We start from the raw sequence: 57,671 nt of genomic DNA, 5'->3' as shown, positions 1-57,671 counted from the left end.
CAAATTCTATTAGTTCTCGAATAATTCTTAAAACATGTGAACGTCCTTTTTTTGGTGGAATGTACAATTCGATTCGGTCAGAAAACAAAACCAAGCCAATTTTATCATTGTTTTGTGTAGCCGAAAATGCCATTGTTGCAGCAATTTCGGTTACAATATCGTTTTTGAATTGGTTTTTTGAACCAAAACTTTCTGAACCCGAAATATCGACCATCAACATCATCGTCAATTCCCGTTCTTCCTCAAAAACTTTGACGTGTGCTTCATTATATCTGGCGGTAACATTCCAGTCAATCGCCCGAATATCATCGCCATATTGATACGGACGCACTTCGCTAAAAGTCATTCCGCGACCTTTGAACGAGGTGTGATATTCCCCCGAAAAGATGTGATCGCTCAATCGTCGGGTTTTGATTTCTATTTTTCGAACTTTTTTTAAGAGGTCTTTTGTTTCCATTTATGAGAGTGTTCAGTGTTCCGGTTTTTAGTATTCAGTACATCACTGACCACTTATAAACTGATCACTGCTAACTGATTTAAGGTACTTCAATCTCGTTTACAATTTTATTAATAATGTCAACAGACGTAATGTTTTCGGCTTCGGCTTCGTATGTAATTCCAATTCTGTGACGCAACACATCGTGAACAACGGCGCGAACATCTTCGGGAATTACATATCCACGACGTTTGATAAAGGCATAACATTTTGCTGCATTGGCCAAATTGATACTACCACGTGGCGAAGCTCCAAAACTGATTAGTGGTTTTAAATCAGCCAATTTATATTTCTCTGGAAAACGAGTAGCAAAAACGATATCCAGAATGTATTTTTCGATTTTTTCATCCATATACACTTCACGAACTGCCTCTTGTGCACGCAAAATTTGTTCTACCGAAACTACCGGATTTACTTTTTCATAATTTCCTTTTAGATTCTGGCGAATCACCATGCGTTCTTCATCCATTTTTGGATAATCAATCACGGTTTTCAACATAAAACGATCGACTTGTGCTTCTGGCAAAGGATAGGTTCCTTCTTGTTCGATTGGGTTTTGTGTGGCCAGTACTAAAAACGGTTTGTCTAATTTAAAAGTCGTATCGCCAATAGTTACTTGTTTTTCCTGCATGGCTTCTAGTAATGCCGATTGTACTTTGGCTGGAGCACGATTGATCTCATCGGCAAGAACGAAATTGGCAAAAATGGGTCCTTTTTTTATCGAAAACTCATTCGATTTTATATTGTAAATCATAGTTCCCACAACATCTGCAGGCAATAAATCTGGAGTAAACTGAATCCGACTGAATGAACCATGAACGGCTTGCGCCAAAGTGTTTATCGCTAATGTTTTTGCTAATCCTGGAACACCTTCCAGCAAGATATGTCCTTGCCCCAAAAGTCCAATTAATAATCGCTCAATCATGTGTTTTTGACCCACGATTACCTTATTCATTTCCATAGTAAGTAAATCGATAAAAGCGCTTTCTCTTTCTATTTTTTCATTGATGGCTCTAATGTCTAAAGTCGTTGTATTTTCTTCCATTTTATTATTTTTAAAAACCTTGAATTGAATGTCTTTGTTTTGAGGGTGCAAATTGAAATTTTTTTTAGAAGTAAGATGTTAAAAAATGGTTAAAACTTCAGTAAATCCCTTAATTTTAAGGACGAATTATGATACTATTTACCTATTTTTAAGAACTTAAATGAATATCGAATGAAAACACCTTTTTCTAGAATTATTGCCGGAACTATGACTTGGGGAGTTTGGGGTAAAAACCTTGACAAAAATCAGATGATTGACTTAATGAATTCTTGTCTCGAAAGTGGAATCACCACCTTTGATCATGCCGATATCTATGGTGGTTATACAACCGAAGCCGCTTTTGGAAACGCTTTTGGCGAAAGCCAAATTAATAGAAAAGACATTCAGTTGATTTCAAAATGTGGCATTCAGCTTATTTCCGAAAATCGAAGCACAAAAATCAAACATTACAATTGTTCGAAATCACATATCATTTGGTCTGCAGAGCAATCGCTTAAAAATTTAAAAACCGATTATCTGGACTTGCTTTTATTGCACAGACCAAGTCCGTTGATGCAAGCTGAAGAAGTTGCTGAAGCGATAGAAAAACTGAAATCTGATGGTAAAATTCTAGATTTTGGCGTTTCGAATTTTACCCCGTCGCAAACCAATTTAATCCAGACAAAAACCAAGATTAATTACAACCAAATCGAGTTTTCGTTAACTCATTTTGAACCGATGCTCGACGGAAGTCTTGATCATATGAAAGTGAATCAAATCACACCAATGTGTTGGTCTCCGCTAGGAACTGTTTTTAAAAATACAGATGAAAAATCAATTCGAATAAAAAAATTAGCACAACAACTTTTGGAAAAATACAACACCACTCTTGATGTGCTTTTACTGGCTTGGATTTTGAATCATCCAGCGGGTATTTTACCGGTTTTTGGTACTGCCGATAAAACTCGGATTGCTAATTTGATACAAGCAATCAAAATTAATTTAGAATTACAGGATTGGTTTGCTTTATGGACAGCAAGTGCTGGCAAAGATGTTCCTTAAATAATTTCAGATTTATAAAAAATGATTAACAAGCGTCTCTTAATTAAAAACCTTTTAGCTCACAATGACGAGAGCAGTTTTTATGACAAAAAACGCCAATTGAATTTGCACACTCGTGAAGGAAAAGCCAAGTTTTTGAAACACATTTGTGCCTTGTCGAATTCAAATCCTACAAATAATTCCTACATAGTTGTAGGTGTTGAAGATCAGGAAAACGAAATCGTAGGCGATGACTTTTTTGACGACAGTCATATTCAAAATCTAGTAAATGCTTATCTCGAAAATCCTCCAAAAATCCTTTATGAAAACGTGCCTTTCCCTAATTTGACTAAAGATAAAGTGGTGGGTTTAGTTACCATTAAAGCCAAAAGTAAAACGTCACATTTCAAAAAAGCGATTCACACTATTCTAGTCAATGCTGTTTTTATACGTCGGGGAAGCAATACGGTGCCAATTGAAAATGAGTTTGAAAAAAATTATCAAAACACAGAAACTGTCATTGGTATTGAAAATAATTCTAGAAACAGTATTGGATATACACTGGATGGCGTGATTGATTTTATGAATTTCAGGCATAAAGACATGACGCCAAAATACAAAGTCTTTAAAGAATTATTTGTTATTTGCTGGGCTGGAGTGGCGAAAAAATCTCGTGATAAAACCTATTTATCTCGGGTTGATATTGAATTGATTAACGAACAAATTAAGTTGTTTTATTCCGCTCAAGATGTGGTCACAATTACCTTTGACGACGATAGTTTTACCATAATTGAGTATGTGCCTTTAGGATTAAATGACAAAACAAGTTTGTATCCGTTAGAGAAACAAAACATTCGTTTTTATGATAATGGCTATTATAAAATTGATAGAGAAATACTTTTTCAACCACCAGAATTCAATAAAAAAATGTTGTTTCACATTTATAATTCAAATATTTCATTATTATCCAAACTACAAAAAGGACTTGAATTAAATGATCGAGAAGCAAAAGATTTAGAGAATTTGCCGTCTACTTTTATGATTTGTTACCTCAACGGTTTTGACGATGCCAAGCAAAAACTCATTGATGCCAAAGCACTTTTGAAGCCTTTTCCAACAACCTATTTGTCGTTTAAGGAAGCGTTGCGCGTTTTGAGAAAAATGAAATATGATGTGCAATAAAATCATTTCGCCGGAAACAAATTGGGGTAATCGGTTATTATCCCATCGACACCCATTATTATGAGTTTTTTAATAATTTCAGCGTCATTTACTGTCCAAGGAATTAATTTTACTTTTTTAGACTTGCATTCTTGAACAAGTTGTTGGGTTACTAATTCGTGAGCTGGACTATAAATTGTGGGCGTAAATCCTAAATCAATAATTTGTTGCGAAAACTCCTTTTTATCAAAATCTTCAATTAACAAAGCGGTTTTTATTTTGGGATACATTCGATGCAGATATTGTAATGTTCGAATGTCAAAAGATTGAATAATTACCCTTTTCTCTATTTTTTTTTCAATAATAACTGCCATCAATAAATCAACAAACTCTTTAGGTTTTGGATGGAAAAGTCCATCCGTTTGAGGCGTAGTTTTCGTTTCTATATTATAATAAAGGGCTCTTTTTTTATTGATTTTGGCATACTTTTCTACTGTATCAATCAGTTCAGACAACAATGGTTTGCGAACTTGCATTTTAAGTTGTTCCGGAAATCTGGGATGCAATTTTTGTCCAACATCGTATTTTATAACTTCAGAATAAGGCATTTTGTAAATATTCAATGCTTTTTCATTGGTTTCTAAAACAAATTCTCCGTTAGGTAAAGTGGTGATTTCGTGGTTAAAAAAAGGTTCGTGACTCAATATTGCCTGATTATCTTGGGTGAAAACCACATCCATTTCAAGCGTGTTTACGCCCAAATCAATTGCTTTTAAGAATCCTGAAATCGTATTCTCTGGCATTAATCCGCGACAACCTCTATGTCCTTGTTTGTCTATAGTATACATTACTGATTTCTCTTTTTTAGGCAAAATTGCACATCTATTAAACAGCAACATACAAATTAGTATAACAAATGTAGTTCTCATACCCTTTTTTATCTCGAACAAATCTAATAAAATACCATCAATAATAATTAGAAAAAGATTAGTTGTTTTCGACTATTTTTGTATTCAAATCAAACTACAAAACAATAAATGAGAACACTTGTAATAGGTGATATACATGGTGGTTTACGTGCGCTTCATCAAATTATAGAACGAGCCAATGTGAACCCAAACGATACTTTAATTTTTCTGGGTGATTATGTCGATGGTTGGAGTCAATCGCCAGAAGTGATCGATTGTTTAATTGCATTAAAGGCAACTAATAATTGCATTTTTATTCTTGGCAACCACGACGAATTATTTTTAGAATGGCTCAACGAAAGCAAGGATAATCCGCTGTGGTACAAACACGGTGGAGAATCGACCGTTTTGGCTTACGCCAAAGTTTCACCCGAAACCATAAAAAAACATATTGATTTCCTGCAAAATTTAGAAAAATATTATCTTGACGACCAGAATCGTTTGTTTATTCATGCCGGTTTTACGAATCTCAATGGTGTGGATTACGAGTATTTTCCTAAATTATTTTGCTGGGATAGAACACTATGGGAAACAGCTATGGCATTGGATAAAAACATGAAAAGTAATGATTTAATGTACCCAAAACGCCTGACTTTGTATAAAGAAATCTATATTGGTCACACGCCAGTTTCTAGGATTGACCAAACCATTCCGGTACAAATGGCAAGCGTATGGAATGTTGATACTGGCGCAGCATTTTATGGCCCATTGACTATCATGGACGTTGATACCAAAGCTTTTTGGCAAAGCGAACCGTTACACAATTTGTATCCCAATGAAAAAGGGCGAAATTAAAATTTATTAAGTATTTTTGTCAAAACTTTTTAACCTATTAAGATTATGAAAAAAATTAGTACCATAGCTTTATTATTTTCTTGTTTCATGATAAATGCGCAAGCTTATAAAGGAAAAGGAGATGCTAAATTTAATATTGGAGCCAACATTCAAAACGGAGGAACAGGAATTCAAGTTTCGACTGATTTTGGAATTGGTGAAAATTTATCCTACGGTTTTGTGGGTTCTTATTTATTAGGAGTAGATGATTTTTTAGGTGTAAAACCTGAATTCAAAGATCGTTTTGATGCTAAATTTAGAATTAATGCAAACATTGGTAATGTCTTAAAAATCAATGAAAAACTAGACGTTTATCCTGGTTTGAGTTTAGGGTTAAAAAACTTTGGTGGACATTTAGGCATGCGTTATTTCTTTTCGGAAGGGTTTGGTGTTTTTACAGAAGCTGGATTTCCTATTGCAAAATACGACCAAAATATAACTGGTTTTGATCACTTGAACAACCAATTTACGTTTAGTATTGGTGCTTCGTTCAATATGTAGATTGGTATAATTTATAAAGCAAAAAGCCTATTATTTTTAAAGATAAGAGGCTTTTTTTATGAAATTAATTGTTCTACAAATCAAATTTTATTCCTTGTGCCAAGGGCAAACTTGTAGTGTAATTAATTGTATTAGTTTGTCGTCGCATGTAGATTTTCCAAGCATCAGAACCGGATTCGCGTCCGCCACCAGTTTCTTTTTCTCCACCAAATGCGCCACCAATTTCGGCGCCAGAAGTTCCAATGTTTACGTTTGCAATTCCACAATCAGAACCTACTACAGAGAGGAATCTTTCGGCTTCACGCAAATTGTTGGTCATAATTGCAGATGATAATCCTTGAGCCACTCCGTTCTGAACATCGATTGCGTTCTCTACTTCGCCTGAATATTTTATTAAATATAAAACGGGCGCAAAGGTTTCGTGTTGTACAATTTCGAAAGAATTTTTGGCTTCGGCAATAGCTGGTTTTACATAACAACCGCTTTCGTAACCTTCGCCCGAAAGTACGCCACCTTCTACAAGTATTTTTCCGCCTTCGGCTACTACTTTTGTCAAGGCATTGTTATACATTTCGACTGCATGAATGTCAATAAGTGGTCCAACATGATTATTCTCGTCTAATGGATTCCCGATGCGCAATTGTTTGTATGCTGCGACAACAGCATCTTTTACTTTGTCATAAATACTTTCGTGAATAATCAAACGACGTGTTGATGTACAACGTTGTCCTGCTGTTCCTACTGCGCCAAAAACGGCACCGATTACAGTCATTTTTATATCCGCATCCGGTGTTACAATGATGGCATTGTTTCCGCCCAATTCTAATAATGATTTTCCTAAACGACCAGCAACTGCTTGAGCAACGATTTTTCCCATTCGGGTGGAACCTGTTGCAGAAACTAGTGGCACACGTTTATCGGCAGTCATTAATTGTCCTATTTTATAATCGCCGTTGATCAAACAAGAAATTCCTTCGGGAAGGTTGTTTTCTTTGATAACTTGGGCGATGATGTTTTGACAAGCTATGCCACAAAGTGGAGTTTTCTCAGATGGTTTCCAAACGCAAACATCGCCACAAATCCAGGCTAATGCTGTGTTCCAAGCCCAAACTGCTACTGGAAAATTAAATGCCGATATGATTCCAACAATTCCCATTGGGTGGTATTGTTCATACATTCTGTGTCCCGGTCGTTCGGAATGCATGGTTAATCCGTGTAATTGACGAGACAATCCTACTGCAAAATCGCAAATGTCTATCATTTCTTGAACTTCGCCATAACCTTCTTGCAATGATTTGCCCATTTCGTAAGAAACGAGTTTACCCAATGCTTCTTTGTTTTGTCGTAATTTATCTCCAAATTGTCTCACGATTTCTCCACGTTGTGGCGCTGGCATGAGTCTAAATGTTTTGAAAGCTAGTGTTGCGGCTTGCATTACTTTTTCGTAATCTTCTGGAGTTGATGTTTTTACAGCTGCAATTAATTGTCCGTCAACGGGTGAATAACTTTCTAGAATTTCGCCTGATGAAAAATGATTTATCCCTGTTGATGTGCCTTCGTTTATGGCTTTTACGCCAAGTTGCGCCAAGGCTTCTTTCATTCCGAATTGAGTTGCTATTGTTATCATTGTAACTTTTTTGGTTATAATTGTTATATTTTTTTACAAATATATTATTTAAAGGCGAATTAGAGAGTAAATGTATAAAAAAATTAACCCTTAAATTATTGAACCATATAAGACATTTAAGTTCATTTAAGTAGATTTACTCCGATAGAATTTAGCCTCGATTACTTCACTTTGCTTCTACTTTTATCTGAGTTCAGTGAACTTCGTTTGTAGTGGAAATTCGACACTTTTGCGCGTGGATTGAAGCGAAAAGCGGGACACGAGCAGAGCGAACTGACGAGGTAAATAGCCCCAAAAAAGCCCTAATTTATGATATTATTTTAAGATTCGTACGTTTTGTCCTTGTTTACGAATCTCGGGTCGGTTTCCATGATTGTTTTGCAATTATCACAAGTTCTTAACTTTTCGGAATTGTAAAAATGCTGAAAATGGGGCAGAAAATCCTTCTCGATATTGTGAAGTTCAAAATATACGTCGTGTAATTTATGGTTGCAGTTGTCGCAAAACCATAGCAAACCGTCGGTATAGCCTTGTCCGGCACGTTTTCGTTCGATGACTAATCCTATTGAACCTGCTGTTCGTGCTGGAGAATGCGGAATTTTGGCCGGATGCAAATACATATCTCCAGCATGAAGTTCCATTTCTTTGCAATCTCCGTTTTCTTGAATGATAACTTTAATGCTGCCTTCGAGTTGGTAAAATAATTCTTCGGTTTCGTTGTAATGGTAATCTTTACGTGCGTTTGGGCCAGCTACAATCATGACTATAAAGTCTCCAGAATCAACGTATAAGTTTTTGTTGCCTACTGGTGGTTTTAGTAAATGACGGTTTTCGTCAATCCATTTGTTGAGGTTGAAAGGTTTTCCTATTGCCATTGTAATTTATTTTGGAAGTATGAAATTACTCTTTTTTAACTACGATACTTACGGGATTGAAAATTTGTGGGATTTGTTTTGGGTCGTTTTTGTAGGTTGTGATTTTGCCTTTAGCATAGATGGTTTTACCCATTAAATCTTCTAATTTAAGGTTTAGCGTTTCAAGGTAACGGTTAGAAATCACTACTGTAAAAACGCTTTCTGGATAGGGTTTATCGATGTTGATGTAATTGGTGCTTTTACCTTCGGAGGCGAGTTTCATTGAAACTACTTTGCCAATTACACAAACTTCTTTATCTAGGTATTCATTGACTTTGGCTGTTGTGATTGTGTCTTGCGAAAAACAGTTGATCGAAAATGTTGTGAATAGAATTACTAGTAGGTTTTTCATTTTTTTTAAATTATTTTACTTCTTTTATTAAATAAATATAAACTGGAAAGTGATCGCTAAAACCTATTTCATTGGCTTGATGTCTTAACGGATATCCTTTGTATTGACCGGTGGTTTGTATCATAAAAGGCTTGTTGTAAATACCCGATTTCCAATATCGAAAGGAAGAATAATCGTCTTTTATTAATGTTTCAGAAACCATAATTTGGTCAAAAATATCTCCCGCATCTCTGTAAAATAATGAAGCATGACCTTCTTTTGCCATTTGTTCGAATGGATTATAAACTCCAAATTGTTGCACTTCTGATTTTTTTAACTTTGCTCCTACGCCTTCTTTTACACTTTTGTTATAAGCTCCATCATTTAAATCGCCCATTACAATGATTTTGGAAGTTGGATTTACTTTGTAAATTGAATCCATGATTTTTTTTGTTAATCTTCCTGCGGCTTCACGAAAAGGGCTGCTCTTTTTTTCGCCTCCTGAACGTGAAGGCCAGTGATTTACCATCACATTGACTTCTTCCCCTTCTAGAAAACCAGTCACTAATAATATATCTCTGGTATAAACCCGATTGTCAATTGCGATTTCAATCTTGTCCTTATCTGCTTTATCCTCTTCGGTTTCTTTTTCCTTTTTTTCTGTAGTTGCAGCATTTCCTCTGTAAACTAACAATGGAATATTAACAAAACTTGTGGGTTTAAAATATTTTTTTCTATACAATAACGCTACGTCGATACCTCTTTTATCGGGAGAATCAAAATGTACAATTCCATAATCTCCTTCACGCAAATTTGGTTCTTTAACCAAGTCTTCGAGTACGCCACGGTTTTCGATTTCTGAACCTCCAATAAAAGTTGGCGGTTCTTTTTGTTGGTCATTAGTGCCTATTTGCATGAGAACTCTTGAAAGATTTACAAGTTTTTGTTTGTATTTTTTTGTAGTCCAACGCTGTAATCCGCCAGGCAACCATTCTTCATCGTTGTTTGTTCCTTTAATCGTGTCAAATAGGTTTTCGAAATTATAGAATGCAACTGTCCGCACTGTGTATTTTTTTGCTTGACCCTGAACAACAATTGTCGAAGTTGCTACAATTAAAAAGGCTAAAATAGTTCTTAACTTCATGGATTTATATTTTTGATTATTCCAAAGTTAAACAAACTTTAGGGTTACAAATGTAAAATAATATTACAGATGGAATGAAATAGTTTTGTTAAGAAAATATATTTAAAGAAACGCCTTACAATTGATACAAATTATTAGTTTGTATTGCAAAAATTTTAGTGAGAAAAGGGCTTTTGAAGCCAATGATTTTGACTAAAATGTTAATTTAAGGTAAAGATTAACATAACTTTAGTTGCTATTGTACAAAATGCAATTAAATCATGTAAATTTGCTTCCCCGCTAAAATTAATTTATTAAACTAAGCGTGATAAACCTTAAATATATTTATGAAAAAACTTATTTTTAGTACGTTATTTGTAATACAAGTCGTTTTTTGTTTTGGACAAACTAATACTGGTGTTACAGGAAAAGTGGTCGATTCTAAAACACAAAAACCGATACAAAGTGTGGTGGCGTCAATTCAAAATACAAACTTAACACAGTTGACAGATTCAGAAGGTAAATTTTCATTTGATAATGTTGGACTTGGTAGACAATTATTACTTATTAAAAGTAATGGTTTTAAAGAACAATTACTTCAGATAGAAATTGCATCAGGACAACTCATAGATATTGGAATTGTTGTTTTAGAAGAGGATCAAACGCAAGAACAACAGTTAAGTCTAATTACTATTACCGAAAATGATCTGGGCGATGACAATAGTGGATCCGAAAGCACTTCAAGTTTATTACAGTCATCCAGAGATGTTTTTTTACAGGCCGCAGCATTTAATTTTGGCGCAGCTAGATTTAGTGTCAGGGGAATCGATAATGAATATTCTAATGTGATGATAAACGGCATCTCTATGAATAGAGTTGCTGACGGAAGACCACAATATGGCGATTGGGGTGGATTGAATGATGCCACTCGTAATCAAGAATTTACAAATGGTTCAGCGCCTTCTGATTATGCATTCGGTGGAATTGCTGGAACACAAGAGATCAATACCAGAGCCTCTATTTATAGACCAGGAACAAGGGTTTCCTTTCTTACTACAAATACTAATTATAATTACAGAACGATGGCTACTCATGCCTCCGGTATGAATAAAGAGGGTTGGGCTTATGTGGTCTCGGGTTCAAGAAGATGGGCACAAGAAGGGTATTTTGAAGGCACAAATTACGATGCAAACTCTTTTTTTGCTAGTGTTGAAAAACGTATTAACGACAGTCAAAGCTTAAATTTTACTGCAATATATGCCCAAAACAAAAGAGGCAAAAACTCTCCAAACACACAAGAAATAAGCGATTTAGCTGGGATAAAATACAATTCGTATTGGGGTTATCAAGAGGGCGAAAAAAGAAATTCTAGATTTAAAAAAACCGAAGAACCATTATTTATGTTGTCCCATTTTTGGAAAATAAATCCTAAAACAAATCTGAATACCACCGTTTCTTATCAATTTGGACAAATCGGAAATAGCAGAATAGATTACACAAAATCAGACAATCCAGACCCAACCTATTATAGAAAATTACCTAGTTATTACACTAATTCTTTTTTTAATGGGGTTTATACCGGAAACTCAACTGAAAACATAGCAAATGCGGCAACAACCAAATCTAATTTTCTAGAAAATCGCCAATTAAATTGGAGTGAAATATATAGGATAAATAACGAAAACATCACGAACGGCAGTCGGTTTGTGCTCTATGAAGATAGAAATGACGAAAACATTACCACTTTCAACACTAATTTTTCATCACAACTTTCTGACAATGTTTTATTGACGGCAGGTGCAAATTACTTGATTTCAAAAACAAAGAATTTCAAGAATATGCTTGATCTTTTAGGAGGAACTTATTTTGTAGACATTAGTACTTTTGGTTTAAATGAAGACCAACAACAATCAGACTTAAATAATCCTTTTAGAGTAGTTGGCGTAGGAAATCAATATGGATATAATTACAATATAGATGTTACAAAATTAAATGCCTTTACACAATTTAAATTTGTTTACAATAAAGTTGATTTTTATTTAGCACAAACTTTTTCTCGTTCTAGTTATCAAAGAGAAGGACTTTATAAAAACGGTTACTATCCAACAAATTCATTGGGTAAAAGTGAAAAAATAAGTTTTGATAATTTTGGATTTAAAGGTGGCGCAACTTATAAATTAACCGGTAGAAATTTCATTGATTTTAATGGTATATATATGACCAAAGCACCAAACTCTAGAGATGTTTTTCCAAATTCTCGAGTGAATAATTATATTGTTCCAAATCTTAAAAACGAAACCATAAAAGGTCTTGATTTGAGTTACATTATTAAAGCCCCAAAATTCAAAGCGCGTTTCACTGGATATTTCTCTGAAACGTTGAATGTTACTGATATCAATTTTTATTATGCTGATGCAGTTAGCAGTAATGGAAACGGTGCCTTTGTCTCCGAAGTTTTAACCGGTTTAAACAAAAGAAATAAAGGAATTGAAGCCGGATTAGAATACCAGATAACCTCTACAATAAAACTTACTGGTGTAGCTGCTTATGGCGAATATAAGTTAACCAATAATCCAAATGTAAGCATAACTAATGATGCTTCTGCAACAGTAACCGATTATGGTAAAACTAAATTAGCTGGATTAAGACAATCTGGAATGCCACAACAAGCCTACTCTGTAGGGATTGAATATAGAGATCCTAAATTCTGGTGGATTGGGGCAAATGCTAATTATTTAGCCGATAATTTCCTCGATGTGTCTTCCATATTAAGAACTGATAATTTCTATACTTCAACTGATAATGCAGGATTGACTATTGATCAAGACTTGGCAGATAGTTATTTAAAACAAGAAAGATTTGACTCTTTCTTGTTGTTTAATTTGGTAGGTGGAAAATCTTGGCGAATAAACGGAAAAACATTAGGTCTATTTGCAACGGTAAATAACGTTTTAGATATCACCTACAAAACAGGAGGTTTCGAGCAATCAAGAAATGCTACTTACAGACAAGAATTTGAAGACCATCAAAGTAGCGGCGCAAGTGTTTTTGCACCAAAATATTTTTACGGTTATGGACGAACCTATATGGTAAATATATATTACACTTTCTAAAAAAAAATTATGAAAAATTTAATTAAAAATTTAATTTGCCTTACACTAATTGCAACCCTCATTTCTGGTTGTGTAAATGATACTTTTGACACTCCTGTTCAAGACACATGTATTAGTCCAGTAATAACAAAAAATAAGGAAGTCGCCGATATTTATGCCATAGCTACAAATGCTACTGCAACCTATACAGCTGATGATGTTGTAGAAGCTTATGTAATTTCTAGTGACGAAGGTGGAAATTTTTATAAAAGCATGTACTTTCAACCCGTTGATGGCTCTAAAGGATTTAACCTTTCATTAGATGAAGTAAATGCCTATACGAAAAACTTACAACCAGGGAAAAAAGTGTTTTTAAAACTTAAAGGATTGGCATATGCAAACCCAACCAGTTTTGGTAGAGGATTGATTTTTGGAGCACCACCAACAGATATATTTGCAGTAGACAGATTATCCGGGTTGGTTTATAAAAATAATCTTATTCCCTCATGTGATGTAGTAAGTGAGGATGCAATAGTACATAAAATTACTCTAGCTCAAGTAGGCGATGCTTATTTGAATACATTGGTGGAGTTTGACAATGTACAGTTTACAGATGAAGCTGCTGGAGGAACATTTGACTCTAACCGTAACGATGATTTTGACTCTAGTGTTTTTATAACAAATGGAACAAATACTTTAACCGTAAGAACGAGCCGATTTGCCAATTTTGCGGGTTATAAAGTAGCTACAGGTAAAGGAAAAATAAGAGGTGTTTTGGCTAGATATAATTCCACCTATCAAATTGTACTTCGTACAGAACGTGATGTCAATATGCCTAATCCTAGGGTAGATTACAATTTACCTTTAGTTGGAACTAATTTACAATATTTAGGTGCTTTTACGGAAACTTTTGAAAGTTTCGCAATTACATCTTCTGGAGCAAGCTTTCCTAGCTATATTAATGATGCTTTTGTGGGTTCAAGATATTGGGATATAAAAAGTTTTTCTTCAAATAAATACATACAAATGTCCGCTTTTGGATCAGGAGGAATAAATAAATCCTATTTTATTGTTCCCGTAGATTTAACTCTCGCAAATACTATGTCGTTTAAATCAAATATGGGGTTTTGGAATGGTGCCGTTTTAAATGTGTACTATGCAACAGCTACAAATTACACTGTAGGAAGCGCTATTGATATTTCAAAAATGGTAAAAATTACTTCTAGTTTTAACATCCCAACATCGCCAACATCAGGTTATGGTACTAGTTTTACATCCAGTGGAGTCTATACTATTCCGACTTCTGTAACAGGAAATGGATTTTTTGTGTTTGAATATACAGGAAATGCTGCTGCATCGCCAGCCGTAACAACAACTGTGCAACTGGATAACATTACCGTAAATTAATTTTATAAAATAAATGTAAAAAAGGCTTCTAAAATAGAAGCCTTTTTTGGGATTACTATTATTATATAATTCTCTAAAACATGAAACATTTTTTATCTCTATCTTTTCTACTTTTCGCTTACTTTGGCTTTGGTCAAGTGGTCATAAACGAACTGGATTGCGATACACCAAGTACAGATGATAAGGAATTTATAGAATTAAAATCAACTGTCCCAAATTTTCCGCTTGATGGCTATGTATTAGTACTTTATAACGGTACAGGAACATTGATTAATAAAAGCTACTATGTGGTTGACTTAGATGGATTCACTACGGATGTAAATGGAATACTAGTCATAGGAAATAGTTTAGTTTCGCCAGTGCCAACTAAGTTTTTACCAGATAATATTTTTCAAAATGGCCCAGATGGTGTTGCACTATATTTGGGAAACTCCTCTGATTTTCCAAATAATTCAACCGCAACTTCATTGAATCTAATAGATGTATTGGTCTATGATACAAACGATGCTGATGCTACTCAATTAATGAGTTTATTGGGAGTTACAACTCAAATCAACGAAGGTCAAAATAACCTCCAAACTACACAATCCATACAACGAAAAAACGATGGAACCTATGAAATAAAAACACCAACACCTAGTGTTAATAATGATGGAAGTGGGATTGCTTTTAATGGAATAACAATTTCAGTAAATACAGCACAATACACTGAAGGAAATACATTTTCTATAGCATTTACCACACAAAATAATGTTACGGCAGATTTAACTTTTGGTTTCACTTTAAATAATTCTTCGTTTACAACAGCTGATTTTACGGGCAATACAACAGTTTTTATTCCTGCTGGTTCTAAAAGTTTTTCAACAACAATAACACTTATTGATGATGTTTTTGACGAAGGTGATGAAGTTTCAACAATAAGATTTGGCACATTACCACCGCTTTATAATAGACTAAATGATTTTATAGAAATCCGAATTGTTGATAATGATTTTACTGTTGCTCCATTTGGAACCCCTTTAAATCCAACTCACGGAATTGTTTCTAGCACAGCTCCAATGGGCTATTATGATTCACTCGAAGGACTTTCGGGTAATGCTTTAAAACAAGCAATTCAAGATATTATAGCAAATCCAGCAGTCGTTCATGCCCATAATTATGGTGATATTTTAGAGATTTTAATGAAAGCGGATCAAAATCCATTGAACAGCAACCAAGTTTGGCTCATGTATGTAGAACAAGCTCGGTCGAAATTAGAGGTACAAGAAACTGGAATAAATACCGGAAAATGGAACCGCGAACATATTTATCCGCAATCTCGTGGTGGTTATACTGATGGAACTTCGAGTATTGCCGATGGCATAACTATTTGGTTGCCTACAAATGCAAATGATATTCTTGCCGGTCATGCCGATGCACATCATCTACGAGCAGAAGATGGTCCTGAAAATAGTTTGCGCAGCAATAAAGATTATGGATTAACAGGATATAATGGCCCAACCGGAACTATGGGTTCGTGGAAAGGCGATGTGGCGCGTGCTGTTTTTTATATGGCTATTCGGTATAATGCTTTGAGCGTGGTAAACGGAGATATTGCTGATACAACAGTAGGTCAACTCGGAGATTTAGCATCGCTTTTATTATGGAATGCATTAGATTCTTCGGATGATTTTGAAATGAATAGAAATAATTATATTTACACTTGGCAAGTAAATAGGAATCCATTTATTGATTACCCTGAGTTGGCAAATTATATTTGGGGTGCAAATGCGGGTCAAGTCTGGCATTCGAATTTAGCAACTAATGATTTTATAAATTTGAATGTTTCTGTTTATCCAAATCCTGCCCAAAAAACAATTACAATTTCTGGAATAATCGAAATGGCAACAATAGAAATTTATAATACGATTGGGCAAAATGTATTAAAAGCTTCCTTCACCGGCGAAACTAAACTTGATATCAATTTTGAACCAGGAATCTATTTTGCCAAAATTAGGAGTGAAAATAAAACAGTGGTTAAAAAAATTATAGTGGAATAAAACATGGATCTTAAATCGATAAAATATATAGTTTCCAATACCGTTTTTTATAAACTACTAATCCTTATTTTTGTTTTACAATCAGTTCATGTACAAGCACAAACTCAAATGATAACACCACCTTATTTACAAAAAGGAGACACCGTTGCCTTATTGGCTACAGCCAGAAAAAATATTTTTGACAACCTTAATCCTACAATTGAATTACTACAAAGTTGGGGTTTAAAAGTTGTGATTGGAAAAACTATTGGATTAGACGACAATCAATTAGCTGGAACTGACGAACAACGCACACAAGATTTACAAGCCCAACTTGATAATCCAAACATCAAAGCGATATGGTGTGTTCGTGGCGGTTATGGAACGGTGAGAATCATTGATGCGTTAGATTTTACTAAATTTAAGCAAATCCCAAAATGGATAATTGGCTTTAGCGATGTCACTGTGCTTCACAACCATCTCAATACAATGGGTTACAAAAGCATTCATGGAATTATGCCCATAAGTGTTCCAAAAGCTTCGGTTGATGCTAAAAATTCATTAAGAATTGCTTTGTTTGGAGAACCATTATCCTATGAAATTGCACCAAATTCTTTGAATAAATTAGGAAAAGCTACTGGCGAGTTAGTTGGTGGAAATTTATCTATTTTATACAGTTTATTAGGTTCGAATTCTGCTATAAATTGCGAAAATAAAATACTGTTTCTGGAAGATTTAGACGAATATTTATATCACATTGATCGAATGATGATGAATTTAAAACGAAATGGTTGTCTTGATAGTATCAAAGGAATAATTGTTGGTGCCATGTCAGACATGAAAGACAACGATATTCCTTGGGGTAAAAATGCACTTGAAATTATTCAGGATGTAACCCAAAAATACAACATTCCTATTCTTTATAATTTCCCAGCTGGACATATTCATGACAATCGAACCTTGATTATGGGCAGCACAGTATCATTAGAAATTAATAAAAATTCGAGCAAATTAACATTTGAATAAGGCTTATTTATTAGTTAAAAAAAATGGCAGAGCACAACGAATTAGGAAAACTTGGAGAAGAATTAGCTGTTGAATTTCTCCAAAAAAACGGTTACAAAATTCTAGAAACCAACTGGACTTTCCAGAAAGCCGAAGTAGATATTATCGCTCAAAAAGAAAATACACTAGCCATAGTCGAGGTAAAAACACGCTCTTCGATAGAGTTTGGATTGCCGCAAGATTTTGTAAAACCTAAAAAAATTCAACTTCTCGTAAAAGCAGTTAACGAATATGTGCTGTCGAATGACTTAGATATCGAAGTCCGTTTTGATATTATTGCAGTTCATAAAGAGGGCAAATCCTTTGCAATCGAACATTTAGAAAATGCCTTTTATCATTTTTAAAATAAAAAATCTTGTTGTATTTGTAACAAATTGTTTTTTTATTTATATTTGTGGTGTTTTTTGTTAGATTACTTATAACCATTAAAAAACTTTAAAGCGCAACATTATGAAAACTGTATCTTCAATTGTAGAAAATTACATCAAAACAAAGCCTTTCTTACTAAATGCTTTGTCTCTTGGAATAATCAATTTAACCTCCTTATCCAGAAACATTATGGTCGAATTGGAGTCTGAATTTGGCAAAGAAGTAAAACAAGGCGCTGTTGTAATGGCATTAAAGAGACTAACCGAAGAACTCGATTTTAGACTTAATCACAAAATTAATAAAGTCATAAAAAACATTGGCGAGATCACCGTTCGCTCTGCACTGACCGATTATACATTTGTAGTATCAGAAACCGTTTTGAATAAACAAGCTGATTTAATAACTGAAATCAACACATTGACAGATATTTTTTATACCTCATCTCGTGGCGTAAACGAAACCAATATCGTGGTAAGCAACAGTGTCAATCATCTGGTTGACAAACATTTTGCAAACGAAAAATTGATTCAAAAACTCGAAAACCTGGCTTCTATAACGGTAAAATTACCCAAAGAAAACATCGTTGTACCGGGAATTTATTATTTCATTTTTCAGCGTTTGGCTTGGGAAGGAATCATCATCAACGAAGTAATTTCAACTTCAAACGAATTTACGATTTTAGTCAGTGAAGATGAAGTAGACGTTGCTTTTAAAGTGATTAAGGATTTGAAGAATTAGGAAATATTATCTACAATACAAGGCTTCCAGCCTTTTTATACCAATGCTTCCAGCCTTTAAAAGGCTGGAAGCTTTAAAATAAAAACAAATTAACTATGAATCCAATTCCTCTTGAAAATGGCAAATATTACCACATATACAATAGAGGAAATAACGTAATAGATTTGTTCTATGAAAATGAAAACTACAATCATTTTTTAAAACTTTACGAAAAATATATTGACCCAATAGCAGAGACTTTTGCTTGGTGTTTAATGAAAAATCATTTTCATATTCTGGTTTATATCAAAGAAACAAATGAAATCGACACAACAAAATTAGAGTATTCTTCAACCGATAAACCAAAGATTGTCAACGCATCAAAACAGTTTTCAAATTTATTCAACGCTTATACTCTAGCAATGAATAAACGTTATAACCGAACTGGAAGTTTATTTGAGAAAAACTTTAAAAGAAAGCTCGTCAGTTCTGAAAATTATTTTCAAAAGCTAATTTTTTACATCCATAATAATCCTGTACATCATAGATTCACAGAAAATATTGTAGAATATCCTTGGACTTCTTATGGTACAATTATTTCTACAAAAGACACAAAATTGCAACGAAATAGAGTTTTAGAATCTTTTAATGATTTGGAGAATTTTAAATACTATCATTCTATAAACCAGAATTTAGATGAAATTGAAGGTCTGATTATTGAGTAGGTTTTCCAAAACTTCAATACTCGAAAATTACTTACAGTTACCAAAGCTTCCAGCCTTTAAAAGTCTGGAAGCTTTAAAAAAATTTACTTCCCCAACATCTCCATCAACTCCAAAGCTCTCCTCGTAGTTTTTACATTATCAAAAGTCAATAAAAGTCTTAATCCCGCTGGAGTTTGTTTTTCTTTCATAACACAAATACTAGTATGTTTTTGGACAAACTGTATCACTTGATGAAAACGTTTCGAGGTATAAAAATCTGAATTTTGATCCGCTACAAAATAGCCAATCATCTTACCTTTTTTCATTACTAATTTCTCGATTCCCACTTTTGTAGCAATCCATTTTATACGGATACTATTCATCAAAGCCAAGGCTCGTGGTGGCATCGGACCAAAACGGTCAACTAATTTATTTTGGAAAACTACTAATTCTTCTTCGTTTTTTACAGCACCCAGTTCGTTGTACAAACTCAATCGTTCCGAAATGTTATTGATGTATTCGTCTGAAAACAGCAATTCAAAATCGGTGTCGATTTGTAGGTCTTTTACATATTCTTTCTCTACTCCACTATCTTCGTTTTCATACAAATCCTTGAATTCGTTTTCTTTTAATTCGTCGATGGCTTCGTTCATAATTTTCTGGTAGGTATCAAAACCTATTTCGTTAATAAAACCCGATTGTTCACCTCCCAATAAATCTCCTGCGCCACGAATTTCCAAATCCTTCATCGCAATGTTGAAACCACTTCCCAATTCCGAGAATTGTTCCAAAGCTTGAATTCGTTTTCGAGCATCATCCGTCATCGCAGAATAGGGTGGACAAATAAAATAACAAAATGCTTTCTTGTTGCTCCGCCCAACTCGACCTCGCATTTGGTGCAAATCAGACAAGCCAAAATTATTGGCATTGTTGATGAAAATAGTATTTGCGTTAGGAACGTCTAATCCGCTTTCGATAATCGTGGTCGCCACCAAAACATCGAATTCGCCGTTCATAAAAGCCAACATCAATTCCTCGAGTTTGCTTCCTTCCATCTGACCGTGACCAATTCCCACTCGAGCATCGGGAACCAATCGTTGAATCATTCCTGCCACTTCTTTGATATTTTCTATTCGATTATTGACAAAGAAAACTTGACCATTCCGCTGAATTTCATACGAAATAGCATCCCGAATCAACTCTTCGCTAAAACCAACTACATTAGTTTCAATAGGATATCTGTTTGGTGGAGGCGTTGTAATCACAGATAAATCACGTGCTGCCATCAACGAAAACTGCAAAGTTCTCGGGATTGGCGTTGCAGTCAAAGTCAGCGTATCAATATTAGCCGCAATAGTTTTGAGTTTGTCTTTTACGTTGACACCAAATTTTTGTTCCTCATCGACAATCAACAAACCAAGGTCTTTGAAAACTACATTTTTGTTGACCAATTGATGCGTTCCAATGACGATATCGAGTTTTCCTTCTGCCAATTGTTTTAACGTTTCGGCTTTTTGCTTGGCAGTTCTAAAACGATTTAAGTAACCTACCGAAACGGGCATGTCCTTCAACCTTTCGGTAAAAGTTCTATAATGTTGGTACGCCAAAATGGTTGTAGGAACCAAAATAGCGACTTGTTTCGAATTGTCTACGGCTTTGAAAGCCGCACGAATCGCCACTTCTGTTTTTCCAAAACCTACATCGCCACAAACCAATCGATCCATTGGTCTGTCGCTTTCCATATCGGCTTTTACTTCCGCAGTTGATTTAGTTTGGTCGGGCGTATCTTCATAGATGAAGGAACTTTCTAATTCGTTTTGCAAATAACTGTCAGGGGCAAATTGAAATCCTTTTTCTAATTTTCTTTTGGCATACAATTGAATCAAATTGAACGCAATGTGCTTGACTCTTGCTTTGGTTTTTTGTTTTAAAATTTTCCAAGCATTCGAACCGAGTTTGTAAATTTTGGGCGGCGTTCCGTCTTTTCCTGTATATTTCGAAATTTTATACAGCGAGTGAATGCTCACATACACAATATCATTATCGGCATAAACGAGCTTGATTGCTTCCTGAGTTTTACCTTCGACTTGTATTTTTTGCAAACCGCCAAATTTCCCAATTCCGTGATCGATGTGGGTCACATAATCGCCTACGGACAAAGTCGTCAATTCTTTTAGCGTGATATTTTGCTTCTTCGAAACGTTGCTTTTGATACTGAATTTATGATAACGTTCAAAAATTTGGTGATCCGTATAACAGGCAATTTGATTTTCCTCGTCTATAAATCCTTGATAAATAGGCAACACGATTGTATGATACTGTTTACGAATACTTTCGTGATTCACCTCATCCAAACTTTCAAAAATATCGTGAAAGCGTTTCGCTTGAGCATCATTGGAACAAAACAAATAATTTTTGTACCCGTTAAAATGATTGTCGTTCAAATTATTCAACAACAAATCAAATTGTTTGTTGAACGACGGCTGCGGTTTAATGTAAAAATCAAAAGATTTAGTTCTCTCCTTTGTCGGGATGACAAAAAAGGGTATAGATGCCAATTCGACAATCGAAAAATCAAGACTTTTCTTGATGAATTCCGACTGATTCAAAAACAATTGGCTAGGTTCAACATGATTAACAGTAGCATTCAGATTTTCGAAAATCTCGGAGGCTTTGGCAAAAAGTTTATCCAATTTAGAAAAAAGCAAATCGGTATCTTGAATAAAAATAATTGTCTGATTGTTGATGTATTCCAAGAAACTTTCGCGGTTTTCTTGAAAGAATTTATTTTCGACATTAGGAATTATGGTGATTTTATTCTTTTTTTCGATAGACAATTGGGTTTCTACATCAAAACTTCGGATGCTATCGACTTCATTACCAAAAAACTCAATTCGGTATGGATTATCATTCGAAAAGGAAAACACATCGACTATTCCGCCACGAACCGAAAATTCGCCCGGTTCAGTAATAAAATCCACTCTTTTGAATTCGTATTCAAACAACACTTCATTAATAAAATCAATGGAAACTTTATCGCCAACCGCTACTTTTAAAGTGTTTTTATCCAACTCTTTTCGGGTTACCACTTTCTCGAAAAGCGCTTCGGGATAGGTGACAATAATTGCAGGTTTTTTGCGGGAATTGATGCGGTTCAGGACTTCGGCACGCAATAAAACATTGGCGTTATCGGTATCTTCAATTTGATATGGTCTACGATAGGAACCAGGATAAAACAGTACATCCTGTTCACCAATCATTTGCTCTAGATCGTTCAAATAATACGCCGCTTCTTCCTTGTCGTTTAGGATAATTAAAAACGGCTTTTCGGTTTTTTTGAAAAGCGATTGCGCCACAAACGAAAAAGCAGAACCTATCAAGTCGTTCAGATGGATTTTTTGTCCAACTGTTTTTAGGTTCTCGACAATTTGCTTTGTTTTTGATGAATTATCGTAGATCGAAAATAAAGTAGCTTTACTCAACGCGAGGTATATTTGGGTCGGGTTTTACATTTGGAATTGCTCTTGCGGTGTCTAACATTTTTAATAAATCCGATTCGCCTTCTTCTAGCGGAATCAAGCTTTTTTGAACAATTTTATCCATTTGCATTTGCAAAGAAACCAGTTCTTCATTGATTTGTGTAACTAATAGTATTACTTTTTGATCGGGAATAGCATCCAAGTGGATAAATAAATCTAACAATTTTACTTTGGTAATAAGTGTGGCAATTCTAGCTTTTATTTGAGGCGTATTAAAAGTTTCTGGAATATTTTCATTTAATACCATTGCTTTTATAGAAAGTTCTGTTGCTTTTTTTTGAAAAGCGCCGATATTTTTTTTAGGTTTTTGAGCCAATTCTCTCAAAAACAATCGCCATTCATTCCAAGACAAGGTGTTTTTTTGTGCTGTTGCATTGATAGGATTGGCATTAAAAATCCATCCTTTATTGATGTTTGCAAAAATTAGTTCCTTTTTTTGAGTGTCTTTTAAATTTTCAGCCAATCGAATTTCATCTTCATTTTTACACGAATAGACAACAAAAAAAACCATTAAGAGTTGTACTAATTTAATTTTCATTTTCATTTTATTAGATTGCAAAGTTACAAAGTAAATTTACAATTACGAATTACGGAGTTAGAATAACAGAGCAAATGCTTTTGAAAATAGCAACCACAGATTCACAGATTTTAAAACTAAAATAGTGTGGATTGATTTCACAAATATATCAACTTTATAAAATCAATGAATCTGTGGCAAACTTTTTTAAAGGCGTTTGTACTGATTATAATAACAATCTAACAACTTTGAAGTGTTTTTTAGGTTTTAAAAATTAAAATGTTAAGAACTTACTACAGATTATGAATGCTTTTTTTCTAAATTCATTACATTTTTAACAAAATTTTGCTATTTACGAAATCGTTATCTTTGTATTTCAAAAATCATTTAAATGAATCCTAAAATACTAATTATTGGTGCTTGCGGGCAAATAGGAACAGAACTAACCCATAAACTTCGAGAAATCTACGGAATCGATAATGTCATTGCTTCGGATATTCGAAAATTGAATAATGATGTAGTCAATTCTGGCCCTTTTGAAGTGGTCAATGCGCTTGATTTTAACCAGATCGAACATTTGGTAGAAATACATCACATCACCGATATTTATTTGATGGCAGCTTTACTATCGGCAACAGCCGAAAAAAACCCTGCATTTGCTTGGGATTTGAATATGAATTCCTTGTTTCACGTATTAAATTTGGCGAAAGCCAAGAAAATAAAAAAAATATTCTGGCCCTCGAGCATAGCGGTTTTTGGACCAACAACTCCTAAAGAAAATACGCCACAATACACCATTATGGAACCCACGACGGTTTACGGAATTAGCAAACAAGCTGGGGAAAGATGGTGCGAATATTACCATAATATCTTTGGTGTTGATGTTCGAAGCGTGCGTTATCCGGGATTAATTAGTTGGTCAACGCTTCCTGGTGGTGGAACTACGGATTACGCAGTTGATATTTATCACAAAGCGTTGAGCGATGGTAAATACGAATGTTTCCTTTCGTCTGAAACCAAAATGCCCATGATGTATATGGATGATGCTATAGCTGCAACCATAAATATAATGAAAGCACCAGCGCTACAAATCAAAATCCGCTCTTCGTATAATCTCGCCGCGATGAGTTTTACTCCTGCTGAAATTGCCTCCGAAATCAAGAAACACATTCCTGATTTTACCATTTCGTATAAACCTGACTTTCGTCAAAAAATTGCCGATAGTTGGCCTGCAAGTATCAATGATTCTCAAGCTAGAGCAGATTGGAATTGGCATCACGAATTTGATTTAAAAAGTATGACGGTTGATATGCTGGAAAATTTGGGTTAGGGAAATCTATATTACTTATTCCAATATTTCTTCACAACTAAACCGCTCTTTCATTCGAACACCTTTCTCTGTTTGTTCGACCGTTATGATTTCGTTGTGCGCATCGTGTTCTAGGAAAAGATAATAATTATTTTCGGCAGCGGCAGTAAGAAATTTTGCTTTTTCAGGCATTGTTAGTAATGGTCTGGTGTCATATCCCATAACATACGGCAAAGGCAAATGCCCAACTGTTGGAATTAAATCCGCCATAAAACAAATGGTTTTATCCTGATATTGAATGTGTGGAATCATCATTTTTTCGGTGTGACCATTTACAAAGAAAACCCCAAAACCAAGCTCTGATTTTTCGACAAAATCACTTTCTGGACTTTTGATAAAATGCAATTGTCCACTTTCTTGCATGGGTAAAATATTTTCGGATAAGAAAGACGCTTTTTCCCGAAGATTGGGTTTTGTTGCCCAATTCCAATGGTCTTCGTTAGTCCAGAATTTTGCGTTTTTAAAAGCAACTTCGTAACCGGTTTTGGCTGCGTTCCATTGCACACTTCCGCCGCAATGGTCAAAATGCAAATGTGTCATAAAAACATCCGTAATATCATCGCGATGAAAACCGTATTCCGCCAATGATTTGTCTAAAGAATGTGTTCCCCAAAGCGAATAGTAACCAAAAAACTTCTCGGATTGCTTGTTTCCCATTCCGTTATCGATCAAAATCAGGCGATTGCCGTCTTCAATAAGCAAGCATCTTGCGGCAATATCAATCAAGTTATTTGCATCGGCTGGATTAGTTCGATTCCAAATTGTCTTTGGCACAACACCAAACATGGCACCGCCATCGAGCTTGAAATTGCCGGTTTCTATTGGGTAGAGTTTCATTTATTTGGCGTTAAATACTTTGTTCCCTTTTAAAATAGCTTCGTTTATTCGTTTAGAAATTTTAGAAAACGGAAGTGAATTTTTTAGAATTGGTGGGTCAATATTTGGATCAATATCTTCAAAGAAATTAACCGCCCGAAGTGGAATCATCTTATTAGAATGTTGGTATTTAGTTTCATAAAAAGATAACATTTGATTCAAAGAAAAATGTTCGAGTAAAAAATAGATATCAATAAAATCCTTTACTCTTTTGCCTGAATTAACTATTGCATTTAACTTCATTGCAGCTATATCATCCAAAGAAAGATAGGTAATTCCTTCTTCAGAAATCGGCTCATTTAATAATGGATAATTATGACGAATAAAATCCGTTTTTACCTCATTTATGGAGCATATTATTGTATTTCTCCTATTATAAACTAGATTTATTTTATATTTCTCGGAAAGATTTTCAATCAATTGAGCATCATCAAATTCGTCTTGAGTAAATAAATCAATATCAATTGAATTACGATGCCCTAATTTTAAAGCTAAAGCTGTTCCACCAACCAAATAAAATCCTTTTAAAAAATCCAAAGATTGCAAATCTTGAATTAAAGTAAATGTTTCTGGTTTGATTATAAATGGGTCTTTACACAGCATAAAGCATATCTGAATTTAAAAAGAATTTACTAAAATCTTTATCTCTTTTGTCTAATTGCGCAGACCATTCTATGGTTTCTAAAATTTTTTCTAATGGATAATACCCCATCATTTCTTTCCAATCGTTTATAGTTCCCATTTGTAGAATACGTTCAATAACAATTTTATACGATTTGTCGTAGTTAAAGGTTTCTAAATCGTATTCCCATAGCAGGAACGCTGGAATATTTGGCTTTTTATTCTTTTTCATATATGCAAAAGTTATTTATCAGAGGTCATATATGGTATCGCTTTTATTTATAGGTGTTTGCCTGCGCAAACGGCTTGTTAATGGCGATTTCATAGCTACACAAATTTAAGCATTCTAAACCTAAATATCAATTTTTTCTATTTAAAGATTTGTTATAAAAATGGCTTCAATTATGCAAAAAGGTTTTTATGCACTATCTTTGTCCTTTATTTAGACAAAATCAATATAACAATGATCAAAGTTTCTGAATCTGCTAGTAAAAAAATTGTCGATATGATGAAAGACGATGGTTTTGACGCATCAGAAGATTACGTGCGAGTAGGCGTAAAATCTGGTGGTTGCTCTGGATTATCTTATGATTTGACTTTTGACAAACAAATAGGCGAAAACGACAAAGTTTTTGAAGATAATAATATAAAAATTGCCGTTGAAAAAAAATCATTCCTTTATCTCGCAGGAACTATTCTCGAATTCTCTGGTGGTTTAAACGGAAAAGGATTCGTTTTCAACAACCCAAACGCGAGTAGAACCTGCGGTTGCGGAGAAAGTTTTTCCTTATAAAACAACCCTTTCAGGGTTTTAAACCCTGAAAGGGTTAAATAAAATAAAAAAATGTCAAAATACACCGAGGACGATTTAAAAATCGAACTAGAAACTAAAGAATACGAATACGGATTTTACACTGATATTGAATCAGACACGTTTCCTATTGGTTTAAATGAAGATATTGTTCGTGCCATTTCACACCGAAAAGAAGAACCACAATGGATGACCGATTGGCGTATCGAAGCCTTTCGTGCTTGGGAATTAATGACCGAACCAGAATGGGCAAATGTGCATTATGCAAAACCGGATTTTCAAGCTATTTCGTATTATTCTGCGCCTAAAGCAATAGATCCAAACAAATCATTAGACGATGTTGATCCGGAACTTTTAGAAATGTATAAAAAGTTAGGAATATCAATCGACGAACAAAAAATGATGAACAATGTCGCTATGGATATTGTAGTCGATTCGGTTTCGGTAGCAACGACTTTCAAGAAAACATTAGGCGAAAAAGGAATTATATTCATGAGTATTTCCGAAGCCATCAAAGAACATCCTGAATTAGTACAGCAATATTTAGGGACAATAGTTCCCCAAAAAGATAATTTTTATGCAGCCTTGAACTCCGCAGTTTTCTCCGACGGAAGTTTTTGTTATATTCCAAAAGGCGTTCGTTGCCCGATGGAACTTTCTACTTATTTTAGAATCAATCAAGCTGGAACTGGACAATTCGAAAGAACATTGCTGATTGCAGACGAAGGAAGTTATGTTTCGTATCTCGAAGGTTGCACCGCACCAAGTCGTGATGAAAATCAATTGCATGCCGCAGTGGTAGAACTCATCGCTTTAGACAATGCCGAAATAAAATATTCGACCGTTCAAAACTGGTATCCTGGAAACAAGGAAGGAAAAGGTGGGGTTTTTAATTTTGTAACCAAAAGAGGATTGTGTGAGAAAAACGCAAAAATTTCGTGGACGCAAGTAGAAACTGGTTCGGCTGTAACTTGGAAATATCCTTCTTGTATTTTGAAAGGCGACAACTCTGTAGGCGAATTTTATTCGATTGCGGTTACTAATAATTTTCAACAAGCCGATACAGGAACCAAGATGATTCATTTGGGCAAAAACACCAAATCGACCATTATTTCTAAAGGAATTTCGGCAGGAAAATCACACAATAGTTATCGTGGTTTGGTTCAAATAAGTCCAAGAGCAGAGAACGCTAGAAACTTTTCGCAATGCGATTCGTTATTAATGGGAAACAATTGCAGCGCCAATACTTTTCCGTATATCGAAAGCAAAAATCCTTCGGCCAAAATTGAGCATGAAGCCACTACTAGTAAAATTGGCGAAGACCAAGTTTTTTATTGCAATCAACGAGGAATTCCAACCGAGAAAGCCATTGCTTTAATCGTAAATGGTTTTAGTAAAGAAGTTTTGAATAAACTGCCGATGGAATTTGCCGTGGAAGCGCAGAAATTATTGGAGATTTCACTCGAAGGTTCAGTTGGGTAATATTTTATAAATTTGAAGAATTAATACTAAATTTCAAATAGTATGGAACTCATTCTAAAAAACGTAAAGAAAAAAGATTTACCAGTGTTGAAATCATTGGCTAAATCATTAGGTTTTGAAATTGAAAAAGAAGAGAAACCCTATAATCCAGAATTTGTAAAAGAAATTTTGGAGGCCGCAAAAGAAGTTAAAGATGGGAAAGGAATTAGAATGTCAATGGAAGAATTGAAAGAATTATGCAAATAGATTTTTAAAGTAAAGCTAAAGCAGATTTAAATTTTTGGATAAAATCTGGGAATAAAGCAATAATGAATAAAATATCTGCTTTAATCGAAGATATTCAGCTTCATCCGTAGGAATGAAATGGTAAACCAGAACCTTTAAAACATAATTTGTCAGGTTATTGGTCAAGGAGAATAAATCAGGAACATCGAATTATTTATGAAATTATAGACGAAAATACTGTAAATATTTTAAGTATTATTTCATTAAAAGGTCATTACGAATAAGAATTAATGGAAAATAGTAAAGTAATTATTGTCGGTTCATCAAGAAATAATGGCAACACAACTAAAATAGTTAATGAAATTGCAAAGCAATTTAATATTGATATAATTAATTTGAACGATTATCAGTTTTCTTATTACGATTACGAAAGTAAAAACAGAAACGATGATTTTTTGCCTTTAATAAAATCCATTATTGAAAAATATGACACTTTGATTTTTGCAACACCCGTTTATTGGTATTCAATGAGCGGTATAATAAAAGTGTTTTTTGATCGTTTTTCGGATTTAATTAGAATCGAAAAAGAAACTGGACGACAACTTCGAAGTAAAAGCTTAGCAGTGATTTCAAATTCACACGACAATGAAATTGATTTTGACTTTTATATCCCATTTAGAAAAACAGCGGATTATTTAGGAATGAAATATCTTGGTGACAGACATTTCAACGCAGACAAATTTATAGAAACAGAAAAAATAGAATTAGATTTTATATAAAAAATTATGTTAAGTATAAAAAACCTTCACGCCTCAATAGGCGATAAAGAAATCTTAAGAGGAATAAATATCCAAGTAAACGCTGGCGAAGTTCATGCCATAATGGGACCAAATGGTTCTGGAAAAAGCACGCTTTCGGCAGTGATTGCAGGTAACGAAAACTACGAAGTAACAGACGGTTCAGTAGTTCTAGACGGCGAAGATCTTGCTGATTTAGCGCCAGAAGAACGTGCACACAAAGGCGTTTTCTTATCTTTTCAATATCCTGTAGAAATTCCCGGAGTTTCTGTAACCAACTTTATGCGAACTGCCATAAACGAAACCCGAAAAGCACAAGGAAAAGACGAAATGCCCGCCAACGAAATGCTGAAATTCATTCGTGAAAAATCAGAGTTGTTAGAAATTGACAGAAAGTTTTTGTCCCGTTCATTAAACGAAGGGTTTTCAGGCGGTGAGAAAAAGCGTAACGAGATTTTTCAAATGGCTATGCTAGAACCAAAACTCGCCATTCTTGACGAAACCGATTCTGGTCTAGATATCGATGCGCTTCGAATTGTGGCAAATGGTGTTAATAAACTAAAAAGTCAAGACAACGCCGTAATTGTAATTACGCATTACCAGCGCTTGTTAGATTATATAATTCCAGATTTTGTACACGTTTTATTAGATGGTAAAATCGTAAAAAGCGGTGGTCCAGAACTGGCACACGAGTTAGAAGAAAAAGGATACGATTGGATTAAAGCAGAGAATTAAAATGGAATTGAAAGAAAAATTACTATCGTCTTTTATGGCTTTTGAAGAACGTGTGGATGTTCACTCTGAACTTCACGATGTGAGAACTCTGGCTATAAAAAACTTTGAATCCAAAGGCTTTCCAACAAAAAAGGAAGAAGCGTGGAAATATACTTCGCTGAATACAATTCTGAAAAATGATTTTTCGGTTTTTCCAAAAAAGGAAAACTCAATTGAATTTTCGGAAGTGAAAAAATACTTTCTTCACGAAATTGACACCTACAAAGTTGTTTTTGTAGATGGTGTTTTTAGTTCGTTTCTTTCCTCGACTACTCATGATGAGTTGGATGTTTGCTTGATGTCATCGGCATTGAACAAACCAAAATACAAAATGATTATCGATGAATATTTTAATAAAATTGCCAATCATGACGAGAGTTTAACGTCGCTCAATACGGCTTTCGCCAATGAAGGTGCTTATATTAATATTCCTAAAAGTAAAGTAGTCGAAAAACCAATTGAAATTATTTATTTCTCTACAGGATCTGAAGCTGCACTCTTGGTTCAACCACGAAATTTGGTGATTGTTGGCGAAAACTCTCATGTGCAAATCATTGAACGCCATCAAAGTTTGAATGAATCCCGAATTGAGTCGGGACCAGTTTTAACAAATTCAGTTACTGAGATTTTTGCGCAAAAAAGAGCCATCGTAGATTATTATAAAATTCAAAACGACAACCTCGAAGCCAACCTGATTGACAATACGTATGTTTCCCAAAAACAAGAAAGTATTGCATCCGTAAACACGTTTTGTTTTGGTGGAAACCTGACCAGAAACAACCTGAATTTTTATCATTTTGGCGAAAGAATTGTAAGCAACCTCAACGGAATTACTATAATTGGCGACAAGCAACACGTGGATCATTATACTTTGGTTCAACATGCCACACCCAATTGCGAAAGCCACCAAGATTACAAAGGAATATTTTCGGATCGTTCAACAGGCGTTTTTAACGGAAAGATTTTTGTAGAAAAAGAAGCGCAGAAAACAAATGCTTTTCAAAAAAGCAATAACATTTTGTTGAGCGACAAAGCGACCATCAATGCCAAACCACAATTAGAAATTTTTGCTGATGATGTCAAATGTTCTCACGGTTGCACCATTGGACAACTCGATGAAACCGCCATGTTTTATATGCAATCGCGCGGAATTCCAAAAAAAGAAGCCAAAGCATTATTGATGTACGCTTTCTCGAATGCGGTAATCGAAAGCATAAAAATTCCAGAGCTCAAACAACGAATCACAAAGATTATTGCCACAAAACTAGGCGTGAAAATTGGATTTGACTTATAAAGTCTGTAATTAAAACTTCAAATCCGATAGGTTTTAAAAACCTGTCGGGTTTTTTTATTTCTTAAAACTCCCAATAATTCCTTTCAAAAAAGCATTCAAATCCAGTCCTTCCCCTTTTTTCAAGCCCATACGAACAATTACTAAATCTAGTGATGGAATTATAAATACTTTTTGCCCTTGAAACCCATTTGCGGAATATAAATCACGAGGAACATCAGGATATTTTCCGCCAGCATTAAGCCAAAAATGTGCCCCGTATTCTCCGTTAGAAGTATTCGTAGGAGTCGCTACGTATTTTGCCCAACTTTCATCAAAAAGTTGTTCTCCATTCCAATTGCCGTTGTGTAAATACAGCAAACCAAATTTTGCCCAATCTCGTGTTGTTGCCCAAGCATAAGAAGATCCAACAAAATTTCCTGCCATATCTGTTTCTACAAGCATGGAGTTCATCCCAATTTTATCAATCAAAGCCGAATACCAAAAATCTAAATATTCTTGGTGCGTTTTGAACTGATTTCTCAAAATTCCAGCTAATAAATTTGATGTTCCTGAAGAATAATTCCAGTGCGTATTGGGTTTATATTGTGCCGGTTTTATTAGTTGTGAACGTGTTATGTCCTCGGACAAATACAGCATTTTAGTCAAATCGGAAATTGCATCGTCTTTTTCGTCCCATTCTAAACCAGAATTCATGTGCAGTAAATCGTTGATGGTAATGTTTTTTCTGTCATCGTTTTTCCAATCGGCAATTGGAGCTGGTTTATTAACATCTAATTTTCCTTGTTTTTGAAGTATTCCAAAATAGGTTGCGGTAATACTTTTGGTCATGGACCAACCTAATATTTTTGAATTTTTATTGAAACCGGTATCGTACTTTTCGGCAATGATTTTGTCTTTATAAATTACTAAAACCGACCGTGTTCTTTTATTCAATTCTCCTTTTTTATCAAAAGCAAAAGCAACTGCATTTTTCAGTTTTGAATAATCAACATTTGCAAAAACCGTGTCCTTCGGTTCGTTATTTCCGTAAGGAAACGGTAAATTATTGACAAGTTTTGTTCGTTTTGGGACTTGATAGGGTTTCGAAACATCGAAATCATCGTTGATTAAAGTTACACCCAAACCTACGCGGTAAATGGCTTTTCGCTCATTTAAACCATAAACTGATGCGATTGTATATTTCTTGTTTTCGTTAATTGCATATTTTGCCAAAGTGATTAACGGAATATCGTTGTCGCTTTTTTCAATCATTTCTTGCGAACGATTGTCTATGAAATGTCCTGAAGCCATACTTTTGGCCGAAAAGCCACAAAGTATATCTAGTTTAGGATAATTGGTGTAAACCAAATATACTAAACACAGTACGGTTGCTAAACCAAGAATTTTAAAACTTTTTTTCATAAAAAGAGAATTACAAGAACAGGCAATTTAAGAAAATTTACCAAATAAAATATTTAAGAAAATATAAGAAAAACGGAAACGAGCTTAAATGACCATAAATGCCCTAGATGGTTTAAGAAATGTTCTGATTTATTAACAAATGTTTGCGAAAAAGTCATTTCAAATATATTACTTTTGTATTTAGAAAAATTCTAAATAATAAGATGTTAGACATACAAAAAATAAGAGCCGATTTTCCAATACTTTCCCGAACTGTAAATGGGAAACCATTAGTGTATTTTGACAATGGAGCAACCAATCAAAAGCCACAAATTGTAATTGATGCCATATCAAAATATTACCAAGAAATCAATGCTAATATTCACCGCGGTGTCCATACTTTGAGCCAATTAGCGACTGATGCTTACGAGGTTTCACGTGGCAAAATTCAACATCATATAAATGCAAAGTTTGCTCACGAAATAATTTTTACATCAGGAACAACTCATGCAATAAACGCAGTTACAAATGGTTTTGCATCGCTACTAAAACCGGGCGACGAAGTGCTAGTTTCCGCATTAGAACACCACAGCAATATTGTACCATGGCAAATGTTGTGCGAACGAACTGGCGCAATTTTGCGAGTAATTCCGATGAATGACAACGGAGAATTAATCCTGGCAGAATATGATAAATTGCTTTCTGATAAAACAAAAATCGTAACCGTTAATCATATTTCGAATGCACTGGGAACCATCAACCCCATTAAATATATGATTGACAAAGCGCATGAATTTGGTGCAGCGGTTTTGATTGATGGTGCTCAAGCTGTTCCCCATCTCAAACCGAATGTTCAAGAATTAAATTGCGATTTTTATGTTTTTTCGGGACATAAAATATGTGGACCAACAGGAACTGGGATTCTCTACGGAAAAGAAGCTTGGCTTAATAAATTACCCCCATATCAAGGTGGAGGCGAAATGATTAAAGAGGTTACTTTCGAGAAAACTACTTATGCTGATTTGCCACATAAATTTGAGGCCGGAACACCTAATATCGCTGGAGGAATCGTTCTTGGAACCGCTATAGATTATTTGAATTCCGTTGGTTTTGAAAACATTCAACAACAAGAATTAGAGTTGCTCGAATACGGTACAAAACGATTATTAGAAATCGAAGGTTTGCGTATTTTTGGCACAGCCAAAGAAAAAACTTCTGTGATTTCGTTTAATATCGAAGGAATTCATCCTTATGACATTGGTACAATTATTGACAAATTAGGAATAGCCGTAAGAACTGGGCATCATTGCGCACAACCCATCATGGATTTTTATAAAATTCCGGGTACAATTCGTGCATCTTTTTCGTTTTATAATACCAAACAAGAAATAGATTTGATGGTCGATGCAGTTAAAAAAGCAAAATTAATGTTATCCTAAACCAATTTATTATGAAAATAATCACCGTGATTTTATTGAGTTTTTTTCTAGGTAAAAGTTGTAGCGGTCAAAATAAAAACGACATAAAAGCTACAATTATAGAATACACAGCTAATACAAGAGGTTTTTATAAAAAAATAAGTGTGCAAAATCAAATGATTTCAGTTTCTAAAAATAGAAATGAAGTTGAAATGCCAGCAGGAAGAAAAATTTCTGATACGGACTGGAAAGAACTTATTAATTGTTTTGAAACCGTTAAATTAGAGAATTTAGCAACGCTAAAAGCACCGACCGAAAAACGTTTTTATGATGGTGCTGCAATTGCAAATTTAAAAATTTCGACTAAAGATACAATTTATGACTCAACCAGTTTTGACCACGGTTATCCTCCAGAAGAAATAAACAAACTTGTAAAAAAATTAATTTCAATTTCAGAAAAAAAATACTGAAATCAATTCAGCATACTATGACAATAAAAAAAATACAAGACGAAATCGTTGATGAATTTTCGATGTTCGATGATTGGATGCAGCGTTATGAATACATTATTGATTTGGGGAAAAACCTTCCGTTAATCAAAGAGGAATTCAAGACCGATGACAATATTATTAAAGGATGCCAATCAAAAGTTTGGCTTAAAGGGGAACGAAATGAGGATACAATTATTTTCACCGCCGATAGTGATGCCATTTTAACCAGAGGAATCATTGCTATTTTAATTCGAGCTTTTTCAAACCAGAAAGCAACTGATATTCTTGCTGCAGATATGAATTTCATTGACGAAATTGGACTGAAAGAACATTTGTCTCCAACCCGCGCCAATGGATTGGTTTCGATGATAAAGAATATAAAAATGTATGCTTTGGCATTCAACACACAAAATTAATTTAGCTGACATGAGTAAATTTTGTTTAGGAATATTACTAGTAGTAAACTTTGTTTTTTCTCAAAATAAAGCGCCTGTAACCTTTTCTAAAATTAAATTTGAGTATGAACAAAAATCTAATTATTATGTTGATCAGGATGGCGTTTACGCTGATACCTTATTATTAGCTTTTGATTATCCAAATTTGAAATATACGCTGAAAACGAATCCCGTTGATGCAAAAACTCAGGTTGGTTTTGTTTCTTTTATAACCCTTTCCAAGGAAGACAAAAAGAAACTTGTAGGCACATTATACCACAATACTCAAAAAATCATTGGCATACATGATGTGAAAAAAAACACAACAAAATTAAAGATTACTAGAAGTGATATTGGTCTAAAGGAAATATTTAAAAAATATTTAAACGAGAATTATTATTCTTTTAAATATTCTGTATCGATTAATTACAATGAAAAATCTATAAAAATAGATTACCCATCAGTTAAATATGTCCAAAATTTTGACTCACAGTTAAGAAGTATACTATTTGATAACGATAAAAAAACAGGGATATATAAGTTTACAATTGATAACACAACTTATAATAATTTAGTTTTATTAAACGAAAATTGTATTAATAAAATTACTCCAGGTGATGTGTTTTCTAACAATGAGTTTGGAATTGAAAAAATAATATCCTTGCACTATACAACTACTTTAAAATTTTATAATTACGAATAGTCTATACTATTTTAAATTTTTAATGAGAAATAAATAAAAATGGAAGAAACTACAATAAACACCGCAGAATTAGGAGAATCTATCGTAAAAAAACTAAAAACCATTTACGATCCAGAGATTCCTGTAGATATTTACGAGTTAGGATTGATTTATGACGTCATGGTCAATACCGATTACGAAGTAAAAATCCTAATGACATTGACTTCGCCAAATTGCCCAGTTGCAGAGAGTTTACCTCGAGAAGTCGAAGAAAAAGTAAAATCTATCGAACATGTAAAAGATGCAGAAGTTGAAATCACTTTTGATCCACCATGGAGCAAGGATTTAATGAGCGAAGAAGCAAAACTAGAATTGGGAATGCTTTAAAAAAAAGTGTTTAGTGTTCAGTATTTAGTTCGTTCGCTGATTACTAAAAAACTGACCACTGACCACTAATCTTTTATATGGAAGAAATTGTAAATAAAGTTGCCAATAGCGTTTTGGAAGTTTTCGATCTCGAAGATTATTATCCAAAAGGAATACGTGCGCAAATAGATATTTCTGGTTGGCTTTTAGACGGTTTTTTATTAAAAGAAAAAGACTTTAGAGAACACCTAAAAAATCACAATTGGGCGCAATATCAAGGACAATATGTAGCCATCAATTGTGGGACAGATGCTATTGTTCCAGCTTGGGCTTCGATTCTGGTCGCGATTCAATTAGCGCCTTTTGCTACTAAAATTATCAACGGAAACCAAGAAGATTTAGAAGCGTCATTATACGAAGAATTGCTTTCTAAAATTGATTATTCGGTTTATGAAAACAAGCCTGTTATCATAAAAGGTTGTTCTAAAAAACCGGTGCCAATGCGTGCTTATGTCTTGGCAGCTCATTATTTACAGCCTTTTGCAAGAAGTATCATGTATGGCGAAGCCTGTTCAGCTGTGCCGCTTTTTAAAGCTTCCAAAAAATAAATTTCTTTTTTTTCTAAAAAAAGTACTTCCTGCTATTTAACTGTTTTTAGTATATTTGCGAAACAACATATCCTAAAAACATGAAAAAAATAATTCTAACTTCCGCATTTTTATTGATACTGATTTCTGTAAAGGCACAAGAAGTTGTAAAAGACACCACGAAACTTTGGACAAAAAAAGGAACTTTTACTTTACTATTGAACCAATCAGCTTTTAACAAAGAATGGTTGGCTGGCGGTACTTCAAACATTGCTGGAAATTTTGATATTAATTATGATTTCAATTATAAAAAAGATGGTGTAGTTTGGGACAACAAGCTGATTGTGGCTTACGGTTTAACCAAAATAAAAGACGCCGAAAGAACTGCAAAAACGGATGATAGATTAGAATTAAACTCGCTTTGGGGCAAGAAAGCTTCAGGGAATTGGTATTATTCTGTGTTTTTTAATTTCAAAACACAAATGGACGCTGGTTTAGACAAAAATGCAGTTCGGCTTTCTCATTTTTTCTCGCCTGCTTATTTTCAATTTGGACCGGGAATGTTGTGGAAAAAAAATGATAATGTAAGCGTCAATTTTGCGCCAGCAACTGCAAAAATGATTCTAGTTCACAATCATTTTACTGAATTCGTCCCTTCATTTGGAGTACAACAAGGCGATACGTCTCGTTTTGAATTTGGAGCCAGTATTTCAGGTTATTACAAAGTAAATGTGATGACGAATGTGTCGATTGAAAACCGGTTGAATTTGTATTCTAATTATTTAGAAAACCCACAAAATATAGATATTGACTACCAAATGAGTTTGGTTATGAAAATCAACAAATACTTGTCCGCCAATGTTGCTCTGCAAGCCATTTATGACGACAATTCCGTGAAAGCGGTGCAAGTTCGAGAAGTATTTGGTTTGGGTGTTAATTTTGGGTTTTAAAATTGAATAGTTGCAATTTTTGGTTTGAACCGAAGCCTCGGAATTACCACAAGAAATAACCTCCTATTTGTCATTCTGACGCAGGAAGAATCCCAACAAACGTGAGCAAAAAATGAGATTCTTCCTGCGTCAGAATGACAAAATTAAACATGATTTTCAAAAATCTAAAGCCAAAATTATTGATTTTTTTCGACTACTTTTCCCTCTCCTTTGGAGAGAGTTAGAGAGAGGATTATTACTCTTCCTTCTCCACTGCATCCTTATAATCTGGATATAAAAACTTGTTGTATGGAAATCGTGTAATGTGAATTTGTCTCACGGCTTCGTAAACGCGTTCCCGAAATTCTTCGAAATTTTCTTTTTGTGTAGCCGAAATAAATAAGGCGTTTTCTTCGCCTACACGACACATCCAAGTGGTTTTCCATTCGTCAAGCGTGAAATGTCGAGGTGTTTTTTCGGTGATTAAATCATCCTCATCAATGGTCAAATGTTTGTACGCATCAATTTTATTAAAAACCATAATCACGGGCTTATTGTTGGCTTTTATATCCAATAAAGTTTGATTTACTGATGCAATATGATCTTCGAATTCAGGATGCGAAATATCTACAATGTGCAATAATAAGTCAGCTTCACGAACCTCATCAAGCGTACTTTTGAACGAATCTACCAATTGTGTGGGTAATTTTCGAATAAATCCTACCGTATCCGAAAGCAGAAATGGCAAGTTTTTTATCACCACTTTTCGAACGGTTGTGTCTAAAGTTGCAAAAAGTTTGTTCTCAACAAAAACATCACTTTTACCAACGGCATTCATCAAAGTTGATTTTCCAACATTTGTATAACCTACCAAAGCCACACGAACCATAGCACCACGATTGCCGCGTTGCACACCCATTTGTTTATCGATGGTTTTGATTTTTTCTTTTAGTAAAGCAATTCTATCCCGAACAATTCGTCTGTCAGTTTCTATTTCTGTTTCTCCTGGACCACGCATTCCGATTCCTCCTTTTTGGCGTTCAAGGTGTGTCCACATTCCGGAAAGTCGGGGCAATAAATATTGACATTGTGCGAGTTCTACTTGTGTTCTCGCATACGAAGTTTCGGCTCTTTGAGCAAAAATATCCAAAATAAGATGCGTTCTATCCAAGATTTTACAATCGATAATTTTGGAAATATTTTTTTGTTGCGAAGGTGATAATTCGTCATCAAAGACTAAGGTCGAGATGTTATTTTCTTTTACAAAAAGATGAATTTCCTCTATTTTTCCGGTTCCAACGAAAGTCTTTGGATTAGGTCGTTCCATTTTTTGTGAAAAACGTTTTACCACTTCACCACCAGCTGTAAAAGTCAAAAACTCCAACTCGTCGAGATATTCTTTTAGTTTCTCCTCACTTTGGTTTTGAGTAACGATGCCAACGATTGCGGTTTTTTCGAAATTTATTGTTTCTTTTTCTAACATGTCTTTAAATAAGAATGCAAATTTAGTGATTTGCTAGGTACTTTAAAGAGTTGTGGGTTTATAAAACTACTCGATCTCCTTAATTTTTGAAACCATCAATGCAATCATAAACCCAAAAATGCCAATAAATGCAAATGAAAATCGCAAACTCGATAGTTCTGCAATGTAACCAATAACTGGTGGTCCTAATAAAAATCCTAAAAAACTAACACTCGAAACTATGGTCAAAGCTTCGCCTGGAGGAACGGTTTTGTTTTTTCCTGCTAAACTATAAAGTGTTGGAACCACAGAGGCAACACCTAACCCAACAACCATAAAAGCAAGCGTTGACGGAATTAAATACGGGAAAAACACTGATGTGAAAAGCCCAATAGAAATCATGATTCCGCTAATCTGTAGGACTTTGCGTTTGCCAAATTTATATATTAATCCATCGCCTAGAAATCTGCCGCTTGCCATCATAATCATAAACGAAGTGTAGCCCAAAATAACTAAAGCACCTGGAGCTTTGACCACATCTTTAAAATAAACGCCGCTCCAATCAAACATAACGCCTTCGCTGGCCATGCAACAAAATCCAATTACACCATACCAGATCAACTCTTTGTCTGGTTTTGTAAATAATTTCTTTTTTTGGGTTACCAAAGTTTCTTTTGCTTTAATTAAAAATTTATAATTAAAAACCATTATCAAAATCACTATTCCTGCAACTATTATAAAATGAATGTAAGGCGAAAGCTGCAGTGCTAACATTCCTAAACCTACAAATGCTCCTGTAAATCCCGCAAAACTCCACGTGCCGTGAAACGAACCCATTATGGTTTTTTTGAACAAAACTTCGGCGTAAACTCCTTGAGTATTCAGGGCGATATTGCATACATTCCCGAAAATTCCAAAAAGCACCAAAGCCAATGCTAATTGCCAAGAGTTTGTGGCGAGACCAATATTTGTCAAACTAAAAGCGTAAAAAAATAAGGTTATAAAAAGTATGCGATGACTCCCAAAACGGGTTACTAATTTTCCTGAAAAAGGCATAACAAGCAATTGTCCAACGGGTAATGCGAATAAAATAAGTCCTAAATCGCCTGAACCAAGATGCAATGCGGTTTTAATGTCGGGAATTCTGCTTGCCCAAGTGGAAAAACACAATCCCAAACCAAAATAAAACATCGAAACTGCCCAACGAACTCTATTGAGGTACGACGCTTTGGCATTTTTATAGGTTTTTTTATATTTTGCTTTGGTTTTAAACCAATTTATAAAATTTAGATTTATCAAAACCGATGAAGTTAAAAATTTGATGTATCAAAATTACAAAAAACCAGCTACTTTTTTGAAAAGCGAACTAATCCGTTGAAAATTACATCGTTATTGTTTATAAATTTATTGCGATTTTCTTTGTGTTGCTTTGAATTGCAGCTTCAATAATTTGCATGACGTTTGCGCCTTCCTGAGCTGTTACGGGTTCGATGGTGTTGTTTGTAATACTTTGGTGTAAACCTTCAAAAAAATCGTAATAATTTCCCGCAAGAGTTTCGATTTTTTCTTTTATGATTTTTCCGTCGATTTCGGTGTGTAATAATCCTTGGTTTTCCTCGGATTCCTTTCCCCAATTTTTCGTATTGGTTTTTTTTCCTAGTTTTAAATCCTCTTCTTGAACATCGCCACGGGATTTTAAAAAAGAGCCTTTTGTACCCTGAATAATATAAGCCGGAATACTCTCTCGAACAAAAAATCCTGCTTTGAGTCGGACTCTAAAGTCAGCGTAATAGAGTAAAATATCGAAACAATCATCAACTAGTGAACCGTGTCGTGTGATGCGAATATCGGCAAAAACAGCTTTGGGTAAACCAAATAAAAACAAAGCTTGATCGATTAAATGTGGGCCTAAATCTTTGAGAATTCCCGCACCAGAATTGGCAGTTTCCTTATGCTGTTTTGGACTTAAATTAGGATTATAACGGTCAAAATGAAACTCGGCTTCTACAATTTGGCCCAATAATTTTTCCGAAATAATTTTGGTGACCGTTTTGAAATCACTGTCCCATCTTCGGTTTTGAAAAACGGCTAGTTTTAATTTTTTTTCTTTGGACAAAGCTGCTAATTCATGTGCTTCGGCGAGTGTTGTGGTAAATGCTTTTTCGACCAAAGCATGTTTTCCGGCTTGAAGTACTTTTTTAGTATACTCAAAATGGGTTTCAACTGGCGTGTTTACGATTACTAAATCAATGGTTTTATCTTCTAAAATCGATTCGAGAGTTGGATAACTTTTCGCATTTGGATAATCTATTTGTATCAAATTTTTGCTTCTTTCCCATGAACCAGCGAGTTCAAAACCTTGATGAAGGGCAATAAATGGGGCGTGAAATACTTTTCCTGACATTCCGTAAGACAGTAATGAGGTTTTTATTTTTTGCATAACTGTTATAATTTGAGTAAAAATAATGGACAACTTGCTAACTAAAAAAGGAAATGACACAATTATTAACAAATAATTATAGTCTGGCATAAAAGTAAACCTTTGGAACTAAAATAGAAAACCTTACTTTTGTGCGTTATAAAATTAAATTAATAAGAGGATGAGATTGCTTCGCTCCTCGCAATGACAAAAAAATGGAAATAGTTATCAAGCTTTCTCAATTTTTATTGAGCTTATCATTACTCATCATACTACACGAATTAGGGCATTTTATTCCTGCAAAATTATTTAAAACTAGAGTAGAAAAATTCTACTTGTTTTTTGATATTAAATATTCCTTATTTAAAAAGAAAATTGGCGAAACCGAATACGGAATTGGCTGGTTGCCACTTGGTGGTTATGTCAAAATTTCGGGTATGATTGACGAAAGCATGGACAAAGAACAAATGGCATTGCCGCCACAACCGTGGGAATTTCGTTCTAAACCAACTTGGCAACGATTAATAATTATGCTTGGTGGTGTAACGGTTAATTTTATTTTGGCCTTTGTTATTTACATTGGGATGGCTTTTGCTTATGGAGATACGTATGTTGCCAATGCAGATTTGAAAGACGGTCTTTTGATTGAAAATAAAGCAATGCTGAAAGCTGGGTTTAAAACTGGAGATAAAATCATTTCTTGTGATGGTGACCAAATTGTAAAATTTGACAATGACATCAACATGAAAATCATTATGGCAAAGGAAGTTCTTATCGAAAGAAATGGAGCGCAACTAACTATCAAAATGCCTATTGATTTTGTAGATCAATTATCAAAACAAGAAAAATCACCTTTGGTAACTATTAGAATGCCTTTTGTTGTTAGTGCTGTTACGGATGAATCTCCAAATAAAACGTTATTGTCTAAAGACGTAATTGTATCGCTAAACGGACAAAAAACAAAATATTTTGATGAATTAAAAGCCGTTTTACAAAGTCATAAAAACAAAACTATTACTGCTGTAGTGCTCCGCAATCAAAAAGAAGTACAAATCCCAGTAATTGTTAATCCAGCAGGAAAATTAGGAGTTCAAATGGCGGGTTTAGATATAGAATCTCTAGAGAAATTAGGCTATTATAAAATAAGTAAGCAAGAATTTAGTTTTTTTGAATCGATTCCCTTTGGAATTGAAAAAGGGAAAAATCAATTGCTGGGTTACGGCAAACAATTAAAAATGATTTTCAATCCAGAAACCAAAGCTTACAAACAAGTAGGTGGTTTTGCCGCTATTTTCAATATTTTTCCAAGCTCATGGAGTTGGGAAGTTTTCTGGAATATAACGGCTTTATTGTCGATTATGCTTGGTGTTATGAATTTATTGCCAATTCCTGCGCTTGATGGCGGACATGTTATGTTTTTATTATACGAAATGATTTCTGGCAAAAAACCAAGTGATAAATTTTTAGAAAACGCCCAAATGGTTGGTTTCGTATTACTTATCTCATTGCTTTTATTTGCTAATGGAAACGATATTTATAAGGCAATTGTTGGTAAATAAAAAAAAATTAAAAAAAATTAATTTTTGTTTGCATCAAATAAATTAAGCCCTATATTTGCACCGCTTTAAAAGTGAAATACACTTTCCTTCTTAGCTCAGTTGGTTAGAGCATCTGACTGTTAATCAGAGGGTCCTTGGTTCGAGCCCAAGAGAGGGAGCAATAAAAGAGTAACATGAAAATGTTACTCTTTTTTTTATGCCTATTGTTTTGGGCGAGAAGTTCATCCCGAAGTAGCGCAGCGGATTTCGGGAAGCCCAAGAGAGGGAGCAAAAGCAGAAAGGCTATCAGAAATGATAGCCTTTTTTTATTTTTTGGATTATAGAATTATTATTGTCTTTATCGGAAAATTATAATTTTACTGCTAATAAAGAAATTAACAAACTACTTATAATTAACAGAGAAGCAACTTGTATGTTAATAATAAATGTAACTATTATAAAAAGCACAAGCAACCACAAGGGAACTAAAGTTATGCCAATAGCAAATCTAAACGTAGCTCTAAATTCTATATCTTCGATTTTTGGTTCAACAAGAAATTTCCATATTAAATAAGGCGGAAATAAAGTAAATATCATTGCTGATTTTAATCCTTTTTTAAGTAATATTAGCTTTTTTTTCGGCTCTTTTTCACAAATGGTAAACCCTGAATTAATACACTCATTTACTACTATTGGATTTAAATAGTCAACTCCTAGAGTATCTAATTTATTAATTGTTTCTTGGTAAAAATCCGAGTCTATATGAGTGGTTAATATACTTAGCTGTTTTTGCATGTCGTTTTTAAGTGCCAGTGTCATTGTGTGTCTTTCGCCTTGAGAATAGTCTTTAGCTTGTAACGGTTTACCAACATATATGGCAACACTATCCATGGCGTCTTCGGGTTTTATATAATTAAATCCTATAGGCACCAATTGCAAATCACATTCTTTATTTGTAGCTATTGTATCAAATACTAAACGAGTAAATCCTTTGCTTAAATTTCTTACAGTTCTATTGATATTATGGCTGCCTTCGGGGAAAATAACGACACATTTATTTTGAAGTAATAACTCACTGCATGTTTTAAAAACAGAATTGTTTTTAGATACCGTTTTCCAACCGTCTCTTATTCTATAAACAGGCAACATGTTTAAACTTTTTAAAATAGAAGCTGCAATCGGGTTATTAAAAGCACCTGCTCGAGTTAAAAAATAGGCAGGTCGTTTTGTTTGTGTGGCAATCAAGAGTGCATCTAACAACGCGTTTTGATGATTGGGAAGCAGTAATACCGGCTTGTTTATAGGAATGTTATGAGCATTAATAGTTTTTATCTCTTTAAAATAAAAAAACAATCCTGCTCTAATATATGTCCTTACACTAAACAGCCATAATTGTTTCATCCTTTTTGCAATTTAAATATTGTATCGAACCCGTGAAAATTGTTTAACTATTATTCCCTATCTATTCAAAATCCCAACAACGGTTCCCAACATCACGTTCGCGCCAATTGCCAAATCTTCATAGGAAGAATATTCTAACGGATTATGACTGATGCCGTCTTTGCAGCGCACGAATATCATTCCGTAATCACAGGCGTAAGAAAGTGCCAGTGCATCGTGAAATGGTCCACTCATTAATTCAGGTGCGTCTAGTTGTAATTTTTCACATTCAGCATGAATAATTTGCTTAATCCAATTGGCACAATAACGCGGATCACTTTTGGTATCTTCAGAGATTTCGTAGGTTAAATGATGTTTGGTACAAATAGCATCAATTCTATCAAGCAATTGTATTTCGTAGCGGTTTCTTCTGTCCAAATCAATGTCGCGCAGGTCAACGGTAAACGTTACTTCTTCAGGAATAATATTTCTTGATGCTGGAAAAACATTGATGGTTCCAACTGTACCAACGGTTGGCGCACCGGGAATCTGCGTAGCAATTTCATTGACTGCCACAATAATTTCAGCAGCACCCACTAATGCGTCTTTACGGATTGGCATAGGAACTGAACCTGTGTGTCCTGCCATTCCTTTGAGTTTGACTGTCCACCATAATGGTCCTGAAATTCCTGAAACTACACCAATAGGTTTGTTTGCCATATCCAAAACCGGACCTTGTTCGATATGTAATTCCAAGAAGCAAAAAATACTTCCCTGCTTGTATTCTGACTCCTTAAATTTGGTAATATCACAACCAAAATCCTTTAACGCTTGTTCGCGTGTAATTCCATCTTTATCTGCGCGTAGTAATTCGCCTTCTTCTAGTTTTCCTAAAATGCCTCGCGAACCAAATAATCCTTTGTTGAAACGCCAACCTTCTTCATCGGCAAAGGAAATGACTTCGATGCTTCGTTCGGGAACGATGTTGTTTTCGGATAAAGTTGCAACGACTTCAATAGCACACAAAACACCAGCTACGCCATCAAATCGTCCGCCATAAGGTTGTGAATCGAGATGAGAACCCATGATTAAAACGGGTAAATTTGGATTTTTTCCTTCGAGTCTTCCTATTAAGTTTCCGAAATTGTCTATGCGGGTTGTCATTCCAGCAGCTTGCATCCACGAGGAAGCAATTTCGAATCCTTGTTTTTCCAACGCGGTATGTGCTGGTCGACAGGTTCCTGTTTCGCCAATTTTACCAATTAAGCTCATGGCTTCGAAGTGTTGTTGGAGTCGGGTTGCGTTTATTTTCATTTTATAGTTTTATAAGTACGGTTAGTTCGCGTGAGGGATTGCAGTGAAAATCCTTGTTGTTGTGATCTTGCGAAGCAAGCTCACAACAACAAGATTGTAACGGAAAGCCCGACCCTTTTCGGGTCACGCCCAAATTTTAATGATTATTCAAAGGTAATCCTTGTGCTTGCCAATCTTTCCAATTTACATATTCTGGAGCAACTCGATGTTCTTCCATAGTGATGCATTCGTCGACGGGACAAACCAATTTACACAAATTGCAACCTACACATTCTTCTTCTTTTACGGTGTAATGGTTGTATGGATTGCCTCTATCCACATTGATGGATTGGTGCGATGTATCTTCGCAGGCAATGTAACAAAGTCCGCAATGGATGCATTTATCCTGATCTATTTTGGCAATGTGATGGTAATTGATATCCAAATCTTCCCAATGGGTGATTTTTTCTACCGATTTTCCGATGAAATCTGTCGTTTTTTCGAATCCTTTTTCGTCCATCCAATTGTTTAATCCTTCGCACATATCTTCTACAATTCGGAAACCATGAGTCATGGCTGCTGTGCAAACTTGTACTGATGTTGCTCCTAAAAGCATAAACTCCACTGCATCTTTCCATGTACTTACGCCTCCAATTCCTGATATGGGAACTCGTGAAGCGACATCATCTTGTGCAATTGTAGTTAACATTTTCAAGGCGATTGGTTTCACAGCTGGACCGCAATAACCACCGAAAACACTTTTTCCAGCCACATAAGGATTTGGTACTAAAGTATCTAAATCTACTCCTGTAACACTTTGAATGGTGTTGATTAAACTCAATGCATTCGTTCCGCCTTCGACTGCGCCACGAGCTGTTGGCACTACTGAATGTACGTTGGGTGTTAATTTTGTAATCACGGGAATCGTTGCTTTTTCCATTACCCATTCCACCACCATTTTGGCAATGGCCGGATCTTGACCTACCGCTGCTCCCATTCCGCGTTCGGTCATTCCATGTGGACAACCAAAGTTGAGTTCAAATCCCATCGCACCTGCATCTTCACATTTCATAATCAATTCGTGCCAAGATTTTCTATCATTGTCTGCCATAAGCGAAACAATCATGGCTCGATCAGGAAACATTTTTACGACTTCTAAAATTTCTTTAAGATTGATATCTAAAGGTCGATCACTGATGAGTTCGATATTATTGAAACCCATCATTCGCTTTCCACCATAATTTACAGAAGAGTAACGAGAGGAAACATTTTTAACTTGTGAGCCTAATGTTTTCCATACAACTCCGCCCCAACCTGCTTCGAAAGCACGAACTACATTTATTAATTTGTCGGTTGGTGGCGCACTGGCTAACCAAAATGGATTGGGTGATTTTATGCCTAAAAAATCGGTTGATATATCTGCCATATTTTTATTATTTAAAGTTTTTTTGCCACTGATTAAAAAGATTAAAAGGATTTTCTTTTAGATATTAAAACAATCTGTGAAAATCATTTAATCTGTGGCTTTTTATTAATTATTAAATGTTGATTTTGGTTCTTCTATATAAGTTGATCCCAATATGTATTTGAGAATTGAATGTGCTCCATCTTTTCCAGCTTGCACTGCATCGACCACTTCGCGCCCGCCATTGACACAATCACCACCAGCAAAAATCCCTTTTTGATTGGTTGCTGATTTGTCTTTTACAGTAATTTTTCCATTATTGTTTTCAAATGAATTACTGTTTACTAAAGTTTCGAAAGGCATTTGCCCTGCGGCTTTGATGACCATATCAACATCTAAAGTGAATGTTTCACCAGAAACTATTGGGCTTCTTCTGCCACTAGCATCGGGTTCACCCAATTTCATGACGTCGCAAACCAATTGCGTTACTTTTCCGTTTTCACCTTTGATTTCTTTTGGAGATGCCAACCAAATGATTTTGCAACCGTCTAATTTTGCGATATTTAATTCGTGATCCGTACACGGCATTTCATCTTGAGTTCGTCTATAAACTAAAGTCACATCGCTTGCTCCTAATCTTTTGGCTTGCGTTGCAGCATCGATAGCGGTCATTCCCATTCCGATTACAGCTACTTTGTCGCCAACTGCAATTTTGGAATAGTCATTATTTCTCAATTCGTAAATAAATTTTATGGCATCTTCAACACCTTCTAAATGTTCGCCAGAAATTTCTAATTGACGCGCTAATCCAACTCCAAAAGCTAAATAAATAGCATCGTAATTTCGTTGTAATTCATCAAGTGAAATATTTTTTCCTAATTCTTGATTGTATTTAATGTCGATTCCTCCAACAGAAGTTATATAATTTACCTCATCTTGGCAAAATTCTGGAGTTACTTTATAAGCTGCAATTCCGTAAGTCATTAATCCTCCACCTTTGCTTTCTTTTTCATAAATTGTTACATCAATTCCTTCACGACTCAAAGTATGAGCGCAACTTAATCCGGCTGGACCAGCACCAATTATAGCAACTCGTTTTCCTGTGGATGGTTTGCGTTCGAATAATTGCCAGTTGTTTGCCATGGCTTTTTCGGTGGAATAACGTTGGAGTTTTGCAATATGAATTGGTGTTTCGTGCATTAAATTATAGACACATGCACCTTCGCATAATTTTTCTACGGGACAAACTTTGCTACAACCTGCTCCCATTATGTTGGATGAAAAAATGGTATGAGCAGAACCTTTTAGATTTTCGGTTGTGATTTGTTTGATAAATTTTGGAACATTAATCGATGTTGGACACGACTTCATACAAGGCGGATCATAACAAAATAAACAACGATTGGCTTCGATTAAAGCCGCTTCATTTGTTTCAAAAGGTGGATGAATATCGGTGAAATTCTCCTGATATTCAGCTGTGGTTAAACGGTTATTTTTTATACTCATATTGTGGTTGGTTTTATGATTTTTGTCATTCTGACGCAGGAAGAATCTCTGAGTTCCCTCCTTCGTCGGGATGACAAGTTTGTAAATATTTATTAAGGCGCTGTGATTTCGCCATAAGTTTCTGGTCTTCGGTCGCGGTAAAACTGCCATTTGCTTCTGATTTGTTCGATTAAATCCAAATCAAATTCAGCTATCAAAAGTTCGTCTTTATCTTCGGAAGCAGTCGCAAAAATTTCACCCAACGGATTTACAAAATAAGACGTTCCGTAAAAGCGTCCCAAGTTCCAAGGTTTTTCAATTCCTACACGATTGATGCAACCCATAAAATAACCATTGGCAACTGCGTGTGCTGGTTGTTCGAGTTTCCATAAATTTTGGGATTGACCCACGGTTGTTGCTGATGGATTGTAAACTATTTCGGCACCGTTTAATCCAAGACATCTTGCTCCGTCTGGAAAATGCCGATCGTAACAAATGTAAACGCCGACTTTAGCATATTTGGTTTGGAAAACAGGATAGCCTAAATTCCCTGGTTTGAAAAAGAATTTTTCCCAAAATCCACCTGTTTGTGGAATGTGATTTTTGCGGTATTTCCCTAAATACGTTCCATCGGCATCAATCACAGCTGCAGTGTTGTATAAAACGCCGGCTTGGTCTTTTTCATAAACTGGAACGATGATTACCATGTCATATTTTTTGGCATAGACTTGCATTCGTTCCGTTGTTGGTCCAGGAACAGGTTCTGCCGATGCATACCAAGCACTGTCTTGTCCTGGGCAAAAGTAAGGCGTGTTAAAAATTTCTTGAAAACACAAGATTTGAACGCCTTGTCTTCCCGCTTCTTCAATATATGGAATGTGTTTTTGCACCATGGCTTCCATGATTTCGGGAATGGTTCCTTCGCCTTCTGTTTTGGCTAAACTCAATTGAATTAAGCCTGATTTTACTATTCGCGCCATTTTTAGTTGATAGTTTATAGTTGATGGTTGATGGTTAACTTGTCTTTCCGACAACGAACAACTTTCAACCAACAACCAATTAAATTTTTCCTGCTACTTTGTTTCGTTTTACAAATTGACCGTAGCCTTTTTGCACTTTACATTCGTTATTATCGATTACGACTTTTCCTCGGAGCAAAACGGTTTTTACTTTTCCGGTTACTTCCCAACCTTCGTAGCCACTGTAATCTACATTCATATGATGCGTTTTAGCTGAAAGTGTATGCTTTTCATTCGCATCAAATACTACTATATCAGCATCACTCCCCACGGCGATTGTTCCTTTTTTTGGAAACATGCCGAAGATTTTAGCGGCATTAGTTGAAGCTACTTCAACATATTTGTTCAAGGTAATTCTACCTTTGTTTACACCTTCGCTGAAAAGCAATTCCATACGGTTTTCGATGGCGGGATGTCCATTTGGGATTTTGGAGAAATCGTCTTTCCCCATCAGTTTTTGTTCCCACATGAATGGACAATGATCGGTTGCGACTACCTGAACCAAACCTTGATTTAATCCCGCCCAAAGCGTTTCCTGATCTTTCTTTTCGCGTAATGGTGGCGACATTACCCATTTTGCTCCTTCAAAGTTTTGTTCATACAAACTGGCATCCAAAATCAAATATTGGATACAAGTTTCAACGAATAAATTTTGGTTTCTTCGGGTTGCATTTCGCACTGCATTTAAAGCACCTTCGCAAGTTAAATGTACAATGTAACCTGGGCAACCCGTATAATTTGCCATATCTACAAACCGCTCGCTGGCTTCTGCTTCTGTGACTTCGGGTTGCGATAAGTAATGGTATAATGGCGAAAGTTTGCCTTCTTCTCTATGTTTTTGGATCAGGTAATCAATCATGTCGCCATTGGTAGCGTGCACATTGATTAATCCGCCATGCTTTTTTACTTCTTCCATCAGACCAATCATCTGACGGTCATCAATCATCAAAGCGCCTTTATACGCCATAAATGTTTTGAACGATGTGATGCCTTCAACTTCTATAAAATGCTGAATTTCTTTTTTGGTTTCATTATTGAAATCGGTTACTGCCATGTGAAAACTGTAGTCGCCAACGGCATTATTATCACTTCGGCTTTTCCAATCTTTTAATGCTGATTGTAAACTTTTTCCTTGCGTTTGCAGAATGAAATCAATCACGGTTGTCGTACCGCCATACAATGCGGCACGTGTTCCGGTTTCGTAATTGTCGCTGCTGTAGGTTCCCATGAATGGCATGTCGAGATGCACGTGTGGATCAATTCCGCCGGGCATAACTAGTTTTCCGGAGGCATTTATTTCGGTATCCGCAGTAACTTTTAAGTTTTTGCCAATGGCTGAAATCGTTTCGTTTTCAATGAAAATATCGGCAACATAATCATCGGTTGCAGTTATTATTCTTGCGTTTTTAATTAGTATTGACATAATTTTATTTTTTGATACTTTTTTCAACCACATAGAAACATAGATTTTTAAAATATTGAAAAGGCGCTTTGCTTTTCAAAGATTGTAGCGCTATGCGAAAAAAAATTGTTTTTATGTGTTACTTTCACATCTTAAAATCTATGTTTCTATGTGGGTGAAATATTTTATTTTTTCTTCATTACAATCCAATAAATAAATCCGCTAATTCCAAACCCTACAAACCAAGCATAATTGTACAAACCTGTTATCCATTGTGGAAAAACAGTAGCATCAACAACTTTAATTGTTGCTAAAAACCCTGGCACATTGGGTAAAATTCCAAGTAACAAAGCCCAAACTGCTTTTGTGTTAAACCCATTTGAAAAAGCGTAAATCCCTTTCGAATTGTATAAATCATCGACTAGTAATGTTTGTTTTTTTATAAAATAATAATCAACAATCATAATTCCGCCTACTGGTCCAAGCAGACTTGAATAACCAACTAACCATGTAAAAATATAACCTGTTGGATCAGCGATTAATTTCCATGGGAAAATTAAAATACCGATGATTCCTGTGATGTAGCCGCCTTTTCTAAAATCGATTTTTGATGGGGATAAATTAGCAAAATCATTGGCTGGACTTACAATATTAGCCGCAATATTAGTTGCTAATGTGGATATTGCTACTGCAATCATTGCCACGCTTACCAATAGTTTGCTGTCAAATTTTGAAGCCAAAACAACTGGATCCCAAATGGTTGTTCCAAATACAATTGCTGTTGCCGAAGTAACCACTACGCCTACAAAAGCAAACAAAGTCATGGAGGTTGGTAAGCCATAAATTTGTCCTTTGATTTGCGCTTTTTGCGATGTCGCGTAACGTGTAAAATCAGGGATGTTTAGAGAAAGTGTCGCCCAAAAACCAACCATTCCTGTTAAGGCAGGAAAAAAGAAATGGAAAAAATCGACCGAATTGGTGAATTTAGATTTTATTTCCAAAATTGGTCCCAAACCATGTGCTGCGCTGATTGCCCAAAACAATAACGCCAATGCAGCCACAGGAAGAAAAATGGCTTTGAAAACTAGTAATTTTTTGATGCTATCAACACCTAAATAAACGACATACATGTTCAACAGCCAAAACAGAATAAAGCAAATTGCTGGACCAGTTTGCAATCCGAACCAATCGGGGAAAACTTGAGGTACCGTTTCAATACTTGGGATCCATAATCGCAGCATTTGAAAGATTGCAAATCCACCTATCCAAGTTTGAATTCCGAACCAACCACAAGCTACAATAGCACGAAGTAATGCTGGAATATTTGCACCTTTGGTTCCAAAACTTGCTCTTGCAAAAACCGGAAATGGAATGCCGTATTTTGCTCCAGCATGTCCGTTTAATAGCATTGGAATGAGGACAATTGTATTGCCTAGAAATATTGTCAAAATGGCTTGCCACCAATTCATTCCGCCTTCAATCAACGAACTTGATAACATATAGGTCGGAATACATAAACTCATACTTATCCATAATGCAGCATAATTCCAAGTGGTCCACGTTCTTTTATCAGAAGTTATTGGAGCTAAGTCTTCGCTATACAATGAAGAATTTGTATGATTTAAGTTTTCAGCCATAATAAATTTACTTTATTAAATTAGACGTATTCTTTAATAAAAATACAAACTATTTTAATGCAAACCTGTTTTGATAGAAAATTATCAATAAAACGCCATAAATATAATTTTTTGCTTTCGCAGAAACTCATTTAAATAACCGTTTTTTAAAATAAAAACAGCCCAATTTTATATATAAAAGGGCTGTTTTTGAATTCATTTACAAAAACGATCACATAGACAACCAATTTTGAGGATTGTTATAGGTGGTGTTTTGTAGAATTAAAAATTTAATAATCGTTCTTCCTTCGCCATTGGTTCTTATTTTTCCAATGCTTTGTTTTCTATTGACTTTATCCCCTTTGCTGACACTTACCGAACTTAAGTTTTGATATACTGTGAAATAATCTCCATGTTGAATAACCACAGCTATAGTTACAGGAGTTGTTCGTTGTACGCTTGTAACTTCTCCGTCAAAAACCGCTCTTGCATTTGTTCCTTGTTCTGTTGTGATTTCTACACCACTGTTGTGAATAGTTAATGATTTAAATTGCGGATGTGGTTGATCTCCATAACCCAAAGAGATAAAACCTCGTTCAACAGGAAATGGTAATCTGCCTCTATTTGCCTTGAAGTTATCGGCTAATATTTTTGATTCTGGAGTTAATACAATTTTTGATGAAGATATAGGAGTTACAGAAACCGGTGCTTTTGGATTTGCTTTTGCGTTTTCTGCAGCCGTTTTTCTATTAGCTTCTGCGATGGCTTCACGAATTAATCTGTCGATTTGTCTGTCTATCGCTCTTGATTCTTGTTGCTTTTTCTTTATTTCCGACGCAATTTTATTTTTATCCTTTTTGATTGAATTAACAAGTATTTGTTGTTCGCTTTTTTCTTTCAAAAGGGAAATTCGTTCTTTTTCATTTTCATTTATTAGTTTTTGTTTGGCTGTTTTTTGAACATTAAGTTTATCATTTGAATCAACAAGCTGACTTGATTTTGATTTTATTTCTTCTCCTTGTAGTTTTCTATAATTTGTATATTGTTTCATATACTGTGCTCGTTTATAAGCCTGTAGAAAACTTTCGGAGGAGAGTAAAAACATTGCTCTACTTTCCTCTGAACGACTTTTGTATGATTTTACTATCATATTGCCATAATCCTCTTTTAAAACTTTGAGCTCTCGATTTAACTTGTTGATTTGCAACTGATTAATATACATATCGTTTCCAAGCAATTTAGTTTGCTTTTCGGTGGTGTTTATCAGTTTTTCTTTGAGTTTAATTTTATTACTTTGAATTACAATTACATTCACGGCAGATTTCTCTTTTTTCTTAACGGATTGTAACAGGACTTCGTTATCTCGAATTTCTTTTTGGATTTGTGCTTTGCGCTGTTCTAATTTTTCTTGTGGACTTTCTTGACTCCATAAAAATGAAGTCATACTTAAAAAAATTAGACTAAGGAGGAATTTTGGCATATTAATATCTATTTGTGCAAATTTACTTAATTAAAATTCTTGTGTACCCATCCGGTACATTATAAGGAAAAGAAAGTTCTTCGTTGAACGTTACGGTATTGTAATTCAAATTAATTTCTGTCTTTTTACTTTTTTGGTAGGCATCAATATTGATGGTTAAAGGTAAAATTATTTCGCCAAACGATTTATAATTTGAATAATCTGCTTGAAACATTCTTTCTTCTAGGATTTGTGTGATTTCTTGTTTTTTGATATTAAAATTTTGATTGTCAAAATAGAACGTTTTTTTTGTGTTTTCATTCGAAATAGCATCTAATCTATAGGTTTGGTCCATAACTGTTTGAGTATATTTTCCTTCTTTTAAATTATCTATTGCGTGACCCAATAACATATTTTGAATTTTATTAAAGTCTAAATCTGTTCCCAGCCATTGACTTAATGAACTAAAATCACCTTCAAAATAATCCCCATTTATTTTTTCATAATAGCTTACTGATGTTGGTGTAATCAATGCTTTGGCCATAGTAATTCCTAAAAACCGAATGCTTACTAATATAAGTTTGTCTTTTTTAATTTTTATTTCTGCTGTAACACTTTGTGTTTGTTTTTCATCCGTATATTGTACATTTGACTTTATGTATAATGTAGAAAATTCATTTTTATTGTTGTAATAATTTTCTATTATGTTAGTCGTAGTTATGCCCGTTTCTGGTTTTGGCTTATCGACCAATACCGATTTTGACTTGCAGCCAATTAGAAAAATTACGAATATTATTACAAGATATTTGTTCATTGTTTATTGTTTTTTTAATAGTTGATTGGCCTTCATCAAGTATTTTTCTTTATTTTTAATATCTCCCAATCCATTGTATGCTTCGCTAAGTTGGTTATTGAAATTAATTTCTAAAGGAATATCGTCGACTAAATAATCCAGTCCCATTTCGAGAATTTCCTTTGCATTTTTAAACTGCTTTAATTGATTATTAGACTTGCCAGAATAATAATAAAACTGTGGTTGAGATGGAAATATTTCAATCATTTCGGTTGCTTTTCTAGCAGCAAATTCAGGTTTTTTTGTTTCAATATAAGCTTCAATCAATAGTAGATTAGTTTCAATATCTGGACTGGAATTCTTTTTTAAATCTTGTTCGAAATAGTAAATGGCTCTTTCCCATTGTTTCTTGTTGTAATAATATTTTCCAATTTCCTTGGAAACATTTACTTCTTTATCTGTATCAAAAAAAGATATTGCTTTTTCTAAATCGGCTGAATATTGTGGGTTTTTATTAACATAAATCAGAAACTCGTTGAGCATTCTATGTTTTATTTTAGAATCAATTTTAGAACTGGCCAACACATTATTCATTGTATTTATTGCTTTTGGGGCATCATTTTTGTCTAAATAATTTTTAAAAGCGCTCGCTTGCGCCCAAATAGAAGTAGGAATTTCTACTTCTAATTTTTTTTCAATCTCATTCGCCTTTTCCTCTTGATTGCCTACCGTGTACAAATGAATGAGCGTCAGGTAATTAGACTCTTCTTTTGGGTTTTTATTTATTTGAGAAATTAGATTGGCAATTTCTGCATTTTGATATTTCCCTTCCGATAAAATTTGTGATTTGTAAAATTCTCTTTTTTCTGTTTTTCCAATACTGTCATTTAATTCATTTATAAGCGCCAAAGCTTTGTCAAATTGCCTTGAATTCATGTATAATGAAACTAAGTCTTCTTTGTATTTTGGATCAAATTCTATAAGTTTATTAATTGTGATTATGGCCTGGTTATAATCGTTAGTTTTATAATTCACGTCATACATTCCTACCCAAAACCACTTGTTTTTCGAATCGATTTGTGTTGCTTTTTCGAATGAAAAATAAGCATTTCGATAGTCTTTTAAGGCTAATTGATTTTTCCCTATTTCGAAATATATAGTTGCATCATTAGGTTTTATAGTTAAACAATTTTCCAATGCAACTATAGCTTTGTCGTAATTTTCTATTCCTTTTTGCAATAGGGATTCATAAAAATAGTCCTGAAATTTATCCGAGTCCAATTTTATTTCTTCTGGTTCGGTTTGTGCCAATACAATTGCAGAATTGCAAAGCAAAACGAAAAAGATAATTATGAAAAATGTTTTTCTCATTGTTTTTTGAATACCTACAAGGTCAAAAAAAGACCTTGCAGGAAATAAAATACTATTCCAACACCGAATAATCTCCTATACTAATACTGGTAAAATTACCATCAAAACTGGCGTGATTTCCTATCATGGCGTTGTCTAAATTGGCGTTTTTTATGTGAGCGTGAGTTTGTACTAAACTGTTTTTTATCGAACTATTAATAACGTGACATCCTTTTCCTAAAGAAACATTTGGCCCCACTGTTGTATTTATCAATACCACATCTTGCCCAATATAACACGGTGGAATTATTGATGCGTTTTCTAACTTAACGTCATAATCGACTAAATGTTCTCCATCGTTGTGCAAAAAACCTAACATTCTAGAGTTTGTTTCTACTGTTACATTTTTATTGCCACAATCCATCCACTCAGCGACTTCTCCAGGTACAAATTTCATGCCTTTTGCCATCATTTGCTTTATTCCGTCATTAATTTGATATTCTCCGCCGTGAATTATATTATTGTCTAACACGTATTGCAGTTCGTTTTTTAAAACCGCTACATCTTTAAAATAATAAATCCCAATAACGGCAAGATCAGAGACAAATTCCTTGGGTTTTTCTACTAGTTCAATGATTTGATTTGCTTCGTTTAAATTGACTACGCCAAAAGCTTCTGGTTGATCTACTTTTTTAACCCAAATCACGCTGTCGGCATTTTGATCTAAATCGAAATCGGCACGAATCAAGGTGTCGGCATAAGCAATAACGGCTGGTCCGCTCAAAGAGTCTTTGGCACACATAATGGCGTGTCCCGTTCCAAGCGCTTCATTTTGATAATATATTGTTCCTCGTGCACCTAACTTTTGAGCAATTGCGATTAAATCTTCTTCTACTTTTTTGCCAAAACTTTCGTGAATGATAAAGGCGATTTCTTCGATATCTTGATTTAAAACCCCAGCAATATCTTCGACTAAACGGTGAACGATAGGTTTTCCAGCAATGGGAATTAAGGGTTTCGGAATGGTTAATGTGTGCGGTCTTAATCTGGAACCTCGTCCAGCCAT

General features: G+C 34.7%; 53 protein-coding genes, 1 tRNA gene and 1 pseudogene (1 of these 55 running past the window's edge). 28 read left to right on the top strand and 27 right to left on the bottom strand.

All coding sequences use genetic code 11. The features are described 5' to 3' along the window. Together RMO53_RS05315 and RMO53_RS05310 are read right to left on the bottom strand one after the other, a co-directional pair. Positions 1-457, bottom strand: partial view of a DUF58 domain-containing protein gene (locus RMO53_RS05315; RefSeq protein WP_310378720.1) — the 5' portion only. It extends 407 nt beyond the left edge of the window; only the first 457 of its 864 coding nucleotides appear in the window; its start codon is at positions 455-457; its stop codon lies off the left edge, out of view. Positions 458-536: 79 nt separating this feature from the next. Next, positions 537-1,541 (bottom strand): MoxR family ATPase, encoded by a 1,005-nt coding sequence (locus tag RMO53_RS05310; RefSeq protein ID WP_310378719.1) that lies wholly within the window; start codon positions 1,539-1,541, stop codon positions 537-539. 171 nt (positions 1,542-1,712) lie between these two features. On the opposite strand from RMO53_RS05310, the gene RMO53_RS05305 reads away from it, so the two are divergent. Together RMO53_RS05305 and RMO53_RS05300 are read left to right on the top strand one after the other, a co-directional pair. Next, positions 1,713-2,582: an aldo/keto reductase gene (locus RMO53_RS05305; RefSeq protein ID WP_310378718.1), complete on the top strand. Its 870-nt coding sequence runs from the start codon at positions 1,713-1,715 to the stop codon at positions 2,580-2,582. A 21-nt stretch (positions 2,583-2,603) separates the two neighbouring features. Next, the gene (locus RMO53_RS05300; protein WP_310378716.1) at positions 2,604-3,743 is read left to right on the top strand and encodes an ATP-binding protein; all 1,140 of its coding nucleotides are present in this window, start codon (positions 2,604-2,606) and stop codon (positions 3,741-3,743) included. A 2-nt stretch (positions 3,744-3,745) separates the two neighbouring features. Here the strand turns inward: RMO53_RS05300 and RMO53_RS05295 are convergent, their stop codons facing one another. Continuing rightward, the gene (locus RMO53_RS05295) at positions 3,746-4,651 is read right to left on the bottom strand and encodes a glycerophosphodiester phosphodiesterase (protein WP_310378714.1); all 906 of its coding nucleotides are present in this window, start codon (positions 4,649-4,651) and stop codon (positions 3,746-3,748) included. A gap of 108 nt (positions 4,652-4,759) precedes the next feature. Between RMO53_RS05295 and RMO53_RS05290 the strand changes: the two genes are divergently transcribed. Further along, on the top strand, positions 4,760-5,485 hold the full coding sequence (locus RMO53_RS05290; protein ID WP_310378713.1) for a metallophosphoesterase family protein: 726 nt from the start codon (positions 4,760-4,762) through the stop codon (positions 5,483-5,485). A 45-nt stretch (positions 5,486-5,530) separates the two neighbouring features. Next, positions 5,531-6,025 (top strand): DUF6646 family protein, encoded by a 495-nt coding sequence (locus RMO53_RS05285; RefSeq protein WP_310378711.1) that lies wholly within the window; start codon positions 5,531-5,533, stop codon positions 6,023-6,025. A 73-nt stretch (positions 6,026-6,098) separates the two neighbouring features. Here the strand turns inward: RMO53_RS05285 and RMO53_RS05280 are convergent, their stop codons facing one another. From RMO53_RS05280 to RMO53_RS05265, 4 genes are all read right to left on the bottom strand, one after another. After that, positions 6,099-7,652 carry an aldehyde dehydrogenase family protein gene (locus RMO53_RS05280; RefSeq protein ID WP_310378709.1) on the bottom strand — a complete coding sequence of 518 codons (1,554 nt, stop codon included), beginning with the start codon at positions 7,650-7,652 and terminating at the stop codon, positions 6,099-6,101. 320 nt (positions 7,653-7,972) lie between these two features. Continuing rightward, complete coding sequence (locus RMO53_RS05275; protein WP_310378706.1) at positions 7,973-8,527, bottom strand: 3-hydroxyanthranilate 3,4-dioxygenase; 555 nt, start codon at positions 8,525-8,527, stop codon at positions 7,973-7,975. Between the two features lie 25 nt (positions 8,528-8,552). Next, positions 8,553-8,918, bottom strand: a complete 366-nt coding sequence (locus tag RMO53_RS05270) for a hypothetical protein (RefSeq protein ID WP_310378705.1) — start codon at positions 8,916-8,918, stop codon at positions 8,553-8,555. Positions 8,919-8,928: 10 nt separating this feature from the next. Then, the gene (locus RMO53_RS05265) at positions 8,929-10,041 is read right to left on the bottom strand and encodes an endonuclease/exonuclease/phosphatase family protein (RefSeq protein WP_310378703.1); all 1,113 of its coding nucleotides are present in this window, start codon (positions 10,039-10,041) and stop codon (positions 8,929-8,931) included. A 326-nt stretch (positions 10,042-10,367) separates the two neighbouring features. On the opposite strand from RMO53_RS05265, the gene RMO53_RS05260 reads away from it, so the two are divergent. The 7 genes from RMO53_RS05260 (at position 10,368) to RMO53_RS05230 (ending at position 19,413) form a co-directional block, all read left to right on the top strand. Then, positions 10,368-13,133: a carboxypeptidase-like regulatory domain-containing protein gene (locus RMO53_RS05260; RefSeq protein WP_310378701.1), complete on the top strand. Its 2,766-nt coding sequence runs from the start codon at positions 10,368-10,370 to the stop codon at positions 13,131-13,133. Positions 13,134-13,142: 9 nt separating this feature from the next. After that, positions 13,143-14,519, top strand: coding sequence for a DUF5689 domain-containing protein (locus RMO53_RS05255; RefSeq protein ID WP_310378699.1), 1,377 nt, complete (start codon positions 13,143-13,145; stop codon positions 14,517-14,519). 80 nt (positions 14,520-14,599) lie between these two features. Further along, positions 14,600-16,558, top strand: coding sequence for an endonuclease (locus RMO53_RS05250; RefSeq protein WP_310378697.1), 1,959 nt, complete (start codon positions 14,600-14,602; stop codon positions 16,556-16,558). Positions 16,559-16,561: 3 nt separating this feature from the next. Then, positions 16,562-17,563: an LD-carboxypeptidase gene (locus RMO53_RS05245; protein WP_409024825.1), complete on the top strand. Its 1,002-nt coding sequence runs from the start codon at positions 16,562-16,564 to the stop codon at positions 17,561-17,563. Positions 17,564-17,586: 23 nt separating this feature from the next. Continuing rightward, complete coding sequence (locus tag RMO53_RS05240; RefSeq protein ID WP_310378695.1) at positions 17,587-17,946, top strand: YraN family protein; 360 nt, start codon at positions 17,587-17,589, stop codon at positions 17,944-17,946. A 106-nt stretch (positions 17,947-18,052) separates the two neighbouring features. Beyond that, positions 18,053-18,709 carry an aspartate kinase gene (locus tag RMO53_RS05235; protein WP_310378692.1) on the top strand — a complete coding sequence of 219 codons (657 nt, stop codon included), beginning with the start codon at positions 18,053-18,055 and terminating at the stop codon, positions 18,707-18,709. A gap of 95 nt (positions 18,710-18,804) precedes the next feature. After that, entirely contained in the window at positions 18,805-19,413 is a 609-nt protein-coding gene (locus RMO53_RS05230; protein ID WP_310378690.1) for a hypothetical protein, read from the top strand. Positions 19,414-19,496: 83 nt separating this feature from the next. On the opposite strand, the gene mfd is transcribed toward RMO53_RS05230, so the two are convergent. Both mfd and RMO53_RS05220 read right to left on the bottom strand, forming a co-directional pair. Beyond that, positions 19,497-22,874: a transcription-repair coupling factor gene (mfd, locus tag RMO53_RS05225; protein WP_310378688.1), complete on the bottom strand. Its 3,378-nt coding sequence runs from the start codon at positions 22,872-22,874 to the stop codon at positions 19,497-19,499. Further along, entirely contained in the window at positions 22,867-23,469 is a 603-nt protein-coding gene (locus RMO53_RS05220; RefSeq protein ID WP_310378686.1) for a hypothetical protein, read from the bottom strand. The genes mfd and RMO53_RS05220 overlap by 8 nt, the downstream gene beginning before the upstream one ends. A 370-nt stretch (positions 23,470-23,839) precedes the next feature. On the opposite strand from RMO53_RS05220, the gene RMO53_RS05215 reads away from it, so the two are divergent. Next, the gene (locus tag RMO53_RS05215) at positions 23,840-24,778 is read left to right on the top strand and encodes an L-threonine 3-dehydrogenase (protein ID WP_310378684.1); all 939 of its coding nucleotides are present in this window, start codon (positions 23,840-23,842) and stop codon (positions 24,776-24,778) included. Positions 24,779-24,793: 15 nt separating this feature from the next. On the opposite strand, the gene RMO53_RS05210 is transcribed toward RMO53_RS05215, so the two are convergent. Genes RMO53_RS05210 through RMO53_RS05200 form a run of 3 tightly spaced genes read right to left on the bottom strand, consistent with a single transcriptional unit; the run spans position 24,794 to position 26,546 of the window. Continuing rightward, positions 24,794-25,654 (bottom strand): MBL fold metallo-hydrolase, encoded by an 861-nt coding sequence (locus RMO53_RS05210; protein WP_310378682.1) that lies wholly within the window; start codon positions 25,652-25,654, stop codon positions 24,794-24,796. Further along, positions 25,655-26,296, bottom strand: coding sequence for a nucleotidyl transferase AbiEii/AbiGii toxin family protein (locus RMO53_RS05205; RefSeq protein WP_310378680.1), 642 nt, complete (start codon positions 26,294-26,296; stop codon positions 25,655-25,657). Continuing rightward, positions 26,286-26,546, bottom strand: a complete 261-nt coding sequence (locus RMO53_RS05200) for a DUF6922 domain-containing protein (RefSeq protein WP_310378678.1) — start codon at positions 26,544-26,546, stop codon at positions 26,286-26,288. The genes RMO53_RS05205 and RMO53_RS05200 overlap by 11 nt, the downstream gene beginning before the upstream one ends. A 231-nt stretch (positions 26,547-26,777) precedes the next feature. On the opposite strand from RMO53_RS05200, the gene RMO53_RS05195 reads away from it, so the two are divergent. From RMO53_RS05195 to sufD, 7 genes and pseudogenes are all read left to right on the top strand, one after another. Continuing rightward, entirely contained in the window at positions 26,778-27,107 is a 330-nt protein-coding gene (locus RMO53_RS05195; protein ID WP_310378677.1) for an iron-sulfur cluster assembly accessory protein, read from the top strand. A 51-nt stretch (positions 27,108-27,158) separates the two neighbouring features. Then, positions 27,159-28,607, top strand: a complete 1,449-nt coding sequence (sufB, locus tag RMO53_RS05190; RefSeq protein ID WP_310378675.1) for a Fe-S cluster assembly protein SufB — start codon at positions 27,159-27,161, stop codon at positions 28,605-28,607. Positions 28,608-28,649: 42 nt separating this feature from the next. Further along, entirely contained in the window at positions 28,650-28,853 is a 204-nt protein-coding gene (locus RMO53_RS05185; protein ID WP_310378673.1) for a DUF2683 family protein, read from the top strand. A 131-nt stretch (positions 28,854-28,984) separates the two neighbouring features. After that, a pseudogene (locus tag RMO53_RS05180) lies at positions 28,985-29,116 on the top strand (type II toxin-antitoxin system YoeB family toxin); the annotation flags it as partial. Between the two features lie 6 nt (positions 29,117-29,122). Further along, positions 29,123-29,611 carry an NAD(P)H-dependent oxidoreductase gene (locus RMO53_RS05175; RefSeq protein WP_310378671.1) on the top strand — a complete coding sequence of 163 codons (489 nt, stop codon included), beginning with the start codon at positions 29,123-29,125 and terminating at the stop codon, positions 29,609-29,611. Positions 29,612-29,617: 6 nt separating this feature from the next. Then, a complete protein-coding gene (gene sufC / locus RMO53_RS05170; protein ID WP_310378669.1) occupies positions 29,618-30,364 on the top strand; it encodes a Fe-S cluster assembly ATPase SufC in 747 nt (248 codons plus the stop codon). A gap of 1 nt (position 30,365) precedes the next feature. Next, positions 30,366-31,697: a Fe-S cluster assembly protein SufD gene (sufD, locus tag RMO53_RS05165; RefSeq protein WP_310378667.1), complete on the top strand. Its 1,332-nt coding sequence runs from the start codon at positions 30,366-30,368 to the stop codon at positions 31,695-31,697. A gap of 54 nt (positions 31,698-31,751) precedes the next feature. Here the strand turns inward: sufD and RMO53_RS05160 are convergent, their stop codons facing one another. Continuing rightward, a complete protein-coding gene (locus RMO53_RS05160; RefSeq protein ID WP_310378666.1) occupies positions 31,752-33,098 on the bottom strand; it encodes a serine hydrolase in 1,347 nt (448 codons plus the stop codon). 203 nt (positions 33,099-33,301) lie between these two features. Here RMO53_RS05160 and RMO53_RS05155 point away from each other — a divergent pair, with 203 nt between their 5' ends. From RMO53_RS05155 to RMO53_RS05125, 7 genes are all read left to right on the top strand, one after another. Further along, positions 33,302-34,516 (top strand): cysteine desulfurase, encoded by a 1,215-nt coding sequence (locus RMO53_RS05155; RefSeq protein WP_310378664.1) that lies wholly within the window; start codon positions 33,302-33,304, stop codon positions 34,514-34,516. An 11-nt stretch (positions 34,517-34,527) separates the two neighbouring features. Next, positions 34,528-34,965: a hypothetical protein gene (locus tag RMO53_RS05150; RefSeq protein WP_310378662.1), complete on the top strand. Its 438-nt coding sequence runs from the start codon at positions 34,528-34,530 to the stop codon at positions 34,963-34,965. 17 nt (positions 34,966-34,982) lie between these two features. After that, positions 34,983-35,402 carry a SufE family protein gene (locus RMO53_RS05145; RefSeq protein ID WP_310378660.1) on the top strand — a complete coding sequence of 140 codons (420 nt, stop codon included), beginning with the start codon at positions 34,983-34,985 and terminating at the stop codon, positions 35,400-35,402. 10 nt (positions 35,403-35,412) lie between these two features. Next, a complete protein-coding gene (locus RMO53_RS05140; protein ID WP_310378658.1) occupies positions 35,413-36,123 on the top strand; it encodes a hypothetical protein in 711 nt (236 codons plus the stop codon). A 39-nt stretch (positions 36,124-36,162) separates the two neighbouring features. After that, entirely contained in the window at positions 36,163-36,489 is a 327-nt protein-coding gene (locus tag RMO53_RS05135; RefSeq protein WP_310378655.1) for an SUF system Fe-S cluster assembly protein, read from the top strand. 77 nt (positions 36,490-36,566) lie between these two features. Then, on the top strand, positions 36,567-37,076 hold the full coding sequence (locus RMO53_RS05130; RefSeq protein ID WP_310378654.1) for a DUF2480 family protein: 510 nt from the start codon (positions 36,567-36,569) through the stop codon (positions 37,074-37,076). Positions 37,077-37,156: 80 nt separating this feature from the next. Beyond that, the gene (locus RMO53_RS05125; protein ID WP_310378651.1) at positions 37,157-38,005 is read left to right on the top strand and encodes a DUF3078 domain-containing protein; all 849 of its coding nucleotides are present in this window, start codon (positions 37,157-37,159) and stop codon (positions 38,003-38,005) included. A 235-nt stretch (positions 38,006-38,240) separates the two neighbouring features. Here the strand turns inward: RMO53_RS05125 and hflX are convergent, their stop codons facing one another. From hflX to RMO53_RS05110, 3 genes are all read right to left on the bottom strand, one after another. Beyond that, entirely contained in the window at positions 38,241-39,467 is a 1,227-nt protein-coding gene (gene hflX, locus RMO53_RS05120; protein ID WP_310378649.1) for a GTPase HflX, read from the bottom strand. A gap of 66 nt (positions 39,468-39,533) precedes the next feature. Then, positions 39,534-40,745 (bottom strand): MFS transporter, encoded by a 1,212-nt coding sequence (locus RMO53_RS05115; protein WP_310378647.1) that lies wholly within the window; start codon positions 40,743-40,745, stop codon positions 39,534-39,536. A gap of 97 nt (positions 40,746-40,842) precedes the next feature. Further along, positions 40,843-41,886, bottom strand: coding sequence for a Gfo/Idh/MocA family oxidoreductase (locus tag RMO53_RS05110; RefSeq protein ID WP_310378646.1), 1,044 nt, complete (start codon positions 41,884-41,886; stop codon positions 40,843-40,845). Between the two features lie 194 nt (positions 41,887-42,080). Between RMO53_RS05110 and rseP the strand changes: the two genes are divergently transcribed. Together rseP and RMO53_RS05100 are read left to right on the top strand one after the other, a co-directional pair. Beyond that, positions 42,081-43,424, top strand: a complete 1,344-nt coding sequence (rseP, locus tag RMO53_RS05105) for an RIP metalloprotease RseP (RefSeq protein ID WP_310378645.1) — start codon at positions 42,081-42,083, stop codon at positions 43,422-43,424. Positions 43,425-43,508: 84 nt separating this feature from the next. Further along, positions 43,509-43,582 (top strand) — tRNA-Asn (locus tag RMO53_RS05100). 190 nt (positions 43,583-43,772) lie between these two features. Here the strand turns inward: RMO53_RS05100 and RMO53_RS05095 are convergent. From RMO53_RS05095 to RMO53_RS05045, 11 genes are all read right to left on the bottom strand, one after another. Continuing rightward, positions 43,773-44,804, bottom strand: coding sequence for a 1-acyl-sn-glycerol-3-phosphate acyltransferase (locus tag RMO53_RS05095; RefSeq protein WP_310378643.1), 1,032 nt, complete (start codon positions 44,802-44,804; stop codon positions 43,773-43,775). Positions 44,805-44,861: 57 nt separating this feature from the next. Continuing rightward, on the bottom strand, positions 44,862-46,097 hold the full coding sequence (locus RMO53_RS05090) for a M20 family metallo-hydrolase (protein ID WP_310378641.1): 1,236 nt from the start codon (positions 46,095-46,097) through the stop codon (positions 44,862-44,864). 136 nt (positions 46,098-46,233) lie between these two features. Next, positions 46,234-47,502, bottom strand: coding sequence for an NAD-dependent dihydropyrimidine dehydrogenase subunit PreA (gene preA / locus RMO53_RS05085; RefSeq protein ID WP_310378639.1), 1,269 nt, complete (start codon positions 47,500-47,502; stop codon positions 46,234-46,236). Between the two features lie 105 nt (positions 47,503-47,607). Beyond that, entirely contained in the window at positions 47,608-48,987 is a 1,380-nt protein-coding gene (locus RMO53_RS05080; RefSeq protein WP_310378637.1) for an NAD(P)-dependent oxidoreductase, read from the bottom strand. A 92-nt stretch (positions 48,988-49,079) separates the two neighbouring features. Then, on the bottom strand, positions 49,080-49,946 hold the full coding sequence (locus RMO53_RS05075) for a nitrilase-related carbon-nitrogen hydrolase (protein ID WP_310378636.1): 867 nt from the start codon (positions 49,944-49,946) through the stop codon (positions 49,080-49,082). 79 nt (positions 49,947-50,025) lie between these two features. Further along, a complete protein-coding gene (gene hydA / locus RMO53_RS05070) occupies positions 50,026-51,408 on the bottom strand; it encodes a dihydropyrimidinase (RefSeq protein WP_310378634.1) in 1,383 nt (460 codons plus the stop codon). 164 nt (positions 51,409-51,572) lie between these two features. Then, entirely contained in the window at positions 51,573-53,024 is a 1,452-nt protein-coding gene (locus RMO53_RS05065) for an NCS1 family nucleobase:cation symporter-1 (protein WP_310378632.1), read from the bottom strand. A gap of 211 nt (positions 53,025-53,235) precedes the next feature. Beyond that, positions 53,236-54,483, bottom strand: coding sequence for a peptidoglycan DD-metalloendopeptidase family protein (locus RMO53_RS05060; protein ID WP_310378630.1), 1,248 nt, complete (start codon positions 54,481-54,483; stop codon positions 53,236-53,238). Positions 54,484-54,505: 22 nt separating this feature from the next. Beyond that, a complete protein-coding gene (locus RMO53_RS05055) occupies positions 54,506-55,276 on the bottom strand; it encodes a DUF4292 domain-containing protein (RefSeq protein ID WP_310378628.1) in 771 nt (256 codons plus the stop codon). A gap of 3 nt (positions 55,277-55,279) precedes the next feature. Further along, a complete protein-coding gene (locus RMO53_RS05050) occupies positions 55,280-56,626 on the bottom strand; it encodes a tetratricopeptide repeat protein (RefSeq protein ID WP_310378626.1) in 1,347 nt (448 codons plus the stop codon). A 52-nt stretch (positions 56,627-56,678) separates the two neighbouring features. Further along, positions 56,679-57,671 (bottom strand): sugar phosphate nucleotidyltransferase (locus RMO53_RS05045; protein WP_310378624.1); only part of this gene is annotated, 993 nt, incomplete at its 5' end.

This window comes from Flavobacterium sp. (genome assembly GCF_031409475.1).
Classification (GTDB): domain Bacteria; phylum Bacteroidota; class Bacteroidia; order Flavobacteriales; family Flavobacteriaceae; genus Flavobacterium.
Note: the sequence above shows the minus strand (reverse complement) of the source record. Positions and strands in the feature narration are given on the sequence as shown.

Coding starts and splice junctions, on each gene's coding strand:
- RMO53_RS05055 (WP_310378628.1), bottom strand. CDS start 55,276: ATGAACAAATATCTTGTAATAATATTCGTAATTTTTCTAATTGGCTGC.
- RMO53_RS05155 (WP_310378664.1), top strand. CDS start 33,302: ATGTTAGACATACAAAAAATAAGAGCCGATTTTCCAATACTTTCCCGA.
- RMO53_RS05135 (WP_310378655.1), top strand. CDS start 36,163: ATGGAAGAAACTACAATAAACACCGCAGAATTAGGAGAATCTATCGTA.
- hflX (WP_310378649.1), bottom strand. CDS start 39,467: ATGTTAGAAAAAGAAACAATAAATTTCGAAAAAACCGCAATCGTTGGC.
- RMO53_RS05185 (WP_310378673.1), top strand. CDS start 28,650: ATGGAACTCATTCTAAAAAACGTAAAGAAAAAAGATTTACCAGTGTTG.
- RMO53_RS05205 (WP_310378680.1), bottom strand. CDS start 26,296: ATGCTGTGTAAAGACCCATTTATAATCAAACCAGAAACATTTACTTTA.
- RMO53_RS05210 (WP_310378682.1), bottom strand. CDS start 25,654: ATGAAACTCTACCCAATAGAAACCGGCAATTTCAAGCTCGATGGCGGT.
- RMO53_RS05270 (WP_310378705.1), bottom strand. CDS start 8,918: ATGAAAAACCTACTAGTAATTCTATTCACAACATTTTCGATCAACTGT.
- RMO53_RS05090 (WP_310378641.1), bottom strand. CDS start 46,097: ATGAAAATAAACGCAACCCGACTCCAACAACACTTCGAAGCCATGAGC.
- RMO53_RS05230 (WP_310378690.1), top strand. CDS start 18,805: ATGAATCCAATTCCTCTTGAAAATGGCAAATATTACCACATATACAAT.
- RMO53_RS05290 (WP_310378713.1), top strand. CDS start 4,760: ATGAGAACACTTGTAATAGGTGATATACATGGTGGTTTACGTGCGCTT.
- preA (WP_310378639.1), bottom strand. CDS start 47,502: ATGGCAGATATATCAACCGATTTTTTAGGCATAAAATCACCCAATCCA.
- RMO53_RS05235 (WP_310378692.1), top strand. CDS start 18,053: ATGAAAACTGTATCTTCAATTGTAGAAAATTACATCAAAACAAAGCCT.
- RMO53_RS05130 (WP_310378654.1), top strand. CDS start 36,567: ATGGAAGAAATTGTAAATAAAGTTGCCAATAGCGTTTTGGAAGTTTTC.
- RMO53_RS05095 (WP_310378643.1), bottom strand. CDS start 44,804: ATGAAACAATTATGGCTGTTTAGTGTAAGGACATATATTAGAGCAGGA.
- RMO53_RS05215 (WP_310378684.1), top strand. CDS start 23,840: ATGAATCCTAAAATACTAATTATTGGTGCTTGCGGGCAAATAGGAACA.
- RMO53_RS05260 (WP_310378701.1), top strand. CDS start 10,368: ATGAAAAAACTTATTTTTAGTACGTTATTTGTAATACAAGTCGTTTTT.
- RMO53_RS05280 (WP_310378709.1), bottom strand. CDS start 7,652: ATGATAACAATAGCAACTCAATTCGGAATGAAAGAAGCCTTGGCGCAA.
- RMO53_RS05160 (WP_310378666.1), bottom strand. CDS start 33,098: ATGAAAAAAAGTTTTAAAATTCTTGGTTTAGCAACCGTACTGTGTTTA.
- sufD (WP_310378667.1), top strand. CDS start 30,366: ATGGAATTGAAAGAAAAATTACTATCGTCTTTTATGGCTTTTGAAGAA.
- sufB (WP_310378675.1), top strand. CDS start 27,159: ATGTCAAAATACACCGAGGACGATTTAAAAATCGAACTAGAAACTAAA.
- RMO53_RS05195 (WP_310378677.1), top strand. CDS start 26,778: ATGATCAAAGTTTCTGAATCTGCTAGTAAAAAAATTGTCGATATGATG.
- RMO53_RS05240 (WP_310378695.1), top strand. CDS start 17,587: ATGGCAGAGCACAACGAATTAGGAAAACTTGGAGAAGAATTAGCTGTT.
- RMO53_RS05310 (WP_310378719.1), bottom strand. CDS start 1,541: ATGGAAGAAAATACAACGACTTTAGACATTAGAGCCATCAATGAAAAA.
- hydA (WP_310378634.1), bottom strand. CDS start 51,408: ATGTCAATACTAATTAAAAACGCAAGAATAATAACTGCAACCGATGAT.
- RMO53_RS05305 (WP_310378718.1), top strand. CDS start 1,713: ATGAAAACACCTTTTTCTAGAATTATTGCCGGAACTATGACTTGGGGA.
- RMO53_RS05300 (WP_310378716.1), top strand. CDS start 2,604: ATGATTAACAAGCGTCTCTTAATTAAAAACCTTTTAGCTCACAATGAC.
- RMO53_RS05075 (WP_310378636.1), bottom strand. CDS start 49,946: ATGGCGCGAATAGTAAAATCAGGCTTAATTCAATTGAGTTTAGCCAAA.
- RMO53_RS05255 (WP_310378699.1), top strand. CDS start 13,143: ATGAAAAATTTAATTAAAAATTTAATTTGCCTTACACTAATTGCAACC.
- RMO53_RS05250 (WP_310378697.1), top strand. CDS start 14,600: ATGAAACATTTTTTATCTCTATCTTTTCTACTTTTCGCTTACTTTGGC.
- rseP (WP_310378645.1), top strand. CDS start 42,081: ATGGAAATAGTTATCAAGCTTTCTCAATTTTTATTGAGCTTATCATTA.
- RMO53_RS05220 (WP_310378686.1), bottom strand. CDS start 23,469: ATGAAAATTAAATTAGTACAACTCTTAATGGTTTTTTTTGTTGTCTAT.
- RMO53_RS05265 (WP_310378703.1), bottom strand. CDS start 10,041: ATGAAGTTAAGAACTATTTTAGCCTTTTTAATTGTAGCAACTTCGACA.
- RMO53_RS05285 (WP_310378711.1), top strand. CDS start 5,531: ATGAAAAAAATTAGTACCATAGCTTTATTATTTTCTTGTTTCATGATA.
- RMO53_RS05295 (WP_310378714.1), bottom strand. CDS start 4,651: ATGAGAACTACATTTGTTATACTAATTTGTATGTTGCTGTTTAATAGA.
- RMO53_RS05175 (WP_310378671.1), top strand. CDS start 29,123: ATGGAAAATAGTAAAGTAATTATTGTCGGTTCATCAAGAAATAATGGC.
- RMO53_RS05080 (WP_310378637.1), bottom strand. CDS start 48,987: ATGAGTATAAAAAATAACCGTTTAACCACAGCTGAATATCAGGAGAAT.
- RMO53_RS05150 (WP_310378662.1), top strand. CDS start 34,528: ATGAAAATAATCACCGTGATTTTATTGAGTTTTTTTCTAGGTAAAAGT.
- RMO53_RS05060 (WP_310378630.1), bottom strand. CDS start 54,483: ATGCCAAAATTCCTCCTTAGTCTAATTTTTTTAAGTATGACTTCATTT.
- RMO53_RS05140 (WP_310378658.1), top strand. CDS start 35,413: ATGAGTAAATTTTGTTTAGGAATATTACTAGTAGTAAACTTTGTTTTT.
- RMO53_RS05275 (WP_310378706.1), bottom strand. CDS start 8,527: ATGGCAATAGGAAAACCTTTCAACCTCAACAAATGGATTGACGAAAAC.
- RMO53_RS05200 (WP_310378678.1), bottom strand. CDS start 26,546: ATGAAAAAGAATAAAAAGCCAAATATTCCAGCGTTCCTGCTATGGGAA.
- RMO53_RS05245 (WP_409024825.1), top strand. CDS start 16,562: ATGGATCTTAAATCGATAAAATATATAGTTTCCAATACCGTTTTTTAT.
- RMO53_RS05110 (WP_310378646.1), bottom strand. CDS start 41,886: ATGCAAAAAATAAAAACCTCATTACTGTCTTACGGAATGTCAGGAAAA.
- RMO53_RS05050 (WP_310378626.1), bottom strand. CDS start 56,626: ATGAGAAAAACATTTTTCATAATTATCTTTTTCGTTTTGCTTTGCAAT.
- RMO53_RS05145 (WP_310378660.1), top strand. CDS start 34,983: ATGACAATAAAAAAAATACAAGACGAAATCGTTGATGAATTTTCGATG.
- RMO53_RS05065 (WP_310378632.1), bottom strand. CDS start 53,024: ATGGCTGAAAACTTAAATCATACAAATTCTTCATTGTATAGCGAAGAC.
- sufC (WP_310378669.1), top strand. CDS start 29,618: ATGTTAAGTATAAAAAACCTTCACGCCTCAATAGGCGATAAAGAAATC.
- RMO53_RS05125 (WP_310378651.1), top strand. CDS start 37,157: ATGAAAAAAATAATTCTAACTTCCGCATTTTTATTGATACTGATTTCT.